Annotated in this window: 54 protein-coding genes, 1 other RNA gene and 1 other annotated feature (2 of these 56 cut by a window edge); of the genes, 48 read left to right on the top strand and 7 right to left on the bottom strand. The window is 40.7% G+C overall.

Annotation, left to right across the window (positions count from 1 at the left end):
* Positions 1-443, top strand: the 3' portion of a protein-coding gene (gene pheA / locus G8761_RS07515; RefSeq protein WP_166025203.1) for a prephenate dehydratase. Its footprint begins 406 nt before the window's first position; the window shows 443 of its 849 coding nt (coding positions 407-849); its start codon lies off the left edge, out of view; its stop codon occupies positions 441-443.
* A gap of 41 nt (positions 444-484) precedes the next feature.
* Here the strand turns inward: pheA and G8761_RS07510 are convergent, their stop codons facing one another.
* The gene (locus G8761_RS07510; RefSeq protein ID WP_166025201.1) at positions 485-1,027 is read right to left on the bottom strand and encodes a transcription repressor NadR; all 543 of its coding nucleotides are present in this window, start codon (positions 1,025-1,027) and stop codon (positions 485-487) included.
* Between the two features lie 194 nt (positions 1,028-1,221).
* On the opposite strand from G8761_RS07510, the gene safA reads away from it, so the two are divergent.
* The 4 genes from safA to G8761_RS07490 all read left to right on the top strand — a co-directional run bounded on the left by safA (position 1,222) and on the right by G8761_RS07490 (position 5,563).
* Positions 1,222-2,937, top strand: coding sequence for a SafA/ExsA family spore coat assembly protein (gene safA / locus G8761_RS26815; RefSeq protein WP_338000921.1), 1,716 nt, complete (start codon positions 1,222-1,224; stop codon positions 2,935-2,937).
* Positions 2,927-3,907, top strand: a complete 981-nt coding sequence (locus G8761_RS07500) for an aminoglycoside phosphotransferase family protein (protein ID WP_166025527.1) — start codon at positions 2,927-2,929, stop codon at positions 3,905-3,907. Before safA ends, G8761_RS07500 begins: the two co-directional genes overlap by 11 nt.
* A gap of 186 nt (positions 3,908-4,093) precedes the next feature.
* On the top strand, positions 4,094-4,753 hold the full coding sequence (locus G8761_RS07495) for a YhcN/YlaJ family sporulation lipoprotein (RefSeq protein ID WP_243449933.1): 660 nt from the start codon (positions 4,094-4,096) through the stop codon (positions 4,751-4,753).
* A gap of 249 nt (positions 4,754-5,002) precedes the next feature.
* A complete protein-coding gene (locus G8761_RS07490) occupies positions 5,003-5,563 on the top strand; it encodes an intercompartmental signaling factor BofC (RefSeq protein WP_166025199.1) in 561 nt (186 codons plus the stop codon).
* 76 nt (positions 5,564-5,639) lie between these two features.
* On the opposite strand, the gene G8761_RS07485 is transcribed toward G8761_RS07490, so the two are convergent.
* Positions 5,640-6,173 (bottom strand): endonuclease, encoded by a 534-nt coding sequence (locus G8761_RS07485; RefSeq protein WP_166025197.1) that lies wholly within the window; start codon positions 6,171-6,173, stop codon positions 5,640-5,642.
* Between the two features lie 135 nt (positions 6,174-6,308).
* On the opposite strand from G8761_RS07485, the gene ruvA reads away from it, so the two are divergent.
* From ruvA to yajC, 5 genes are read left to right on the top strand one after another with little or no spacing between them, the layout of a single operon-like run.
* On the top strand, positions 6,309-6,920 hold the full coding sequence (ruvA, locus tag G8761_RS07480; protein WP_166025196.1) for a Holliday junction branch migration protein RuvA: 612 nt from the start codon (positions 6,309-6,311) through the stop codon (positions 6,918-6,920).
* Between the two features lie 10 nt (positions 6,921-6,930).
* Positions 6,931-7,932 carry a Holliday junction branch migration DNA helicase RuvB gene (ruvB, locus tag G8761_RS07475; protein WP_166025194.1) on the top strand — a complete coding sequence of 334 codons (1,002 nt, stop codon included), beginning with the start codon at positions 6,931-6,933 and terminating at the stop codon, positions 7,930-7,932.
* A gap of 41 nt (positions 7,933-7,973) precedes the next feature.
* A complete protein-coding gene (gene queA, locus G8761_RS07470) occupies positions 7,974-9,002 on the top strand; it encodes a tRNA preQ1(34) S-adenosylmethionine ribosyltransferase-isomerase QueA (protein ID WP_166025193.1) in 1,029 nt (342 codons plus the stop codon).
* A gap of 39 nt (positions 9,003-9,041) precedes the next feature.
* Complete coding sequence (tgt, locus tag G8761_RS07465; RefSeq protein WP_166025191.1) at positions 9,042-10,181, top strand: tRNA guanosine(34) transglycosylase Tgt; 1,140 nt, start codon at positions 9,042-9,044, stop codon at positions 10,179-10,181.
* A gap of 37 nt (positions 10,182-10,218) precedes the next feature.
* A complete protein-coding gene (gene yajC / locus G8761_RS07460; protein ID WP_420800233.1) occupies positions 10,219-10,494 on the top strand; it encodes a preprotein translocase subunit YajC in 276 nt (91 codons plus the stop codon).
* A 64-nt stretch (positions 10,495-10,558) separates the two neighbouring features.
* On the opposite strand, the gene G8761_RS07455 is transcribed toward yajC, so the two are convergent.
* Positions 10,559-10,969 carry a TIGR04086 family membrane protein gene (locus G8761_RS07455; RefSeq protein WP_166025525.1) on the bottom strand — a complete coding sequence of 137 codons (411 nt, stop codon included), beginning with the start codon at positions 10,967-10,969 and terminating at the stop codon, positions 10,559-10,561.
* Positions 10,970-11,168: 199 nt separating this feature from the next.
* Here G8761_RS07455 and G8761_RS07450 point away from each other — a divergent pair, with 199 nt between their 5' ends.
* Positions 11,169-11,816 (top strand): DUF421 domain-containing protein, encoded by a 648-nt coding sequence (locus G8761_RS07450; RefSeq protein WP_166025187.1) that lies wholly within the window; start codon positions 11,169-11,171, stop codon positions 11,814-11,816.
* A gap of 48 nt (positions 11,817-11,864) precedes the next feature.
* Here the strand turns inward: G8761_RS07450 and spoVB are convergent, their stop codons facing one another.
* Positions 11,865-13,427, bottom strand: a complete 1,563-nt coding sequence (gene spoVB, locus G8761_RS07445; RefSeq protein ID WP_166025185.1) for a stage V sporulation protein B — start codon at positions 13,425-13,427, stop codon at positions 11,865-11,867.
* Between the two features lie 225 nt (positions 13,428-13,652).
* Between spoVB and G8761_RS07440 the strand changes: the two genes are divergently transcribed.
* The 6 genes from G8761_RS07440 to dtd all read left to right on the top strand — a co-directional run bounded on the left by G8761_RS07440 (position 13,653) and on the right by dtd (position 22,534).
* The gene (locus G8761_RS07440; RefSeq protein ID WP_166025183.1) at positions 13,653-13,949 is read left to right on the top strand and encodes a post-transcriptional regulator; all 297 of its coding nucleotides are present in this window, start codon (positions 13,653-13,655) and stop codon (positions 13,947-13,949) included.
* Between the two features lie 131 nt (positions 13,950-14,080).
* On the top strand, positions 14,081-16,342 hold the full coding sequence (gene secDF, locus G8761_RS07435) for a protein translocase subunit SecDF (RefSeq protein WP_166025180.1): 2,262 nt from the start codon (positions 14,081-14,083) through the stop codon (positions 16,340-16,342).
* Positions 16,343-16,635: 293 nt separating this feature from the next.
* A complete protein-coding gene (gene recJ / locus G8761_RS07430) occupies positions 16,636-18,999 on the top strand; it encodes a single-stranded-DNA-specific exonuclease RecJ (protein ID WP_166025179.1) in 2,364 nt (787 codons plus the stop codon).
* Positions 18,990-19,502: an adenine phosphoribosyltransferase gene (locus G8761_RS07425; RefSeq protein ID WP_166025177.1), complete on the top strand. Its 513-nt coding sequence runs from the start codon at positions 18,990-18,992 to the stop codon at positions 19,500-19,502. The genes recJ and G8761_RS07425 overlap by 10 nt, the downstream gene beginning before the upstream one ends.
* Before the next feature lie 377 nt (positions 19,503-19,879).
* Positions 19,880-22,078 carry a RelA/SpoT family protein gene (locus G8761_RS07420; RefSeq protein ID WP_166025175.1) on the top strand — a complete coding sequence of 733 codons (2,199 nt, stop codon included), beginning with the start codon at positions 19,880-19,882 and terminating at the stop codon, positions 22,076-22,078.
* 12 nt (positions 22,079-22,090) lie between these two features.
* Positions 22,091-22,534: a D-aminoacyl-tRNA deacylase gene (gene dtd, locus G8761_RS07415; protein WP_166025173.1), complete on the top strand. Its 444-nt coding sequence runs from the start codon at positions 22,091-22,093 to the stop codon at positions 22,532-22,534.
* Between the two features lie 67 nt (positions 22,535-22,601).
* Here dtd and G8761_RS07410 read toward each other — a convergent pair whose 3' ends face one another.
* A complete protein-coding gene (locus G8761_RS07410) occupies positions 22,602-24,356 on the bottom strand; it encodes an N-acetylmuramoyl-L-alanine amidase family protein (protein ID WP_166025171.1) in 1,755 nt (584 codons plus the stop codon).
* Positions 24,357-24,781: 425 nt separating this feature from the next.
* On the opposite strand from G8761_RS07410, the gene G8761_RS07405 reads away from it, so the two are divergent.
* The 7 genes from G8761_RS07405 to G8761_RS07375 all read left to right on the top strand — a co-directional run bounded on the left by G8761_RS07405 (position 24,782) and on the right by G8761_RS07375 (position 31,916).
* On the top strand, positions 24,782-24,958 hold the full coding sequence (locus G8761_RS07405) for a hypothetical protein (protein ID WP_166025169.1): 177 nt from the start codon (positions 24,782-24,784) through the stop codon (positions 24,956-24,958).
* A 65-nt stretch (positions 24,959-25,023) separates the two neighbouring features.
* Positions 25,024-25,257 (top strand) — a binding site (T-box leader).
* Between the two features lie 102 nt (positions 25,258-25,359).
* The gene (hisS, locus tag G8761_RS07400) at positions 25,360-26,643 is read left to right on the top strand and encodes a histidine--tRNA ligase (RefSeq protein ID WP_166025167.1); all 1,284 of its coding nucleotides are present in this window, start codon (positions 25,360-25,362) and stop codon (positions 26,641-26,643) included.
* Positions 26,643-28,418 (top strand): aspartate--tRNA ligase, encoded by a 1,776-nt coding sequence (gene aspS, locus G8761_RS07395; protein WP_166025165.1) that lies wholly within the window; start codon positions 26,643-26,645, stop codon positions 28,416-28,418. Before hisS ends, aspS begins: the two co-directional genes overlap by 1 nt.
* 61 nt (positions 28,419-28,479) lie before the next feature.
* Positions 28,480-28,666: non-coding RNA, 6S RNA (gene ssrS / locus G8761_RS07390), on the top strand.
* Between the two features lie 295 nt (positions 28,667-28,961).
* The gene (locus G8761_RS07385; protein ID WP_166025163.1) at positions 28,962-29,726 is read left to right on the top strand and encodes a tRNA threonylcarbamoyladenosine dehydratase; all 765 of its coding nucleotides are present in this window, start codon (positions 28,962-28,964) and stop codon (positions 29,724-29,726) included.
* A 323-nt stretch (positions 29,727-30,049) separates the two neighbouring features.
* Positions 30,050-30,976: an ABC transporter ATP-binding protein gene (locus G8761_RS07380; protein ID WP_166025161.1), complete on the top strand. Its 927-nt coding sequence runs from the start codon at positions 30,050-30,052 to the stop codon at positions 30,974-30,976.
* On the top strand, positions 30,969-31,916 hold the full coding sequence (locus G8761_RS07375; RefSeq protein ID WP_166025159.1) for an ABC transporter permease: 948 nt from the start codon (positions 30,969-30,971) through the stop codon (positions 31,914-31,916). Before G8761_RS07380 ends, G8761_RS07375 begins: the two co-directional genes overlap by 8 nt.
* Before the next feature lie 28 nt (positions 31,917-31,944).
* Here G8761_RS07375 and G8761_RS07370 read toward each other — a convergent pair whose 3' ends face one another.
* Positions 31,945-33,216: a replication-associated recombination protein A gene (locus tag G8761_RS07370; RefSeq protein ID WP_166025524.1), complete on the bottom strand. Its 1,272-nt coding sequence runs from the start codon at positions 33,214-33,216 to the stop codon at positions 31,945-31,947.
* 229 nt (positions 33,217-33,445) lie between these two features.
* On the opposite strand from G8761_RS07370, the gene G8761_RS07365 reads away from it, so the two are divergent.
* From G8761_RS07365 to G8761_RS07255, 23 genes are all read left to right on the top strand, one after another.
* Positions 33,446-34,129 (top strand): YczE/YyaS/YitT family protein, encoded by a 684-nt coding sequence (locus tag G8761_RS07365; protein WP_275940687.1) that lies wholly within the window; start codon positions 33,446-33,448, stop codon positions 34,127-34,129.
* Positions 34,126-34,545: a cysteine metabolism transcriptional regulator CymR gene (gene cymR / locus G8761_RS07360; protein WP_166025157.1), complete on the top strand. Its 420-nt coding sequence runs from the start codon at positions 34,126-34,128 to the stop codon at positions 34,543-34,545. Before G8761_RS07365 ends, cymR begins: the two co-directional genes overlap by 4 nt.
* 99 nt (positions 34,546-34,644) lie before the next feature.
* Positions 34,645-35,787 carry a cysteine desulfurase family protein gene (locus tag G8761_RS07355; RefSeq protein ID WP_166025155.1) on the top strand — a complete coding sequence of 381 codons (1,143 nt, stop codon included), beginning with the start codon at positions 34,645-34,647 and terminating at the stop codon, positions 35,785-35,787.
* 36 nt (positions 35,788-35,823) lie between these two features.
* A complete protein-coding gene (mnmA, locus tag G8761_RS07350; protein ID WP_166025154.1) occupies positions 35,824-36,942 on the top strand; it encodes a tRNA 2-thiouridine(34) synthase MnmA in 1,119 nt (372 codons plus the stop codon).
* Positions 36,943-37,785: 843 nt separating this feature from the next.
* Positions 37,786-38,442, top strand: coding sequence for a tetratricopeptide repeat protein (locus G8761_RS07345; RefSeq protein WP_166025151.1), 657 nt, complete (start codon positions 37,786-37,788; stop codon positions 38,440-38,442).
* Positions 38,443-38,475: 33 nt separating this feature from the next.
* On the top strand, positions 38,476-40,887 hold the full coding sequence (recD2, locus tag G8761_RS07340; protein ID WP_166025149.1) for an SF1B family DNA helicase RecD2: 2,412 nt from the start codon (positions 38,476-38,478) through the stop codon (positions 40,885-40,887).
* A 93-nt stretch (positions 40,888-40,980) separates the two neighbouring features.
* The gene (locus G8761_RS07335) at positions 40,981-41,460 is read left to right on the top strand and encodes an HIT family protein (protein WP_166025147.1); all 480 of its coding nucleotides are present in this window, start codon (positions 40,981-40,983) and stop codon (positions 41,458-41,460) included.
* A gap of 78 nt (positions 41,461-41,538) precedes the next feature.
* A complete protein-coding gene (locus G8761_RS07330) occupies positions 41,539-42,012 on the top strand; it encodes a PRC-barrel domain-containing protein (RefSeq protein WP_166025145.1) in 474 nt (157 codons plus the stop codon).
* Positions 42,013-42,023: 11 nt separating this feature from the next.
* Positions 42,024-42,215: a hypothetical protein gene (locus tag G8761_RS07325; RefSeq protein WP_027319948.1), complete on the top strand. Its 192-nt coding sequence runs from the start codon at positions 42,024-42,026 to the stop codon at positions 42,213-42,215.
* A 47-nt stretch (positions 42,216-42,262) separates the two neighbouring features.
* The gene (locus tag G8761_RS07320) at positions 42,263-42,397 is read left to right on the top strand and encodes a YrzQ family protein (RefSeq protein WP_166025143.1); all 135 of its coding nucleotides are present in this window, start codon (positions 42,263-42,265) and stop codon (positions 42,395-42,397) included.
* Between the two features lie 105 nt (positions 42,398-42,502).
* Positions 42,503-43,582: an AI-2E family transporter gene (locus tag G8761_RS07315; RefSeq protein ID WP_166025141.1), complete on the top strand. Its 1,080-nt coding sequence runs from the start codon at positions 42,503-42,505 to the stop codon at positions 43,580-43,582.
* A 589-nt stretch (positions 43,583-44,171) separates the two neighbouring features.
* Positions 44,172-46,805, top strand: coding sequence for an alanine--tRNA ligase (gene alaS, locus G8761_RS07310; RefSeq protein WP_166025139.1), 2,634 nt, complete (start codon positions 44,172-44,174; stop codon positions 46,803-46,805).
* 67 nt (positions 46,806-46,872) lie between these two features.
* Entirely contained in the window at positions 46,873-47,139 is a 267-nt protein-coding gene (locus G8761_RS07305; RefSeq protein ID WP_027319951.1) for an IreB family regulatory phosphoprotein, read from the top strand.
* Between the two features lies 1 nt (position 47,140).
* Complete coding sequence (ruvX, locus tag G8761_RS07300) at positions 47,141-47,557, top strand: Holliday junction resolvase RuvX (RefSeq protein ID WP_166025137.1); 417 nt, start codon at positions 47,141-47,143, stop codon at positions 47,555-47,557.
* A 12-nt stretch (positions 47,558-47,569) separates the two neighbouring features.
* Complete coding sequence (locus G8761_RS07295; RefSeq protein ID WP_027319953.1) at positions 47,570-47,860, top strand: DUF1292 domain-containing protein; 291 nt, start codon at positions 47,570-47,572, stop codon at positions 47,858-47,860.
* Between the two features lie 261 nt (positions 47,861-48,121).
* Entirely contained in the window at positions 48,122-49,243 is a 1,122-nt protein-coding gene (gene mltG, locus G8761_RS07290; protein ID WP_166025135.1) for an endolytic transglycosylase MltG, read from the top strand.
* A 284-nt stretch (positions 49,244-49,527) separates the two neighbouring features.
* Positions 49,528-50,172, top strand: a complete 645-nt coding sequence (locus G8761_RS07285) for an O-methyltransferase (protein ID WP_166025133.1) — start codon at positions 49,528-49,530, stop codon at positions 50,170-50,172.
* A complete protein-coding gene (locus tag G8761_RS07280; protein ID WP_166025131.1) occupies positions 50,172-51,101 on the top strand; it encodes a peptidase U32 family protein in 930 nt (309 codons plus the stop codon). The genes G8761_RS07285 and G8761_RS07280 overlap by 1 nt, the downstream gene beginning before the upstream one ends.
* A gap of 36 nt (positions 51,102-51,137) precedes the next feature.
* Positions 51,138-52,406 (top strand): U32 family peptidase C-terminal domain-containing protein, encoded by a 1,269-nt coding sequence (locus G8761_RS07275; RefSeq protein WP_166025129.1) that lies wholly within the window; start codon positions 51,138-51,140, stop codon positions 52,404-52,406.
* Between the two features lie 3 nt (positions 52,407-52,409).
* Positions 52,410-53,045: a uridine kinase gene (gene udk, locus G8761_RS07270; protein WP_166025127.1), complete on the top strand. Its 636-nt coding sequence runs from the start codon at positions 52,410-52,412 to the stop codon at positions 53,043-53,045.
* A 163-nt stretch (positions 53,046-53,208) separates the two neighbouring features.
* Positions 53,209-53,685: a transcription elongation factor GreA gene (greA, locus tag G8761_RS07265; RefSeq protein WP_166025125.1), complete on the top strand. Its 477-nt coding sequence runs from the start codon at positions 53,209-53,211 to the stop codon at positions 53,683-53,685.
* 95 nt (positions 53,686-53,780) lie between these two features.
* On the top strand, positions 53,781-55,538 hold the full coding sequence (locus tag G8761_RS07260; RefSeq protein WP_166025123.1) for a peptidoglycan D,D-transpeptidase FtsI family protein: 1,758 nt from the start codon (positions 53,781-53,783) through the stop codon (positions 55,536-55,538).
* Positions 55,539-55,626: 88 nt separating this feature from the next.
* Positions 55,627-56,322, top strand: a complete 696-nt coding sequence (locus G8761_RS07255; RefSeq protein WP_243449932.1) for a YrrS family protein — start codon at positions 55,627-55,629, stop codon at positions 56,320-56,322.
* A 55-nt stretch (positions 56,323-56,377) separates the two neighbouring features.
* On the opposite strand, the gene G8761_RS07250 is transcribed toward G8761_RS07255, so the two are convergent.
* Positions 56,378-56,584, bottom strand: a complete 207-nt coding sequence (locus G8761_RS07250) for a YrzA family protein (RefSeq protein WP_166025121.1) — start codon at positions 56,582-56,584, stop codon at positions 56,378-56,380.
* 737 nt (positions 56,585-57,321) lie between these two features.
* Here G8761_RS07250 and mtnN point away from each other — a divergent pair.
* Positions 57,322-57,671, top strand: partial view of a 5'-methylthioadenosine/S-adenosylhomocysteine nucleosidase gene (gene mtnN / locus G8761_RS07245; RefSeq protein WP_166025119.1) — the 5' portion only. The gene runs 346 nt beyond the window's last position; only the first 350 of its 696 coding nucleotides appear in the window; it begins with the start codon at positions 57,322-57,324; its stop codon lies beyond the right edge, outside the window.

The raw sequence follows: 57,671 nt of genomic DNA, 5'->3' as shown, positions 1-57,671 counted from the left end.
AAAAGGTAAAGGAAAATCCAGACCTGGTTATTGCTGCTATAGCAAATGAATTGGCTGCGGAGGAATATGGACTTGATATTGTCGCTGAAAATATACATGATTATGAATTTAATCATACGAGATTTGTAGTACTCACAAGACATGGCGAGGCAAAGCTGAAGGTCAATAGGGGATTCGAAGGATTTAAAACCAAAATAATGGTGACTTTGCCATCTGACCAGGCCGGAGCTCTTCACCAGGTTCTAGCAGCCTTCGCCTGGAGGAAGCTTAATCTTTCCAAAATAGAATCCAGACCAATGAAGACCGGGATCGGCAATTATTTTTTTATAATTGATATTGAGATGAAAATAGACGAGGTTTTAATACCAGGAGCCATTGCCGAACTAGAAGCACTTGGCTGTTTGATAAAGGTTCTTGGAAGTTATCCCTCCTATAGAAATTAGTAAAAAAAGGATGCCCGCAAGCTGCGCAGCATCCTTTTTTCTTACCTTAAAACATCAATTAAAAATCCTGCCTTCAATAGGACCTGTTCAGCACGAACCAGATTAGCTTCTGAAGAAGCAGTTAATGTATGTAGGTGATATCCTCCAGTTAATTCAGATAGGAATGCTGCCTTGGTAGATTTTATTTTTTCCATAAATTCGTGAACCTCAAAACGGTTAGAAACCATTATAGATGCTGTTAAATCTCCGTAAACAGGGTGTTCTATTTTTACATCTTTTACTGTCACTCCATTTTCAACTAATAGAGTAAGTTCTACCTCTGTTTTGTCTGGCGGATGGAAACAGGCTATAATTTTTTCAAAAGAAGGGATTGCGTTATTAGGTTTAAAATACATGTACCCCTGACTTGTGGCAATGATAGGTTCATTTTTAGCCTTTAAAAGGGTTATATCCCCGACAATGACCTGTCTGCTGACGTTTGTTCTTGCAGCGAGATCGCTGCCCTTAATGGGCACCGTGCTGTCTTTAAGGAGCTGCAAAATAAGTGACCGTCTTTCATCGCCCAGTATTTTTTTATCATCCATTTATCTTTACTCCCCTTAAAAACCAGTATTCAACCAATTTTATCATACAAGCATCAAGAGAAAAAAGGACTTACCCTCCGAAAGAGGGTAAACATATTCTTTCGGATGAAAGCATAAGTTTTTGTGTAGATTATTAGCACTTTGCCCATTTTGACATACAATGTATGGACTTATGCCATAGGAGGGAAATCAGAGTGAAAATCCATATCGTACAGAAAGGGGATACTCTTTGGAAAATCGCCAAGAAGTACGGCGTGAACTTTGAAGAGCTGAAAAAAATGAATGCCCAGCTCAGCAACCCTGATATGATTATGCCCGGTATGAAAGTGAAAGTTCCTACTTCAGGGGGGATGGTAAAGAAAGCAAACCCTAAGGTGGAATCAAATCCAGGTACATTCAATGCGGGCACAAAGAAAGAAATGCCCATTGCTGAGCAACACCCAATAAAAGAGCAGCCTGTACCGTCTCCAATTGCAGTAACACCTGTAAAGGAAGCGCCAATGCCGCCAATCGTAAAAGAAGCTCCAATTGCGCCCGTTCCGCCAATGCCACAGCCAGTGGTCCCTGAAATTGATATTAACAACTACTACATGCTGAACATGGCCAATATGTCTGTACAGCAGCCGCAGCCACCGCTCCAGCCAGCTCCAGCACCTATTCTTCCAGCAAAAGAAATGCCAAAAGAGGTATACCCAGAGTCACCTGTTCAAATGCCAATTCAAGCACCAATTCAAGCACCTATTCAAATGCCTTGTGAAGGAGGAGTCGAACAGCCAATGTGTCCAGAATATTGCGTACCCGTTACACCTGTTATGCCAGGGCCTGGCTTTAATTATCCATGGGGGTATCCTCAACAGCCAATGCCATATGCACCAGTCCAGGGGGCAATGATGCCGCCGGTCGGTCAAGGAATGTATCCTGGTAATCCTGGAGTAATGGGAGCTGTACCAATGCCTGCACAAGTTAGTCAGGGTACGGTTCAGGGTGGAGCACCTTATATGCCATATTATCAAAGTGAAGAATCTTCATCTTTTATGCCGCAAATGCCGATGGGCCAGATGCCAATGGGGCAAATGGGTCAAATGCCGATGGGTCAGATGCCAATGGGACAAATGGGTCAAATGCCGATGGGTCAGATGCCGATGGGACAAATGGGTCAAATGCCGATGGGTCAGATGCCAATGGGACAAATGGGTCAAATGCCGATGGGCCAGATGCCAATGGGGCAAATGGGTCAAATGCCGATGGGCCAGATGCCAATGGGACAAATGGGTCAAATGCCGATGGGCCAGATGCCAATGGGACAAATGGGTCAAATGCCGATGTACCAAAGACTTGAAAAGGAAGCACCGATTGTTCAGCAGCAGCCAATCTTGCAGCCAGCACCCGCGCCGGTAATGCAGGCACCGGCACCTCCGCCAGTAATGCCGGAGCAGCCAGTTGCTCAAATGCCGGTATATCCTGAAGCCCCTATGGCCCCAGTAGCACCCGTTGGAGAGGAGTGTTATCCTGTTTCTCCAGTTATGCCAGGTCCAGGTTTCACAGGACCAGCGATGGGATATCCATACGCACCAATGAGCTATGGTTATCCTCAAATGGGTCAGGTACCTCATGTTCAGGGAATGATGATGAACCCAGGAGAATCGTCAGATATGATGGGAATGAATCCAGGTATGCAAATGCCAATGGCTGGATATCCTGCAGGAATGCAATCAGGGATGATGGCAAATCCACAGGCCGGAGGAATGCAGTCACCAATGGTGATGCAAGGTACTCCGCCAGTCTATTCAGCCCCATACGGAGGACAAATGTACCAGGCTCCCTATATGAGCCCATATGGAATGGGACCAATGGGAACTACTCCTTACGCAATGCCACGTCTGGAGGAAGGCAGTGAATATGACGATTAACAAGAGAGGAGACGATGATTATTTTAATCGTCTCTTCTCCTATTTCCAAGAACAATTCAAAGGCCAAATAAAACATATCACCCCAATCCGAAAAAAAGTCTATTTAGTTGAAACATCAAAGAAAAAGTATATTTTAAAGGGATATTCAAGCTATAAAAAACTAAAGCTTCAGGAAACGTTTACTTCAACTCTCCGAAAGGAAGGCTTTCTGGACACCTATGTTTTTGATTATCCAGCGGGTACAAAACCCTTAGTTCATGAAGGATTGTATTTTGGATGCATAGAATATCTTGAGCCACATCCTGTTTCTTTTTCCTATAAAACAAAAGGTGAACGTAAGGAAGGACTCCAGCTTTTGCGGGAGTTCCATCAGGTTACTTCTGGTTTTGAACAAAGGTACAGGACACTCATCCCGAATGCGGACCTTCTTGGAAAGTGGAAGGACCGGGCTCAATACTTTTCCAGCCAGCGTCCTTTATTGGAGTCATTTTTAAAAAGAGACGTAATTGACGAATTAATGGAATGGGCGTATTGGAGTATGGAAGGCATGGAGAAAAATAAAGATTACTTCACAAAAAAGCCATATGTTATCTTGCATGGGGACGTAGCACATCACAACTTTTTGCGCAGTGCTTCTGGTAAATTAATGCTCATTGACTTTGATTTAATTGGAATAGGGCCGGATTCGGTGGATTTTTTACAATATGCAAATAGAATACTTCCCTTTATGCAATGGTCTTATGGGGATTTAAAAAGGTATCCGTTCTTTAAAAATAAAATGGAAGATCTTGCTTTTCTTTATTCACTGGCTTACCCTGCGGATATTTTTAGGGAATGGAATAGGATTATAAAGGACAAATCCTATATTCATTCCAGACAATCAAGACAGGTGTACGACCTTACAGTTGGACAATGGAGCCTAAGAAGGCAATTTTTTAAAATCTTAAAAAAGCGGATAAAAGTCGAATAAAATGGAAACTTTGGTTATTCGCTTTAATCAATAATTTACTGCGACTACTAAAGGCGATGCGGTGAAAGAGGTATAGCTTTATTTCATCAGGCTGGCAGCAACTTCCGGTATGAAAAGTCCCCCATGATACACGCTAAGAAATAGGCACATACTTGCCTATTCTTTATAAAGCGAGGGGGTGTTCGCTTGAAAAAATTAGTAACAATGTCAGCCGTTATTGCACTGTCAGCTGCTTTGGGTGGCTGTACGGGCAATGACAGACAGGGTGCTCAAAGTACAAATAGAAATAATGCAAGCCCAATGGGATATTATTCAAATGAAAACGATCAGAGCGGAAATGCAAGACTCCTGGACGAAAATGATGGGCCAATAACAGAAATGATGGACCACACGCTTGGAGGAGAAGGAAAACGGGCTCAGGAACAACAGCGAAGAATGCTGCAGGTAAGGGATGAGAATGGCAACCCGCCAAATCCTACTGTCCCTTTGGCTAAAAGCGACAAAAACTTTTATGAAAAAGATAATCAATTCAGCACAGGTGATACTAATTACCACGGACATCTGAACAACCATTTGCGAAAAGGCGGTTCGAATGCAGCGAATATTGAACGCGCGGCTGCCTCCGTTAGAAATGTAAGAGATGTCCATTCTGTTGCCTATGGAACTTCGGTTGTTATAACAGTTGACCTGAAGGATGAAAGTAAGGCTAAAGATACCAAGAAGAGAATACAAAAAGCAGTAAGGCCGTATATTGGCAAAAAGTCATGTACAATTATAACAGATGAAGGAACTTTTACACGAAACCGAAACAGGCATAATGATATACGTGAAGGCGGAGCCAGATAGTGCAGCATCATCAGACAAGGGCAAAGCGGGCTGCTTTGTCCTTTTGTCGTGTTTTTATGGTGCGTTCACTTCTTTGTGTTATTTCGCATTTTCATATAAGGATAAATCTAGTTAAAAAGGACAGAATAAAATTAAGGACAAATAAAAAGTCTTGCTCACCTTAACAGGTTTGGAGCCAGCCTATTTTACAATTTTTAAATATATATTAAACATTAAAACATGATTTTAGAACAAAAGAGGTGGCCATGGATGAGTGACAATTGGAGAGCAGCGATTAAGTCAGGTATTGGAGCAGCCGTAGTATTTTTTATCATACAATCGGGTTATGCCGGCACCGTTCATGGGCAAGTTGAAAAGGGACATCCATTAACTCAGGAAGTAGGCAAAAACCCTGGAAGGCTGACTGTCATCCTCGAAAGAGTCTATCTTGATGGAGAAATTAGTGAAGAAGTAGTGAAGGAAAAGGTATGGTCAATGGCGGACTTTTGGGCAAAATATGACCAATGGCAGCTTACAGACAGGGATGGCACCAAATTTGTTTTTACAAAGCAAGTTGATGATATTTCCCCATTGTTAAAGGTAAACGGATACTTTGGGATTAATAGAAAAGGGGTATTGACCATTTATTTCGGTAAACCCGATGAGTCAAAAATCATACAATCTTTTTTTCAAATTGATATGAAAAAGCTAGAGAGTACGAAGCAGGCGGAATTGCGGAAAGGGATACCGATAAAAACAAAAGACCGGTATGTTGAAGTGCTTGAAACCTTTAAAGCTTATTCTGTGAATGAAGGTAAGGAAGATAAGTAAGCAGTATAGGCTGCTAGTTGATAATACATTAAAAAAGGCAAAGCTGAAGATTCAGCCTTGCCTTTTTTTGCTTATTTTATTTTTCGTAACTAGTCACAACATAATTACCGTCTTTTTGTTCAACAGTATATGTACCATGATCAGTTGTTTTTAGAGTGCCTTTATTTGCATCTCCTTCAAATGTTACATCAGCCTGTTTAGTTTCAAGGAATGATGGATTAAAGAAAGGATCAGCCTTTACAATAATTTGGCCCTCTTTAGTTTTTTGTCCAGTTGTATAAGAAGCAACAATTTTCTTTGCAAGATCTTCGGAGTAATACTTGGATAAGAAAGATTGAGCAGCTGCTTCATCAGCAAAGCTTGCATTTAATACTGGAGTGGTACCATCTGCACCTACATCATGAGCATATACCTGGGCAACCTTCAATTCACCCATGCGGACTGCATTGTACATCTTCGCTTTTACTTCATCCGTTAAAGCATTTTTATCTTCTTTTTTCTCTGTTTTTTCTGCTGTTCCCTTGTCTGCTTTATCTTGTTTTGCAGAAGAGCAGCCTGCTACTGAAAAAATCAGTGTCAAAACAGCAAGAAGTGCTAATAATTTTTTCATTTTAAAACCCCCTTGGTCAGAATATTTGAACCTTTCCCATTATAAGGAATTAGTCATATGTTGGCAACTATTTTCTTAAACATAACAAAAAATGTATGATAAAATGAGGTACACAAAGAAGAGGAGAGAAATACGTTGTTTGAATTTATTAAAGGTACGGTTGACTATATCAGCCCGGAATACATAGTAGTTGAAAATAATGGGGTAGGTTTTCAAATCTCCACCCCGAATCCTTTCGTATACTCTGGCAAAGTTGGCAGCCAAATTACAATATATACGTTCCATTATGTCCGTGAAGATGCAATGGCATTGTTCGGATTTAACAGCAGAGAAGAAAAAACCTTGTTTACGAAACTTTTAAATGTGACAGGAATTGGTCCAAAGGGTGCTTTAGCTATTCTTGCTTCAGGCGAGCCGGAGCAGGTTGTACAGGCAATTGAAAATGAAGATGAGGCTTTTTTGGTGAAATTCCCGGGAGTGGGAAAAAAGACAGCAAGGCAAATGATTCTTGATTTGAAAGGCAAACTGCAAAATATTGTTCCTGACTTTTTCCCTAATTTATTTAATACTGAGGATAATAAATTTCAAAAGGCTGGTCAGCCTTCAGCCTTTGATGAAGCTGTTTTGGCTCTTCAGGCACTTGGCTATTCCGAGAAAGAAATCAAGAAAATATCGCCGGAATTGAGGAAGGAACAGCTGACAACGGACCAATATATTAAGAAAGCCTTACAGAGGCTTTTAAAATAAGGTGGTAAAAATGGAAGAACGTATAATTTCAAATGAAGCAGACGTTCAGGATATGTCATTTGAACAAAGCCTGCGGCCTCAAACTCTCAGACAATATATTGGGCAGGATAAGGTAAAGGAAAACCTAGGGATTTTCATTGAAGCAGCGAAACAGCGGCAGGAAACTCTCGACCATGTTCTTCTTTATGGGCCGCCGGGGCTTGGAAAAACAACGCTCGCTACTATTATTGCAAATGAGATGGGAGTCAATATCCGTACTACGTCTGGCCCGGCGATTGAACGGCCTGGGGACCTTGCAGCTATTCTTACAGCGCTTGAGCCGGGCGATATATTGTTTATCGATGAGATTCATAGGCTCCCAAGGTCAATTGAAGAAGTACTTTATCCTGCCATGGAGGACTTTTGTATTGATATTGTAATTGGAAAAGGTCCAGGGGCAAGATCAGTCCGCCTTGATTTGCCTCCATTCACGCTTGTTGGAGCAACCACACGGGCCGGGGCACTTTCGGCGCCATTACGGGACAGATTTGGAGTTTTAAGCAGGCTCGAGTATTATAAGGAAGAACAGTTACAAAGCATTGTTTCAAGAACCGCAGATCTGCTTGATACAACTATAGATCATGCAGCGGCAGGAGAAATTGCACGAAGATCAAGGGGGACCCCCAGGATTGCTAACCGGCTTCTTCGAAGGGTAAGAGATTATGCCCAGGTACGCGGGGATGGTACGGTGGATCTTTATTTTGCAAACGAGGCTCTCAAGCTTTTACAGGTTGACAGACGCGGCCTTGATCATATTGACCATAAATTGCTCCTAGGAATCATTGAAAAATTCAGGGGCGGGCCAGTAGGGCTAGAAACTATTGCTGCCACTATTGGAGAAGAAGCAGATACAATTGAGGATGTTTATGAGCCTTATTTGCTTCAGATTGGCTTTTTACAAAGAACTCCAAGAGGAAGAATTGTTACGGAGCAGGTATACCGCCATTTTCAAATTGAAATGCCTGCAGAATAACTCCCAGAGCAACAAAACTTAAAAATAGAAGGTGTCTTTTTATGAAAGTAGATTTATTTGATTTTTATTTGCCGGAAGAATTAATTGCACAGGTACCATTGGTTAATCGTACAGACAGCAGGCTAATGGTGCTTAATAAGCAGACAGGTGAAATAAAAAATGAAACTTTTCCAAATATCAAAACGTATTTAAATCCTGGGGACTGTCTTGTGTTAAATGATACAAGGGTTCTTCCTGCACGTTTATTTGGTGTAAAGGAAGATACAGGTGCAAATATTGAAGTTCTTCTTTTAAAGCAGCTCGAGGATGATTCCTGGGAAACACTAATCAAACCAGCCAAAAGAGTTAAAGAAGGCACCCGTATTAATTTTGGGGACGGAATTTTAACTGCTGTGTGTACGGGAACCTCTGAGCACGGAGGGAGAACATTAAAGTTCAGTTATGAAGGGATTTTCTATGAAATTCTAGAGCAGCTTGGTGAAATGCCGCTGCCTCCTTATATAAAAGAACAGCTTGATGACCGTGAACGATACCAGACTGTATACGCCAAGGAGCCGGGATCTGCGGCTGCGCCGACTGCAGGCCTTCATTTTACAGAGGAATTATTGGAAGAAATAAGGGAAATGGGGGTGCATGTAACCTTTATTACCCTTCATGTTGGGTTGGGAACGTTCAGGCCAGTGAACGTGGAGGATGTTCTCGAGCATGAAATGCACTCCGAATTTTATATGATGTCTGAAGGAACTGCCCGCCTCCTAAATGAGGTTAAAAGCCAGGGCGGTAAGATTGTTTCTGTGGGGACAACCTCAACAAGAACACTTGAAACCATTGCAACTCAGCATAATGGTGAGTTTAAAGAGGGCAGTGGCTGGACAGATATTTTTATTTATCCGGGCTATCAATTCAAAGCTATAGACGGAATGATAACGAATTTCCACCTGCCAAAATCAACATTAATCATGCTTGTCAGCGCATTGGCAGGCAGAGAGAATATACTGAATGCCTACAACACAGCTGTTAAGGAAAGATACCGCTTTTTTAGCTTTGGTGACGCAATGCTCATCATCTAACAGGCGAAGTCACCTGATACAATGGAAGGAGAAAGAGTTTTGACAGCCATTCGCTATGAATTAATTAAAACATGTAAACAGACAGGTGCCCGGCTGGGACGGGTTCATACTCCACATGGATCTTTTGAAACTCCTGTTTTTATGCCGGTGGGAACCCTGGCAACAGTTAAGACCATGTCACCCGAGGAGCTAAAACAGTTAGGTGCAAATATTATTTTGAGCAATACCTATCATCTATGGCTTCGCCCCGGGCACGAAATTGTAAAGGAAGCCGGCGGGCTCCATAAATTTATGAATTGGGATCGGGCCATTCTTACTGATTCAGGCGGTTTCCAGGTTTTTAGTTTGAGTGAATTCCGTAAAATTGAAGAGGAAGGCGTACATTTCCGCAATCATCTTAATGGCGATAAGTTATTCTTGTCTCCTGAAAAAGCAATGGAAATACAAAATGCTCTCGGATCAGATATAATGATGGCTTTTGATGAGTGTCCGCCATTTCCAGCTACATATGAATATATGCAGAAATCGGTTGAACGGACTTCACGTTGGGCAGAACGCTGCCTAAATGCCCATCAGCGTCCGAATGATCAGGGGCTATTTGGAATTGTTCAAGGTGGGGAGTTTGAGGAGCTGCGAAAGCAAAGCGCCAAGGATCTTGTTTCTCTTGATTTTCCAGGATACGCAGTTGGAGGTTTGTCAGTTGGCGAGCCCAAGGATGTTATGAACCGCGTTCTTGAATTTACAACGCCATTGCTTCCGAATAATAAGCCTAGATACCTTATGGGAGTTGGTTCACCAGACTCTCTAATTGACGGTGCCATTAGAGGAATTGATATGTTCGATTGCGTGCTGCCTACTAGGATTGCCCGGAATGGAACATTGATGACCAGTGAAGGAAGGCTTGTTGTAAAAAACGCCAAATTCGCGCGTGACTTCGGGCCACTGGATCCGAACTGTGACTGCTATACATGCCGAAATTACAGCAGGGCTTATATTCGTCACCTTATTCGCTGTGAAGAAACGTTTGGCATTCGCTTAACAACTTACCATAATCTTTATTTTCTGGTAAACTTAATGGAGCAGGTCAGACAGGCAATTAGGGAAGACCGGCTTGGTGATTTTAGAGAAGAATTTTTTGAACGTTACGGTTTCAATAAGCCTGACGCGAAAAACTTCTAATAGATATGATTTGATAGGAAGGAGGGACATGCAAGTTATGTTAACTACAGTAGGACCATTAATTTTAATGTTTGTTCTGTTTTATTTTCTGTTAATCCGTCCGCAGCAAAAGCGTCAAAAATCGGTTCAGAACATGCAGAGCGAGCTCAAAAAAGGTGACCGGATCGTTACGATTGGGGGCCTTCACGGTTTCGTAGATGCTATTGATGAAAGTACAGTTGTCATTAAATGTGGTGACGGCAGCCGTCTTACATATGACCGCTCTGCTATTCGTGAAGTAACAGCGCAAGCAGAAGACAAACTGGCAAAATAAGATAATGAAAAAGGAAGCCGACAAAGGCTTCCTTTTTCATTTTTTTTACTTCAGCAAATGTCGGCTATATTGCCTTTCTTGAATTAGAAGACATATTCACCCCAAGAATACCGCCCATCATGGCTATAAGGATATAGCAAACATGGTATACTACCTGTTCACCGGAAAATAAGCGGTCAAAGCCCAGCCATTGAAATAAAAAGACTAGTAAGGAATACACAAAGCCTGTAAGCCCCCCGAGAAGCCATCCTTTATGCTTTCCTTTCCCGCCAGATAAAAAGCCTCCTCCAAAAAGACCAATGAAAGACGCTGCAGTTATATAATACTGCAATGAAATTTCCCTTACAGAAGTAAATCTAAGAATCAATGAAAAAATAAGACTGCTTGCAACTGCAAAAACCAAGATAAAAATTAAGCCATACAAAAGAGAAGTCCCAATACTTTTTGATTCGATTTTCTTCCCCTCCCTACACATGCCAATAGGCTGACTTTCTGCCTGCCGGAGCTGACTAAAGAGTCGTCTGCAGCAAGATATCCCTAGTACAAGCATATTCCTGACTGTTAAAAATAGAATTAAAAAATGCATAGACAGCTTTTTTTGGAAGATAGTTCCGTACATAAAGTCCTGGCAAAGAGTTAATACTACACGTTGACTTAGTTAGGGGGAAATATAATTGGAAGAATACTTGGTAATTATTTCTCGTACAATTCTTTTTTATATTCTTATTTTAGTTATCTTCAGGTTTATGGGTAAAAGAGAAATCGGTGAGCTAAGCATTCTCGATCTTGTTGTATTTATCATGATTGCCGAAATGGCTGTAGTAGCAATCGAGGATTTAAAACTTCCCGTCATGCACACAGTCCTTCCTATGGTAACTTTAATGATAGTTCAGCTCACTCTTGCAATCATTTCCCTTAAAAGCAAAAGATTCAGGGATTTGATCGATGGAAGGCCTGCCATTATCATTAAAAATGGAAAGATTGACGAAGGCGAAATGAGAAAGCAGCGGTATAATTTCGATGACCTTCTTCTGCAACTAAGAGAAAAAAATATAAGAAGTATAGCAGACGTGGAGTTTGCCATTTTAGAGCCTTCTGGGAAGTTATCTGTTTTGGAAAAGGATGCGACTAAAAATGGTGATATGACCATTCCCCTAATTATAGATGGTGCTGTTCAGGAGGAAAACCTTAAAAGGATAGACAAGACCTATCTTTGGCTGCGACAGGAACTCAAGAAAAAAGGCTTTCCAGATGTAAAAAAAATATCGTTTTGCAGTTTCGAAAGCGGCCAGTTTTTTATAGACAAAATAGATGAAGATTAAAACGGCGCAGTTTGAGCTACTGCGCCATTTTTACATACTTTAAAAATTTCACCTATATATCCATCTGGAAAGGGGCTTGCCTACCCATGGAATGTAGCGGAGTTCCTCTTTGCTAATTAATCCAAAAAGCAATGTAAGGACTAAATAAATGGCGGACATGATAGCGGTGGAGGTTAAAACTCTTATGGCAAGCTTTTCTTCCAGCATGATCCCCCCAAAAATCAAATAGCCTGCCCAACCGGAGACCAACATTATTAGAAAGCATTTTAAATACTCCCAAACATAGAAGGAAAAGCTAATCTTTTTTAAGACAGTAGCAAAATGAAGTAGTGTTACAAGTACAAAACCAGTTATGATGCCTAATGCTGCCCCGTTGATTCCAAACGAGGGCTGGGAGGCAAGCAGAAAAATGACTGCTGTTTTTACAACCGCCCCAATGAGGCTGTTTATCATTGCTGCCCTTGCTAAGTTAAGTGCCTGGAGAACAGCCTGCAGCGGTCCCTGGTAATAATAAAGCAAAAAGAATGGTGCCATAAGCCGGATAAAATGGGCACCGCTTGTGGAGCCGTACATGAGTTTCATTAAAGGGTCTGCTAAAACATAAAGTACGATGACTGCAAGTCCTCCGGTTAAAAAAGAAAATTTGAGTGCCTGCTGGAGTCTGTATTCTATCAGCTTACTATTATTCTGTGTATTGGCTTCACTGATGGCAGGAACAAGTGATGTTGATAATGAATTTGTGACGAATGATGGCAAAAATAGAAGGGGCAGTGCAAATCCCGTTAGCGCACCATATTGCCTCGTTGCAGCAGCTGCTGCAATACCTGCCAGACCAAGGCTGTGTGAGACTACAATTGGCTCAAAAAACCAGGCAATTGAACCAATCATTCTGCTTCCGGTAGTTGGAAGAGCAATATTCATTAAATCCCCAAAGGTGGTTCTGCCAGTTTTTACAAAATTGAAGAAGTCCTTCCTGAGTTTGAAGCGTTTTTTTAATTTGAAAGTAGTCATTAAATAGATAAGGGAAACTATTTCGCCAATAACAGATGAAAACATGGCCGCAGCGGCAGCATATTCTACTCCATAAGGAAGGAAAGTCTTTGTAAGCAAGGCTATAAGTGCTATACGAACAACTTGTTCCAGTATTTGCGAGTTCGCAGCTGGCCTCATATTCTGCCTTCCCTGGAAATAGCCCCTTAAGACAGACGAAACGGCTATGACCGGGACGACCGGTGCTATAGCCATTAAAGGATAATAAGTCCTCGGGTCTGTAAAAAGAGTTTTGGAAAGAATTGGCGCAAGAAGAAGAAGTGCCGGAGTAAAAATAAGTGATAAACCGATTGTAGTAGCAAGGGATACAACCAAAATACGTTTTATCTCCGCATAATCTCCTCTTGACTCCGCCTCAGCAACATTTTTTGATATGGCAACAGGCAGGCCCAACTGAGTAATTGTAATAACAAGTATAAAAGTAGGAAAGGCCATCATATATAAACCTACACCTTCTTCGCCAATAAACCTGGCGATAACGATGCGGTTAATGAATCCCAGCACCCTTGTAATCAAACCTGCGATAAGCAGGATGATTGTCCCCTTTAAAAATTTTGACATTCCTTTTCCCACCTTCTCAAAATAGTGGATTTCATATACAATTAACTATATGCACAGAGGTGGACAAAGCATGACAAGGAGGATTATTTTTTAAACGATCATTAGAAAAACTTGGCATCCGCCAAGTCCTTTTAGCGGATGCCCTAGTTTTTCTTATGCGTTCAGGATTTATGGATATAAATTCTGATTAGCTAAAAAAGGGAACAATGGCGGGAGGCTGTTAATATGGGAATTGGCCATATGTATGATTATTATCGAAATCAGATCAAACCTGCTTTAGAAAGCAAGCTGGAGGAATTTCGTCTGCTTGGATATGAAACCGTTACCGAGGACGAGCTATGGAATTTTCTAATCAGGAAAAGATGGAAGAAACCAGAAGAGGACAAAAAATTGTACGAAATTGTTCAAGATATCCTTGCTGTTAAAGTCAGTGATTATATGGGCTTTGCTGCCATTGAGGCTTATAAAAATCCTGAGTTTTCCCTCAAAGATGAACGGGACTGGAAAGAACTCCTTAAATAAACTCTCCAAATTTCTATTTTTTGGGAAATTGACAGCTTTACCATCTTATTTCATAATAAAAACAATGACTTTTTTAGCATCTTCAGAAAAGTGACCGTGCTTTGCTCAAGCTTAAGGAGGAACTACATATAATGGTAAAACGCAGTAGAATTATCGCTTTCCTGCTGGTCGTCCTGTTAATTGGAAGTACCATGGGAGCAACTACCAAGAACATTCTAAACAATATTAAGCTCGGATTGGATCTTCAGGGTGGATTTGAAGTCCTGTATCAGGTTAAGCCAGCCAAAAAGGGACAAGTTATTGATACCGAAGCATTAAAAAGTACTGCTGAAGCGCTTGACCGAAGGATTAACGTCCTCGGTGTCAGTGAGCCGAGTATCCAAATTGAAGGCAAGGATCGTATTCGAGTCCAGCTTGCAGGAGTAGAGGATCAAAACGAAGCCCGCAAAATATTATCTACACAGGCCAATTTGACTTTCCGTGATGCCAATGACCGCCCGATGATGGACGGAACAGACCTGGCCCAAAACGGTGCAAAACAGACCTTTGATGAAAACGGAAAACCAAGCGTTTCCTTAAAATTGAAAAGTGCTGATAAGTTCCGAAAAGTAACCCAGGAAATCGTGAATATGACTCCAAATAACTTTCTTGTTATTTGGCTCGACTATAAAAAAGGTCAATCCTTTAAAAATGAAGTAGGCAAGGAAAAACCAAAATACCTGTCTGCTCCAACTGTTAAACAAGTATTCAACCAGGATACCGTTTCAATTGTCGGCAGCTTTACAGCTAAAGAAGCCCAGACACTTGCAAACCTTTTAAATGCAGGTGCTCTTCCTGTTCAGCTCAAGGAAATTTACTCAACGTCTGTTGGTGCTAAATTTGGTACACAGGCAATGCATGATACCGTTATTGCAGGTATTATCGGTGTTATCCTGATTTATGCTTTTATGATTTTCTATTACCGCTTCCCAGGATTAATTGCAACTATTTCTCTAAGTATTTATATCTTCTTGGTACTTTTAATCTTTGACTGGATGAACGGTGTACTGACCCTGCCGGGTATAGCTGCGATTATACTGGGGATTGGTATGGCGGTAGACGCTAACATTATAACGTATGAACGAATTAAAGAAGAAATTAAAGTTGGTAAGAGCATTAAGTCTGCCTTCATTGCCGGGGAAAAAAATGCTTTTACATCCATACTCGATTCCAATTTGACAACTATTTTAACTGCAAGTGTATTATTCTTTTATGGGACAAGTTCTGTAAAAGGTTTTGCAACTATGCTTATTTTGAGTGTTGCCATGAGTTTCCTTACAGCTGTTTACGGCTCTCGGTTCTTACTGGGTTTATGGGTAAACAGCCGTCTATTTGATAAAAGACCAGGCTGGTTTGGTGTTAAAGAATCGGAAGTTCACACACTTTCGGAACATTTTGATACTCTTGATCTGCCAACAAGATTTGACCATGTGGATTTTGTTAAAAAGAGAAAACTCTTTTTCGGTATTTCGGGAACTTTGATCGTACTTGGCTTGATTATGTTGCTCATTTTCCGTTTAAATCTTGCTATTGACTTTACGAGTGGTACACGAGTTGAAGTTCAGTCAAAAACGCCTCTTACTACAGAAAACTTAAAAAGTGCTTTTGAAAGGCATCATATGAAGACGGATGATATTGTTATTTCAGGTAAAAATAATAATATTGGTGCAGCACGCTTTATCGGTGTCTTGAAGAAAAATGAGATTGCACAATTGAAATCCGACTTTACAAAAAAATTCGGAGTGGAACCAAGTGTAAGTACAGTTTCACCAACAGTAGGTAAAGAACTGGCAAAGAATGCAGTTATGTCACTCTTGATTGCATCTATTGGAATCATCATTTTCGTTTCCTTTAGATTTGAAATGTATATGGCCCTTGCTGCAATTGCAGCCATGCTCCATGATGCATTCTTTATGGTCGCTTTTTTCAGTGTTACCAGATTAGAAGTAGATTTGAATTTTATTGCAGCCGTGTTGACCATTGTTGGTTACTCAATTCATGATACGATTGTTACATTTGACCGTATACGTGAAAATATGCATAAGAAAAAGCGTCTAAAAACATTCCAGGATATCGTAGATATAGTAAATACAAGTATCCGTCAAACGATGACGCGGTCCCTAAACACTGTTTTAACAGTATTGGTTACCGTCGTGGCTCTCATGATATTCGGCAGCCATGCTATCAATAACTTTTCGATTGCTTTGCTTGTCGGTCTTTTAGTTGGAGTATATTCCTCGGTATTTATCGCTTCTTCTTTATGGGTTGTTCTAAAAGCAAGAGAGCTAAAAAAGAAAGGCGTTATCAAAACTGAAAAAAGAAAGAAAGTATATTCCGATCAGCCACAAGTATAATTTTTAAAGAGGTTGTCCTAATGGGCAGCCTCTTTTTATAGGAGTTTTAAACATCCGAAGAGGTAATTCCGGGAAAACCAAACCATTTTGATTTTTTTTGTAAAAATTTTACCAAACAAGGTTTTTAAAATATGAAGAGCTTTTAAAACAAACAAAATGGGTGTCACCTAAAATGAGCTTTTTACAATGTGGAATACCTTCCTCCAAAAAGAAATAGCATGGAATAACCATTTTTCTTTCATTGAAAGCAGAATCTGCCTCCTGTATAATAAGAAAGGCTGAGGGGTGAACGTATGTTAAAGTCGAAGACAAGATGGATTGTTCGCCAATCCGATCGACAGAAGATTAAAGAGCTGGAAAATGAATTAAAAATTACGCCGATTGTGGCATCTATGCTTGTAAATCGTGGATTAGATACCGTCGATGCGGCACGGTATTTTTTATTTGCCCAGAACGATTTTCATGATCCATTTTTATTGAAGGATATGGACATCGCCGTCTCCAGAATTAAGGCAGCCATTGAAAAGCGGGAACAGATTCTTGTTTATGGGGACTATGATGCAGACGGTGTAAGCAGCACTTCAGTTTTAATGCTCACACTTCGTGACTTGGGTGCGGATGTGCAATATTACATACCCAACCGTTTTACTGAAGGTTACGGTCCGAATGAAGCGGCATTCCGCCATGCTGCTGAAATGGGAATTAATTTAATTATTACTGTTGATACTGGGATAGCAGCCCTTCATGAAGCTGCTGTTGCAAAAGACCTTGGAATAGATTTAATCATAACAGACCACCATGAACCAGGACCGGAATTGCCTGAAGCGCTTGCCATTATTCATCCTAAATTGGAGGACAGTCCTTATCCATTTAGGGAACTCGCTGGCGTAGGTGTAGCTTTTAAGCTGGCCCATGCTTTATATGGCATTGTACCAGAACATTTACTGGAAATTGCTGTTATCGGTACCATTGCTGATCTTGTTTCACTAACAGGAGAAAATCGACTAATTGCAAAAAAAGGCCTTGATAAGCTGAAATTCACACAGAATATTGGATTAAAGGCTATTTTTAAGCTTGCGGGAGTTGAACCTGTTTCTATAAACGAAGAAACCATTGGGTTTACACTCGCCCCAAGGATCAATGCAGTGGGCAGGCTTGGAACGGCGGACTTAGCGGTGGATTTATTGCTTACAGATGACCCTGATGAGGCTGAATCCCTAGCTGAGGAAATGGATGCCTTAAACAAGGAAAGACAGAGAATTGTAAATAAAATTACTGAGGAAGCAATCGAGGAAGTAGAAAAGCGTTTTCCGCCGGAATCCAACAAAGTACTTGTAATCGGAAGGGAAGGCTGGAATGCTGGTGTGATCGGTATTGTAGCTTCCAGGCTTGTTGAAAAGTTTTACCGGCCGACAATAGTCCTTAGTTTTGATTCTGAAAAAGGGCTGGCAAAAGGATCGGCGAGAAGTATTAAAGGCTTTGATTTGTTTAAAAATCTATCAACCTGCCGGGACATATTGCCGCACTTTGGAGGACATCCGATGGCTGCTGGTATGACTCTGAAGCTTGAGGATGTTGCTGATCTTAGGTCTCGATTGAATGCACTTGCCGAGAGTGAGTTGACTGAGGACGACTTTATCCCTGTTACAATGCTTGACAGAGAAGTCGATTTGCAGGAAATCAACATGCATGCACTGGAGGAAATGAATCTTCTTTCACCATTTGGGGTCGATAATCCAAAGCCCAAAATTCTCCTGGATAAGGTTGGGATTGGGTCTCTTAAAAAAATTGGAAGCGAACAGAACCATTTGAAAATCCTCCTTGCAAGAGAGGGAGCTTCACTGGATGGAATTGGTTTTGGTCTTGGTCCTCTTGCTGACCATATCTCTCCCGCATCCCATGTTTCCATTATCGGTGAGTTATCCATTAATGAGTGGAATAATATCCGAAAGCCTCAAATTTTTGTACAGGATATTGCTGTTAATGACTGGCAGCTTTTTGATTTTCGTGGGATGAAGAGGCTAAATAAACTGGAAGAAGTCCTTCCTTTGGAAGACCGCAAATCTGTGATTTTTGATTCTTCTCTATATAAGAAGTTGTCAGGTGCACTTAATGGCGATGTTATTTACATTGAAAATGCCGATAAAGCAGAAGCTGAAGATATAACAAACTCTTATCTTGCGCTGGTGGACATGCCTCCTTCTAAAGATATTTTAGAAAAACTGTTAAAGGGCAAAAAGCCTTCAAGAATATATGCCATGTTTTATAAAGAAACTAGTGATTTTTTTAGTACTTTGCCTACCCGGGAGCATTTCAAGTGGTTTTATGGTTTCTTATTGAAGAATGGCTCTTTTGATTTAAAACACAAGGGAGACGACCTGGCAAAATTCCGGGGATGGTCCCGTGAGACAATTGATTTTATGTCACAGGTGTTTTTTGAACTTGATTTTGTTACAATAAACAATGGATTTATTACATTAAAACAGCAAACGCAGAAGCGTGACTTAACCGACTCCATTACATTCCAATCTAAACAGGCACAATTTAAACTGGAAAATGAATTGCTTTATTCTTCTTTCCAGCAATTAAAGGGCTGGTTTGACCAAGTAATTCAAGAGTCGGCTGAAGTTGAGGAGGTAGTAAAAGAATGGATTTAAAACAATTCGTTACAATCGTACCCGACTGGCCAAAACCAGGCATCAAATTTAAAGATATTACCACTTTAATGGATAATGGCGAAGCATATAGATATGCAACTGACCAGATTGTTGAGTATGCAAAAGAAAAGGAAATTGACCTTGTTGTTGGACCAGAAGCACGCGGATTTATTATTGGCTGTCCAGTAGCATACTCTATGGGAGTTGGCTTTGCACCTGTACGTAAGGAAGGAAAGCTCCCGCGCGAGACTGTGAAAGTTTCTTATGGACTTGAATATGGCAAAGATGTTTTAACTATTCATCGAGATGCTATTAGACCTGGCCAGCGAGTTTTGATTACAGATGACCTGCTTGCAACGGGCGGAACAATAGAGGCAACCATTAAGCTTGTTGAAGAGCTTGGCGGTGTAGTTGCCGGTATTGCATTCTTAATCGAGCTTTCTTACTTAAACGGAAGAGACAAGCTTAAGGATTATGATATCATGACATTAATGGAATTTTAATAAGTAAAGCGAAACACCCCTATTAAAAAGGGGCTCGTTTCTAAGTTTCATTTATTATTCCATCGCATGAAAAAAGGAGCACTTTCAGACAGGTGCTCCTTTCGTTTATATCATTTTAGGCGAATTTCGACATTTTTTTCGTTAATCCTGGAAAAAACATTGGCAATCCCTTTACATCTTGACTGTTTTTTTCGATAATAGTAACAATCATTGTATTTTTAAATGTACCCGACCGGGTAACAAGTTAATAGGGAATGACATTTAATAGATAACAAATTCGGAATTATTTATTTTTGGGACGTAAACCTGACGCTTTGGGCCTTTCCTTTGGCGGACAGTAATGATTGGGAAAATGATATGAAGCAAAGGTGATTTTAATGGCGAATGATCAGGTGTTGACCGCCGAGCAAGTCATCGACAAAACCAAGGCCTATCTCAATGACGAAAATGTGGCCATGGTGAAAAAAGCATACGAGTTTGCCAGCCACGCCCATCGTGAGCAATATAGAAAATCGGGTGAACCTTATATCATCCATCTAATTCAGGTTGCCGGAATTCTGGCTGACCTTGAAATGGACCCAGCTACAGTAGCTGCCGGTTTTCTGCATGATGTGGTCGAGGATACACAAATTTCATTAAAGGATATTGAGGTAGCCTTTAACGAAGAAGTGGCCATGCTTGTCGACGGAGTAACCAAATTAGGAAAAATTAAATATAAATCTCATGAAGAGCAGCAAGCCGAGAATCACAGAAAAATGTTTGTTGCAATGGCACAGGATATCCGTGTCATTTTGATCAAGCTGGCAGACCGCCTTCATAATATGAGGACTCTTAAGCATCTTCCTCTTGAGAAACAACGCAGAATTTCCAATGAAACTTTAGAAATTTTTGCACCACTTGCCCACAGGCTGGGTATTTCTAAAATTAAGTGGGAATTGGAAGACACAGCGCTAAGGTATCTAAATCCACAGCAGTACTACCGGATTGTGAACCTGATGAAAAAGAAACGTGCAGAACGTGAGCAATATCTCGATGATGTTATTGATGAAGTAAAGGGCAGGCTTCAGGAAGTATCAATTAAAGCAGATCTTTCTGGAAGACCTAAGCATATCTACAGTATTTACCGTAAAATGGTCCTTCAAAATAAGCAATTTAGTGAAATCTATGATTTGCTTGCAGTAAGGATTGTAGTAAACAGCATTAAGGATTGCTATGCGGTACTCGGTATTATTCATACCTGCTGGAAGCCGATGCCTGGCCGGTTTAAGGATTATATTGCCATGCCTAAGCCCAATATGTATCAATCGCTTCATACTACGGTCATTGGCCCCAAAGGAGATCCTCTGGAGGTACAAATTCGTACAATAGAAATGCACAGAATCGCTGAATTCGGGGTTGCTGCCCACTGGGCATATAAAGAGGGCAAAGAAATTAGTGACAGTTCTACATTTGAGCAGAAATTAACCTGGTTCAGGGAAATTCTTGATTTCCAAAACGATACAGCAAATGCTGAAGAGTTTATGGAATCACTAAAAATAGACCTATTCTCTGATATGGTTTTCGTATTTACTCCAAAGGGTGATGTCATTGAACTGCCGTCCGGTTCTGTACCTATTGATTTTGCTTATCGTATCCATTCAGAAATTGGCAATAAAACAATAGGCGCAAAAGTGAACGGGAAAATGGTAACTCTTGATTACAAGCTGAAGACAGGGGATATAGTAGAGATTTTAACCTCCAAGCATTCATATGGACCAAGCCAGGACTGGTTGAAGCTTGCCCAAACGTCTCAGGCCAAAAATAAAATCCGCCAATTTTTCAAGAAGCAAAGACGTGATGAAAACCTCGAAAAGGGTAAAGAGCTTGTTGAAAAGGAAATCCGCGCAATGGAATTTGAGTTAAAAGAAATCATAACTCCTGAGAATCTTAAGCGTGTAGCGGAAAAATTTAATTTTACTAACGAAGAAGATATGTATGCGGCTGTCGGCTACAACGGAATAACGGCTCTGCAGGTAGCAAATAGGCTTACAGAGAAGTGGCGCAAAAAACGTGACCAGGAACAGGAAGCTAATATTTCAAAGGCTGTAACGGATCTTAAGCCATCATTTACAGTTGTTAAAAAGCGGGAATCGGGAGTTCGCGTTGCGGGTATTGATAATCTACTTATCCGTCTTTCAAAATGCTGCAACCCGGTTCCGGGTGACGAAATTGTTGGGTTTATCACAAAAGGAAGAGGCGTCTCCGTCCACCGCGCTGATTGCCCGAATATTGATTCGAATGATGTGCAGTCCAGGCTGATTCCTGTTGAATGGGAAACATCACTTAACGACCGTAAGGAGTATAACGTTGATATTGAAATCAGCGGATATGACCGTCGCGGGCTGCTGAATGAAGTCCTTCAGGCAGTAAATGAAACAAAAACGAATATTACTGCTGTTACAGGAAAATCTGACAGAAATAAAATGGCCACGATTATTATGTCAATCGCCATTCAAAATGTAAATCATCTGCAGCGAGTGGTAGACCGTATTAAACAAATTCCAGATATTTATTCAGTCCGCAGGATTATGAACTAAGGGGTTAAAAAAATGAAAGTTGTTGTACAGCGGAGCAAGAAGGCCAGTGTTACTGTAGAAGGGGAAATAACCGGCCAAATTGAAAAAGGACTGGTTTTATTAGTAGGAGTAACACATGCTGACGGAGAAGAAGATGCTTCATTTCTTGCCGATAAAATCGCTAATCTGCGTATCTTCGAAGATGAATCTGGAAAAATGAATTACTCACTGCTTGAAGCTGGAGGGGACATTCTTTCCATTTCCCAGTTCACATTGTATGGTGACTGCCGCAAGGGAAGGCGTCCCAATTTCATGAATGCTGCACGGCCTGAAGTGGCGGAAGGATTATATGAGTCCTTTAATGAACGTCTTCGTGAAAAAGGTCTGAACGTACAGACTGGGCGTTTTGGAGCTATGATGGATGTTTCCCTGATTAATGACGGGCCTGTGACGCTCATAGTTGATAGTAAAGCCTAATTCGCTATATAGTTAAGATCAAAAAATCCATGCATGAAAATGCATGGATTTTTTCTGCTTTCACATTTTAGTTTTCCTTAAAGTATCTTGCCAAGCCATTATAAATTCCGGAAGAAGCGGATTCCTGGAACTGTACCGAGTTGGCGAGCATCTCATCTTCCGGGTTACTCAGATATCCCAGTTCAAGAAGAGTCGATACGCGCTTATTTTCACGCAAAACATGATAATCCCCGAACCTTACTCCCCGTTCTTTTAATCCGGTCTTCTCTTCAACCCCTGAATAAAGATAGGAAGCCAGCGGTTTTTGATAGTCATGATAATAGTAACCTGTCATGCCACGTGCATTTCTGCTCATATTGCTGTCAAAATGAATACTGACGAAAGCATCTGCACCCTGGTAATGAGAAACGCTAACCCTGGAACGAAGAGATATATATGTATCATTTCTGCGTGTCATAATGACATTGGCTCCTGCGGCTTTTAACTTATCATATAAAAGGCTGGCTGTTCTTAATGTTACGTTTTTTTCGAGTGTTCCATTTGCCCCAATTGTTCCGCCATCCTCACCGCCATGGCCTGGATCAAGAACAATAATTTTATTTTTTAAATGTACCTCTGCACCAGCTTTTTCAATCCTCGGTGCAGAACCGCTTACTGAGACCATCCATCCGGCAATATAAGCGCTTGTCCCATTTTTAAGGGAAATTCCATACCAGCTTCCTTTAATGCTTTTAACAGGGAAAACATTCCCCGCATTTGCTCTCACTATTACATCAGATTGCAAGTCAGGGGCTTTACGAATATTGGTTCCATTTTGCAGGACAGTAATAGTGCTTTCCTTGACAGTTTGTCCTGTCTGGGTGCCATCACCAGCGGAAGACTTATCCAAATACCAGCCTGCAATCCACCCAAAATTCCCTTTTTTATATTCGATTTTTGCCCAGTTATTTAACTCTTCAAGGATTGAAAATTTCTCCCCTTTAGTTACTGTACCTACTATTCCTGCATTAACGGCTGAACTCTGTCTCACATATAAGCTCGTGGCTGTTACAGTTCCTATAATCCCGCCTGCAGGCTGATTGTTGGTGGAATTCCCTGAATCGGAATTTGATGTTTTGATGAACTCAGAAGTTACCCAGCCCCTTTTTCCTGAAAAATTGATCTCCAGCCAGCTTTTTTGACTTGATAAGATCTTTACCTCTGTTCCATTCAAAAGCTTTCCAATAATCTCCCCGTCTAACGAAGGAGTATTTCTGATATTTAGGGAATCAGCAATAACTTTGCCGGTCTCGCTTGTACTGTTGCCAGGTTTAGTTGCCTCTTTCGATAAAGGACTTAGAAATTCCCTGGATACCCATCCTGAGCCAAAGGAACCAGAGATTTTGTTCCAGCTTGCATTGGTTTCAAGTATGGTTACCTTTTCGCCCTTGTCCAAGTAGTCAGTAATTTGAAAGCTTGTACCAGGACCTTTTCTTACCCTAAGCCCATTTGTATTTACCTCTGCATAAGAACCCGAAGAAGAGTTCGAGAAAGAAGGTTGAGGCTGCTGGCTTTTTGATGCAAACCAGTTGGCAACCCAGCCTTTTCTTCCGTAACCAAGATCAATTTTATACCATTGGCCTTCTTCTTTAATGAGAGTAAACTGGTCACCAATCTTAACCTGTTTAACAACAGGATAGCTAAGGCCGGGGCCTCCCCGAACGTTTAAATTGTCGGCAGTAATCCTAATTGAACTTTTTGCTGCGATTATCTTCTGCTCAGGAAAAATAATGGCTGAGAACAAAGCAGCCGAAATAAGTACTATTGCAAGTTTCTTAAGCATGTGCCCCTCCTTATTGTGCCTGTTTTTTTATTTTAACGAAAAACAGCACGGAATTCATTCCTTTTTTGTTAATTTCGGCCATTCCTTTTTTAAAAATAAGCTGGTTAAAGTATATTGTTGATTTTCCACTATGTTGATTGGAGCGGAATCCGCGAGACTCCTCGAAAATGCATTCGCATTTCCTTCGTGCGTGGGCGGATTCCATGATGCAAATTCAATGTCCAGCGGGAAAAGCGGATCAGGGGCCCCGGAGGCGCAGAGCGCCGAGGAGGCTCCCGGATCGCCCGCGGAAAGCAAGCGCTGTGAGTGAAAATCAACAATCAATTTTAACGGAGCCTAAAAATAAAATCTTTCTTGTTTTGATATTTTTTTCAAAGTGCTGGTAACACTAAGAAAGAAACTAAGATGGACGGCAGGTGATGGAAATGAGGGCAAGTGAAAAAGGATTTCATGCACAAACAGGGGAAGGCCGGCTTTTTGGGGTCGATTTCCACGATTTTATCCAAAGGGAACAGTCATCTGGCACAATTGAACTTGCGTCGGAATTCGGCCTTACCATCCGCGATGTTCGGAGGCTTAAAAAACAATTAGAAAGATCGTAAAGAATTGCTCTTGACAATTGAATTGCCGCTACGTATGATTATATAAATAAAATGAACTGAAATAAAAACAACCATTGATGGAGCACAGTAGTTAAGAATCACATGACCAGAGAGGAAATGCCAAGGCTGAAAGCATTTCTGCATGCTGACTTAATGAACGAACACTCCGTAGGCTTCTATCTGAAACGGATTCCGGATTAGGATAGAACGTGAACAGGCGTTAACTGTATTCGAGCGGGAGGCATTATATGTCTTCAACTAGGGTGGCACCACGGGAACTTCAAACTCTCGTCCCTTGTATTACACAAGGGATGGGAGTTTTTTTATTTGTCCCGAAAGTTTGCCAGCCCTTTTTTTTATATGTACATAATAAAAAAACGTTTTTAGAGGAGGAATTCGCTTTGTCAATTAATATTCCTAGAGGGACCCAGGATATCCTGCCTGGAGAAGTGGAAAAGTGGCAATTAATTGAGCGGAAAGCTCGTGAGTTATGTGAACGATATCAGTATCATGAAATCCGCACACCTATATTCGAACATACAGAACTATTCCACCGGGGGGTTGGAGATACAACTGACATCGTCCAGAAAGAAATGTATACCTTTAAGGACAGAGGAGGGCGTGATCTTACTCTAAGGCCTGAGGGAACAGCATCCGCTGTACGTGCTTATGTAGAAAAAAAGATGTTTGGTTTGGCAAACCAGCCTGTAAAGCTTTATTATATGGGGCCAATGTTCCGATATGAACGGCCGCAGGCAGGAAGATTCCGCCAGTTCGTACAGTTCGGAATTGAAGCACTCGGAAGCAGTGACCCTGCAATTGATGCGGAAGTCATTTCTCTGGCTATGAATCTTTATAAAGAGCTTGGTCTTAAAAAGCTTCGGCTGGTGATTAACAGTCTTGGAGATAAGGAAAGCCGGAATGCCCACCGGGAAGCATTGATTGAACACTTTAAGCCAAGAATCGGGGAGTTTTGTTCAGACTGTCAGACAAGACTAGAAAAAAATCCTTTAAGAATTCTTGATTGTAAACAGGATCGTGAACATCCTTTAATGAAAACAACACCAGCAATCACTGATTTCTTAAATAATAATTCCAGAGAATACTTTGAAAAACTTCAAAAATATTTAAATCTGCTTGATATTCCATTTGTCGTCGATCCTAATCTTGTAAGAGGGCTGGATTACTACAACCATACGGCTTTTGAGATTATGAGTGAAGCAGAGGGCTTTGGTGCCATTACCACTCTTTGTGGCGGCGGAAGATATAATGGTCTGGCTGAGGATATAGGTGGACCGGAAACACCGGGAATCGGTTTTGCCCTAAGTATTGAACGCTTTATCGCGGCTCTTGATGCAGAGGGAATTGAGTTGAATCTTAATGAGGGAATAGATTGTTATCTAGTTTCCCTTGGTGAAGAGGCAAAAGAATATACTGTCGGTTTACTCCAGCAATTACGGCAGGCTGGATTTTCAGCTGAACGTGATTATCTGGACAGAAAAATTAAAGGACAATTCAAAGCTGCTGACCGGATTAAAGCAAAGTTTGTGGCTGTTCTAGGTGATGACGAACTGAAAAATGAAGTCATTAATTTAAAGGACATGACATCTGGTGAACAAAAAGAAATCAAGCTTGATTCATTTATTAAAGTATTTCAGGAATTGCAAGATAGAGGGGGATTATGATGTTTGGGAGAACTTATTTTTGCGGAGAAGTAACGGAAAAAGCAATTGGTGAAAAGGTTACCTTAAAGGGATGGGTACAAAAACGCCGTGACCTTGGCGGGTTGATTTTTATTGATCTCCGCGACAGGACTGGTATTGTTCAAGTAGTATTTAATCCCGATACATCAAAAGAAGCGCTTGCGGCTGCTGAAAAAATCAGAAATGAATATGTACTTGATATAGAAGGTACTGTTATAGAAAGAGCAGAAGGAACAATCAATAATAATCTAAAAACAGGCAGAATTGAAGTGCAGGCTGAAAAGGTCTCCATTATAAATGAAGCTAAAACTCCTCCTTTTGTTATTTCTGACAAAACAGAGGCCTCAGAAGACGTTAGATTGAAATATCGTTATCTGGATTTCCGACGCCCTGTTATTTTTGAAACCCTAAAGATGCGTCACAAAACAACAAAATCTATCAGAGACTTTTTGGACAGCGAAGGATTTCTTGATATTGAAACACCTATTTTAACGAAGAGTACCCCAGAGGGGGCAAGGGATTATCTTGTACCTAGCCGTGTACATCCCGGTGAATTTTATGCCCTTCCGCAATCTCCACAGCTGTTTAAGCAGCTTCTGATGGTTGGAGGAGTAGAGCGTTACTATCAGATAGCCCGCTGTTTCAGAGATGAGGACCTTCGTGCCGACAGGCAGCCGGAATTTACTCAGATTGATATCGAAACCAGCTTTTTGAGCCAGGAAGACATCATTACCATGATGGAGAGAATGATGGGCAAAGTCATGAAAGAGGTTAAGGGAATTGAATTGGATGCCGCATTCCCTCGAATGACATATGATGAAGCAATGTCCCGTTACGGATCCGATAAGCCGGATACACGTTTTGGCTTGGAACTAGTAGATTTATCTGAGTCAGTTAAATCTTCTGGCTTTAAGGTTTTTGCTGATACTGTTTCCAATGGAGGACAGGTAAAAGCTATTAATGTTAGCGGAGCAGCTGAAAAGTACTCCCGTAAAGATATTGACGCTTTAACAGAGTTTGTTAAAGTTTATGGAGCAAAAGGTCTTGCCTGGCTTAAGGTTGAAGAAGATGTACTTAAAGGGCCGATTGCAAAGTTCTTTTCAGAGGAAGAAGGACAATCTCTTCAAGCAGTATTGGAGGCAGAAGCTGGTGACTTGCTGCTGTTTGTAGCAGATAAGAAAAGCGTCGTTGCTGACTCCCTTGGCGCATTAAGGGTTAAGCTCGGCAAGGAGCTTGGATTAATCGACCAGAGCTTGTTTAACTTCTTGTGGGTTACGGATTGGCCACTATTGGAGTATTCCGAGGAAGACGGTCGATACTATGCCGCCCACCATCCTTTTACAATGCCGTTTAGAGAAGACTTAGAACTGCTGGACAGTGACCCAGGTAACGTAAGAGCTCAGGCATATGACCTTGTGCTGAACGGCTACGAGCTTGGCGGCGGATCTTTGCGGATATTTGAAAGGCATATACAGGAAAAAATGTTTAGTGTACTAGGCTTTTCTCCTGAGGAAGCTAAGGAACAGTTTGGTTTCCTTCTTGAAGCTTTTGAATACGGAACACCTCCGCATGGCGGGATTGCACTAGGTCTTGACCGTCTGGTAATGCTTCTTGCAGGGAGCTCAAATCTCAGAGATACTATTGCATTCCCTAAAACTGCAAGTGCAAGCGACCTATTAACAAGTGCTCCAAGTCCGGTAAGTGAATTACAGTTAAAAGATCTAAATTTGTCGCTAAATGTTAGAAAAAGTAAATAATTTCCTATAGGCTCTTCCTTGAAAGGGCACCCAAATCTGTGGTAAGATTAAATCAATTAAAAGAGTCCTGAAGTGTTCGTTGATTTACCTAAAGTTTTGACCAACAGTATTTATCCGGGAGTCCGGAGTTCTCCATCTGCGCACATGCCTCCTTCACGAGGACTTGCAAGGAATGGAGACAGGAAACCCACCTGCTGAGTGCGGGATCAAAACTAGGGCAGTCTCGCAACGGCACAATCGGGGCTCTTTCCATTTGTTAACTAAAACCTCTGAGAATCAGAGGTTTTTTTTAAAAAATATTTAGCTCATTACATAAACCCCCGATAAATGAAAAACAAAACTCGATAGTCCTCCCGTACAAAAGTCTTTCATCGAGGCTGTGAAGGACGAAAATTGGTTGGACTATCATAAAAGGGTCTTTTCATCTTTTTAATATAATTAATCCCATAGATTTGCTTGTTTTTATTTAGAGGTATGATATATTCTTTTACGGGTAAAAGATAATAAAATATGATAATGGAATTTTAAAATGGAGTGAACAATATGCTGCATCAATTTTCCCGTAATGAATTAGCAATTGGTAAGGAAGGCCTTGAAATATTAAAAAACAGCACTGTTGCTGTACTTGGAATAGGGGGAGTTGGCTCATTTGCTGCTGAGGCTCTGGCCAGGTCCGGTGTAGGCCGTTTGATTCTGATTGATAAGGACGTCGTTGATATTACAAATGTAAACCGCCAAGTTATTGCGCTTTTATCGACGGTTGGAAAGCCAAAGGCTGATCTGATGAAGGAGCGCATAGCTGATATTAATCCAGAATGTGATGTTATAGCTCTTAAGATGTTTTATACAGAAGAAACGTATGAGCAGGTATTTAGCTACAATCTGGACTTTGTGATTGATGCTTCAGATACGATTGTTTACAAAATTCACCTTATGAAAGAATGTTTAAAAAGAAATATCCCGATTATCTCCAGCATGGGAGCTGCCAATAAAATGGATCCGACAAGATTTCAAATTGCCGATATTTCCAAAACACATACGGATCCCATTGCAAAAGTAATCAGAACAAAGCTTCGTAAGGAAGGAATTAGAAAAGGAATTCCAGTAGTTTTTTCAGATGAAAGCCCAATTGTCATTCGTGAAGATATCCGCAAAGTAGTGGGGAATGATGAGGCTGAAATCCGTAAGGCTCAAATGCCGCCATCATCTAACGCTTTTGTACCTTCAGTTGCGGGTTTAATCATGGCGAGTTATACAGTACAAGAATTGCTTGGGTCCATTGATATTAAACGTGTTTCAGATAAATAGGGTAAACTGCACTCTCTTTTAAAAAGGGAGTGTTTTTTCTTCTTTTGGCCCTGTTACACAATGCTTGATCGCAATCATCTGTGGCACCCCTTGAAAATGCATTCGTATTTCCTTCGTACGGTCCTTCATCAAGGATACAAGGTAAATATCCAGCGAAATTATCGGCACACTACAGCAAGGCACGACGTGAAGGCTCCCGAACCGCCCGGGGAAAGGGAGCGCCTAAACGGGAAAAAATAAAAAAGGAGAAGATTTTATATATAATATAAGGTAAACTGTTTATGGTATGAATTGGAAATAACTGTTTTGAGAGGAGAAATAGATTGGAAGCGATTGTAGAGCTAAAAAATGTTACAAAAGTAATTAAAAACAGAAAAATTATTGATGATATTAGTTTTCGTGTAAATAGAGGAGAGGTTTTTGGATTTCTTGGACCCAATGGAGCAGGCAAAACAACCACAATCCGCATGATTGTTGGATTGATGAGGATCACATCAGGAGATATTCTAATTGGCGGGACAAGCATAAAAACCGATTTTGAAAAGGCAGTCAGTCATATTGGAGCAATTGTTGAAAATCCTGAAATGTACAAGTTTATGAGTGGATACGATAATTTGGTCCATTATGCAAGGATGTCTAAAGGAATCACAATAGAAAAAATTAATGAAACTGTGGAACTGGTAGGATTAACTGATCGAATTCATGACAAGGTTAAAACTTATTCACTTGGAATGCGTCAAAGACTTGGTCTGGCACAATGTCTTTTGCATGATCCCAAGGTGCTGATTCTTGATGAGCCAACAAATGGATTAGACCCTGCAGGTATTAGGGAGATTCGGGATTATTTGAGGCAGCTGGCAAGAGAAAAAAATATGGCCGTGATAGTTTCTAGTCACTTACTTTCTGAGATGGAAATGATGTGCGATAGAATTGGGATTATCCAAAATGGGAAATTGATCGACGTCCAGTCTGTTCATGATTTTGTACAAGGAACAGAAACTGTGTTTGAGTTTGAGGTTCAGCCTGCTGATGAGGCTATATTACTCATTAATACCAGCTATCCGGAAGCCGCTTCAAAACGGTCGCGTAATGGAATTTCAGCCAGCCTTGAAAAGGAAGATATTCCAACTGTTGTTCAAATGATGGTTGAGGCAGGAATCCAGGTATATGGAATAAAAGAAGTTCCTAAAACTCTGGAAGATCGATTCCTTGAAGTTACCTCGGAGAAGGGAGAAACTGCACATGTTTAATTTAATAAGAAATGAGCTTATGAAAATATTTAAGCGCCCTGGTACCTATGTAATGATTGGGATTTTAGTTCTCATTACTTCCATTGCTGCGGGTTTTATTAAGTATCAGCAGCTTGATAATATTAGTGGCAACGCAAAATGGGAACAGAGATTAAAGGAAGAAACAGCTTCAGCTAAACAGCAAATGGCGATGAGCAAATCGAAGCCAGAGAAAGACTATTTGAAGAGGCAAATAGCAATAAACGAATATCGCTTAGAGCATCGTATTGCACCTGAGGAAAAATACTCCACTTGGGAGTTTGTTTCCGATGCATCTCAAATAATCTCCCTTGCAGGTTTATTTGTCATTATTATTTCAGCAGGTATTGTTGCAAGTGAATTTAATTGGGGAACTATTAAACTATTACTAATTCGGCCAATCAAAAGGAGCAAAATCCTTCTGGCCAAATATTCATCCATATTGCTTTTTGGACTTTTTTTACTTTCTATTCTGTTTATTTATTCTACTGCACTGGGCGCAGTCCTGTTTGGTGTTCCGGATAAAACGGCTCCATACCTAAATTACTACGATGGAAAAGTAACGGAACAAAACATGGTAATCCACCTAATCAAATACTACGGAATGAATTCCATTGGCATGCTAATGCTCTCTACAATGGCATTTATGATTTCGTCTGTTTTCCGAAATAGTTCTCTGGCTATTGGTTTATCTGTATTCTTAATGTTTACAGGAGGTCAGATTACCAATCTTATTGCAATGAAATTTTCATGGGCAAAATACATCCTGTTTGCTAATACAGATCTAATGCAATACTTTGAAGGATCTCCTCTTATTAATGGAATGAGCCTTTCCTTCTCTGTTATTGTACTTACAATTTATTTTCTTGTATTCCAATTCCTTGCTTTTTATATTTTTAACAAAAGAGATGTTGCCGCATAAAAGAAAACCCTCGGAAAAATTCCGGGGGTTATTTGCTTCGCTTTAACTTTTCATAAACAGAGGCGAGAGCCTGCTCAAATTTTCCGGTCTTTTTTGGAGCATAATACAGTTTATGCTTTAATTTGTCCGGAAGGTACTGCTGCTTTACCCAGCCTGATTCGTAGTTATGAGGATAGAGATAATCAATTCCTCTTCCGAGTTCCTTTGCCCCTTTGTAGTGGGCATCCTTCAAATGATCAGGAACTTCACCTATATTACCATTACGAATATCCGATAGGGCAGCATCTATTGCGGAAATGGCTGAATTGGACTTAGGGGATAAACAAAGCTCAATTACGGCATTTGCAAGGGGAATACGAGCTTCCGGAAAACCTACTCTTTCTGCCGTTTCGATTGCCGCCAATGTTCTTGCACCTGCATGTGGATTGGCAAGGCCAATGTCTTCATAGGCAATTACCAAGAGCCTGCGGCTTATGCTCGGTAGGTCACCTGCTTCAATCAGTCTCCCCATATAGTGCAGGGCAGCATCTACATCACTTCCGCGGATTGATTTCTGAAATCCTGATAGAACATCATAGTGGGCATCTCCATCTTTGTCATGCGAAAAGCTTTTCTTTTGAAGGCATTCTTCGGCTGTGCTTAAATCAATATGGATAATTCCGCTTTCATCCTCATCAGTCGAGAGAACGGCAAGTTCAAGGGCATTTAAAGAACTTCGGACATCCCCGTTTCCTGCCGCAGCAAAATGGCTCAATGCATCTTCGGCGATTTGGATCCTCTTTTTTCCAAAACCATTTTCTTCATCTGCAATTGCTCTTAAAAGAGCAATTTTAACTTCTTCAGGTGTTGGGGGCTTTAACTCGAATATCTGGCATCTGCTCCGTATAGCTGGATTAATGGCGTGGTATGGGTTGCTTGTCGTAGCGCCTATCAAAACAATCATTCCATTTTCCAAAAAAGGCAGCAAAAAATCCTGTTTTCCTTTATCCAAACGGTGTACCTCATCAAGAAGTAAAACAACTTTACCTGACATTTTAGCTTCAGCAGCAACGACTTCCATATCTTTTTTATTACTAGTAACAGCATTTAGGGTACGGAAAGCATATTTTGTACTGCCTGCAATCGCACTGGCAATTGAGGTTTTTCCAATTCCGGGAGGACCGTATAATATCATCGACGTAAGCTGCTTGGCTTTTACCATTCTGGCTATAATTTTATCGCTGCCTACCAGGTGCTGCTGTCCAACAATCTCTTCAATTGTCCTGGGACGCATGCGAAAAGCAAGTGGTTTTTGCTGCATCATTTATCTCTCCATTTGGTCAGTAATTACTTTTAACCATACCATTTTTTAAAAAAAAATCCTATGAAATAAGCCCTGAACCTACTTTCCCCCGGTGCAGAAATTTACCTGTCCATGTATTTCCCGGGGGTAATTGTGCTATAATTTCTAAAGCCTATAAAAATACTATGTGTTTTTGGTAAGATTGAAATGGTTTATTCTATCTTAGATCAGAGAGCTGGTTGAAAAATTGGAAAAAAGAAGAGGGCAGGTTGGATACAGATTTTTGGTGTTTTTCATTGGATTGCTGATTATGTCTCTGGGGATTGTATTTTTTATTAAAAGCAATCTAGGAGCTACTCCTTGGGATGTCCTGCATGTAGGGCTTTTTTATCGTCTCGGACTGACTATTGGCACCTGGTCCATAATTATGGGAATCCTAGTTCTGACGGCTGCTGCTCTGATAACCAGAGAAATTCCACATATTGGTGCTTTTTTGAATATGATTCTAATCGGTGTATTTATTGACTTTTATATGGCTCTTCCATTTATGGAAACGCCTGACTCTTTTTATGGTCAGCTGGTGATGTTTGCTGCTGGGATGCTCCTCACTGCTTACGGAATGGGAATTTACATTTCAGCAAGTCTGGGCACTGGTCCACGGGACAGTTTAATGATGGCTCTCAATGCTAAAACAGGCTGGAAAATAAAGAATGTTAAGGCTGGAATTGAAATAATGGTTTTTATTATTGGCTGGAGACTTGGTGGTCCTGTTAACTGGGGTACCATTTTATACTGTCTGGTAATTGGACCTCTGACAGGACTTGCCCTGCCGCAATGTTACAGCTTAATTAGTTTTGTTTTGGCAAAACTGCCTAATAAGAAAAATCTTTTAGTAACAGATGAAAATTCAAAAGGGGATGTGAGTATATGAAAATCTCAACTAAGGGACGGTACGGTTTAACCATCATGATTGAACTTGCGAAAAAGTATGGAGAAGGCCCTATTTCTCTAAAGGCCATTGCCCAGTCCAATGACTTGTCAGAGCATTATTTGGAGCAGCTGATTGCTCCGCTTCGTAATGCAGGGCTCGTAAAAAGCATAAGGGGAGCATATGGAGGATATATCCTCGCTGATCTTCCTTCAAAAATTACATCCGGTGACGTAATCAGGGTTCTTGAAGGCCCAATTACTCCTGTCGAGGGAATAGAAAATGAAGAGCCTGCTAAAAGGGAACTATGGATACGCATTCGCGATGCAATTAAGGATGTCCTTGATAATACAACTCTTGAAGATTTGGCAAACCATAGCAATGATAATGAATCCGATGCTTATATGTTTTATATTTAAGCGGTCTAGGCAGAAAATTATATTCTAATTGAAAGCTATTGAAGTTAATAGGGAAAAATAATTGAAGTACTGAAATGAAATGAAATGAAGGTGAATTACTTGGAACGCATTTATATGGACCATGCCGCAACATCGCCAATGCATCCAAAAGTAATAGAAAAAATGGTTGAGGTAATGAACGCTCAGTTCGGTAATCCCTCAAGCATACACTCCTTTGGGCGGGAAGCCCGCAATATTCTGGATACATCAAGGTTTACTATGGCTAAAAGTATCGGGGCCAAGGAGAACGAGATTATTTTTACAAGCGGTGGTACAGAAGCGGACAATCTCGCTCTTTTTGGAGTTGCAGAAGCTTATCAGGGACAGGGCAAACATATTATTACTACTCAAATTGAGCATCATGCTGTACTGCACGCCTGCCAAAAGCTTGAAAAAGTGGGATATGAGGTAACGTACCTCCCAGTGGACGATACAGGAAGGATTTCGATCGAGGCTTTAAAAGAGGCCCTAAGGGATGATACCATTCTTGTTTCCATTATGTATGGAAACAATGAAGTTGGAACCCTCCAGCCAATAAAGAAAGCAGGGGAGCTTTTAAAAGATCATCAGGCTAAATTCCATACGGATGCAGTGCAAGCATACGGGTTGGAAAAAATAGATGTAAATGAAATCCATATTGACCTTTTATCTGTATCAGCTCATAAAATAAATGGCCCAAAAGGGATAGGGTTTTTATATGCAAGAGAAAATGTGAAATTATCACAGAGATCCTTTGGCGGTGAACAGGAAAGAAAAAGAAGGGCTGGTACTGAAAATACTGCTTCTATTGCGGGATTCAGGGAAGCTGTTTTAATTGTTCAGCAAGAGCAAAATGCTAAAAGGGAATTATATCAGAATTTCAAAAGCATTTTTATGAAGACACTTGAGGACCAGCAGGTTGATTTTGAGATAAACGGAATACTTGAATATTCCCTGCCCCATGTATTAAACTTAAGCTTTCCCGGAACAAATGTTGAAGCCATGCTTGTCAATCTTGATTTGGCAGGAGTGGCGGTTTCAAGCGGATCTGCATGTACTGCAGGATCCATTGAACCTTCACATGTCCTTGTAGCAATGTTTGGCAAAGGCTCGGAACGGCTTGTGAATTCAATCCGATTTAGCTTTGGACTCGGGAATACAAAGGAACAGATACTTAAAGCGGCTGAGGAAACAGCAAGAGCTGTTCAGCGCTTAAGAAAATAAATAGATTCGGACTTTACCGAAAAGCGGGGTGAAAAAATGGAAAAGAAAGAACCTAAAGATACAAGGGTAGTCATCGGAATGTCAGGAGGTGTTGATTCTTCAGTGGCAGCGCTGCTTCTAAAGGAACAGGGCTATGATGTTATCGGCATTTTTATGAAAAACTGGGATGACACCGATGAAAACGGAGTATGTACAGCTACCGAGGATTACAATGATGTCATTCGTGTTTGTAACCAAATAGGAATCCCATACTATGCGGTGAATTTTGAAAAACAATATTGGGACAAGGTATTCACCTATTTTCTTGAAGAATATAAAGCAGGGAGAACACCAAATCCTGACGTAATGTGCAATAAAGAAATTAAGTTCAAAGCTTTCCTTGAGCATGCAATGAATCTGGGAGCAGATTATCTTGCGACAGGCCATTATGCTCAGGTGGAATTCCGGGATGGAGAATATAAAATGCTTCGTGCCCTTGATGAAAATAAGGATCAAACCTATTTTCTCAATCAGCTTTCCCAGGATCAGATTAGCAAGGTGATGTTTCCGATAGGGAACCTCGAAAAGCCACGAGTAAGGGAACTTGCAAAGGAAGCAGGACTTGCAACTGCAACGAAGAAGGACAGCACAGGAATTTGTTTTATCGGCGAAAGGAATTTTAAAGAGTTTCTTGGCCAATACCTTCCGGCCCAGCCAGGTAATATGGAAACACTGGATGGGAAGGTAATGGGAAGGCATGACGGCCTGATGTACTATACTATCGGACAGCGGCACGGATTGGGTATCGGCGGTTCCGGAGATCCCTGGTTTGCCATTGGCAAGGATCTTGAACGGAATGTTCTTTATGTCGGCCAAGGCTTCCATAATGAAAACCTTTATTCAGACTCTATCAATGCAGTAAAATTAAGCTGGGTATCAGACCGTGACAAGCCAGAAACATTTGACTGCACAGCAAAATTCCGTTACCGTCAGGAAGACCATAAGGTAACAGTTAAAATCCTTGATGGCGATAGAGCGGAGGTTATTTTTGCTGAGCCAATTAGGGCTGTTACTCCGGGACAAGCAGTCGTTTTTTATAACGGCGACGAATGCCTGGGTGGCGGCACCATTGATGAGGTATTCAAAAATAGCGAACGCCTGACTTATGTCGGCTAAATAGTTTTAACCCCGGCTTCCAGAAAAAGCCGGGGTTTTTTTGTTTAGGAAATTATATATTTTTACCTTGTGGATAACGCCGAACTAGGTTATCGTAATCTAGCTCCACAAGGAAAGCTTCGTCAGCTACACCTCGCACGAAGATAAAGTTTTAGCTTTTTCGAGGAGCGCCCAGCCAGTTTTCCGCGAGAATATGCTTCTTTGAATATCTTGTGAGGAGCATGACCGATAGGTGATGATTCGAACAGCTCGGGGTCATAAGCCAAATCACTTCAGAAATCAGGATAAGAAACGCTTCGGAAGCAACCGCATCGCACGAAGGAAAAGCTTTAAGCTTTTCCGAGGATGACTACGTGATTCGTCTTATGCCTGTTGGAGGCCCACAGGACAAGGAAAACTTCGGAAGCATCCGCATCGCACGAAGGAAAAGCTTTAGCTTTTCCGAGGATGTGGGTCAGGAAGGCGTTGCCACAGGATGTGGCGAATTTAGCCTTTCATCATCTGAACAGGGCGCTTGCGCCTTTTGTTCGGCGACCTGGCAGAGCTTGTTTTTTATCAAATTTGGAGGTAAAAGGAGTCCAGCCCTCTTTATATACCCAAATTCACCTTCGGCAGTAAAGGGGGCACACCCCAAATATCTCTGGAGGCAAAAGTGGCCAAAAAAACCCATATTAACTCATCCCAATGAATCTTAGGCTCCCACAAGGGTATCTAATAAGTGTAAAGTTTACTAGTTGCAAAACTTTATCATCCCGCCTATACAGGAGGTTTCTTTGCCATACGGTCGCTAACGCATTTCAGCAAGAATATGCTATACTTTCTTCTAGAAAAGGAAGTGTTACTGTGGATAAAAACCAATTAGGTATTCAATATATGCAAGATGGAAAATGGGAAGAAGCAGCGAAGGCCTTCAATGAAGCTATTGAAGAAGATCCAATTAATCCAGTGGGATATATTAATTTTGGTAATGTCCTGACTGCGGTTGGTGAAGAAGATAAAGCTTTAAAATTTTATCAAAAAGCAATTGAGCTTGACGAAAATGCAGCAGCAGCCTATTATAGCACCGGAAATCTATATTTTAACCAGGAACGTTACCAGGAAGCTTCGAAGATGTTTCAAACAGCCATGGAAAAAGGGCTTCAGACGGCAGATAACTTTTTTATGCTCGGATTGTCGCTGATTCAGCTTGACCAGTATCGGCTGGCTCTTCCGTTTATACAGAGAAGTGTCGAATTGGAACCGTCTGATGCTGAGGCTCATTTTCAATATGGAATGTGTCTTGCCCGGCTTGAGCTTCTTGATGACGCTAAAGAACAATTTGAGGAATGCATAATACTAGATCCAGATCACTCGGATGCCTTTTATAATTTAGGTGTTGCTTTTGGACTTAAGGATGAAACAGAAAAGGCAATGGAAATGTTTAATAAAGCACTGGAAATTCAGCCAGACCACGTACTTGCAGCTTATGCAAAAAAAGTATTTGAGCAAGGCGCGGAATAATATCGATTATACATAAAGAAGGGAGGGGAGCAGATGGACAAGCAGGATTCCCTGGACTTGTTTGGCGAGCAGAGATGTTATGTGAAAGGCAGGCACTTGGTTACCATTTTTCATAATGAACAAAACCTCTATACTGTTATGAGAATTCGCGTAGATGAAACAAATCAAAACTATGAGGATAAAGAGGCAGTTATTACAGGCTATTTTCCAAAGATACATGAGCAGGAAACCTACGTTTTCTACGGTGAATTTAAAGAGCATCCACGATTTGGCCTCCAGTTTCACGCCAGTCACTACCAGAAAGAAATGCCGCAGACAAAGCAAGGAGTTATCGCTTATTTATCAGGCGAGCTGTTTAAAGGCATAGGAAAAAAAACAGCCGAAAACATTGTTGAGGCACTTGGAGAGGGAGCTATCTCAAAGATATTAAACCAGCCGTCCCTGCTTGATTCGGTACCTAAGCTGCCCCCTGACAAAGCAAAATTATTATACGATACTCTAATGGAGCATCAAGGCCTGGAACAGGTAATGGTAGCCTTAAATTCTTTTGGATTTGGCCCGCAGCTTGCCATGAGGATTTATCAGGTTTATAAAGAGGAAACGATTGACGTTATCCGAAAAAACCCATACCAGCTTGTTGAAACGATTGAAGGCATAGGATTTGGAAGGGCCGATGAGCTCGGGTATCAGCTTGGCATAACTGGCAGCCATCCGGACCGCATTAAGGCCGCCTGTTTATATACACTTGAGGCTGAAAGTCTGCAGTCCGGCCATGTTTACGTTCATGCAAAAGATATCCTGGAGAAAGTAAAATCTCTCCTAGAGGAAAATAAACGTGATGAAATTGATTTCATTGAGATTTCAAATCAAATTATTAGCCTCGAAGAAGAAGGAAAAATAATAGTGGAGGATAAACGAATTTATCTTCCTTCTCTTTATTTTTCGGAAAAAGGGCTGGTAACGAACATAAAGAGAATTCTCCAGCAAACAGAATATGCTGAGCAATTCCCGGAATCTGAGTTTCTTCTTGCCCTGGGCGAGCTGGAGGACAGGCTTGGAGTTCAATATGCACAAAGCCAAAGAGAAGCGATTCAGAAGGCCCTTATGTCACCTATGCTCATTTTGACTGGTGGACCTGGAACAGGAAAAACAACAGTTATTAAGGGAATAGTTGAGTTATATGGTGAGCTTCATGGCTGTTCGCTTGATCCAAAGGATTATCAGAAAAAAGATGAATTCTTCCCTTTCCTTCTTGCTGCCCCAACCGGAAGAGCTGCTAAAAGGATGAGTGAATCAACAGGTCTTCCAGCGGTAACCATTCACAGACTGCTTGGGTTTAATGGGACAGAAGGATTTGACCATGGCGAGGCAAGCCCTCTTGATGGGAAAATACTTATTGTTGATGAAACATCCATGGTGGATATATGGCTGGCCAATCAGCTTTTTAAAGCCCTTCCGGAGCATATTCAGGTTATCATGGTTGGGGATGAAGACCAGTTGCCATCGGTTGGTCCTGGCCAGGTTTTGAAGGACCTTTTGCAGTCGGAACGGGTGCCCACAGTGCGTCTGACTGATATTTACCGGCAAGCGGAAGGTTCTTCTATTATTCAAATGGCCCATGCTATAAAAAAAGGTCAGCTGCCAGATGACTTTTCTAAACAAAGCAAGGATAGATCATTCATTAAATGCTCAGCTGGACAAATTGCACAGGTGGTCGAAAAGGTTGCCCTTAATGCAAAAAATAAGGGGTATACCGCTAAGGATATCCAGGTGCTTGCACCAATGTATAAAGGGCCAGCAGGAATTGATCGGCTTAATCTTCTCCTGCAGGAAATTTTTAATCCGAACCCCGAGGGAACACGTAAGGAATTAGCCTTCGGAGATGTAAAATATAGGATAGGAGACAAGGTTCTTCAGCTTGTAAACCAGCCGGATAGTAATGTTTTCAACGGAGACATTGGGGAAATCGTATCCATATTCTACGCAAAAGAAAATACGGAAAAACAGGATATGGTCATCATTTCTTTTGAGGGAATTGAGGTAACATATACCCGTACTGATTTAAACCAGATTACTCACGCTTATTGCTGTTCCGTCCATAAATCACAGGGAAGTGAATTCCCTATTGTCATTTTACCTGTAACCAGAAGTTATTACCGAATGTTAAGACGGAATTTAATTTATACAGCTATTACAAGAAGCAAGCAATTTCTCATACTGTGCGGAGAAGAAGAAGCACTTAAGATGGGTGTAGAACGGGCAGATGAACAAAACAGACAAACAACCCTGTGTGCCAAGCTTCAGGACTCCATAGAGAATGCGGGAGTCTCTCTTCAAAAGATGGAAGAAGAAGAGACTGATTCAGACATTCCATACGCAGAAATGCTAATGAATGCTGATCCAATGATTGGGATGGAAAACGTCACACCATATGATTTTATGTAATCAATTAAGCCGTCAACTGACGGCTTTTTCTTTATTAAAAGGGTTTTTAAGGAGTTTATAGAAATAATCATTAATACACCCAGGGAGGTACTTATGAATAATCAATTAAATGGGGAATGGAAACAAGATAGGATTGGTGCAGCCCACCGTGATGAAAATCCAATGGTTTTAGCAAAAACAAGAAGTGGCTTTGCCGTTTTAGGCGATACTCAATTTATGCCTGGTTATTGTGTCCTGCTGCCATATAAGAATGTAAATGCCTTGAATGAGCTGGATTTTAAAGAAAGAAGTGAATACCTGCTTGATATGAGCCTTATTGGAGATGCCATTCAGGAGGTATGTAGCCCAAGAAGGATCAATTATTCCATTTATGGGAATTCAGATGCATTTTTGCACGCCCACATATTCCCGCGTTATGAATGGGAACCGGAGGAGAGAAGAAATCTGCCGGTATGGCAGTATCCGAAAGAAATGTGGTCCGAAGAGAAATATCAATATGTTTTTGAAAAACACGGAGAAATGAAGGCTAAAATAGCTAAAAAGCTACATGAATACATAAACAAAGCTTATTAGCAGGATGGAAAACGTTTCACATTATGTTTCGGGCAAAAATAGCGGAAACTATGAGTGTTCGGAAAGGCGGGGAATTCTTTGCGGACATTCACATTCATAAAGGATATGCCTGTTTTTGAAAAAGCAAGCGGGACAATCGTTGGGAATGTTTGTGATATTAGCATTTCTGCTAGTGGTATAGTAACTGGGCTTTTAGTCAAGAAAAACAAACTGTTTCATCCTCTTTTCTTTCTTGATATAACTGATTCACATTGTTCAGAGGATGGAATTTTGATTGAAAATATAAACAGTCTGAAGAAACCCTTAGAACCGTCGGCAAATACTTTTTTGCACCAAAATTCACTAACAGGAAAATGGATTAAGAACCAAAAAGGTGAGACGGTAGGATTATTAAAGGACGTATACTTTTTGGAAGAAATGGGCACAATCGTAGGGTATGAATATACGGATGGATTCTTTTCCGAACTGTCGGAAGGAACCCGAATACTGCAATCCGTTATCCCGCCGGCGATTGGAAAGGACGCCATTATCGTCGACGCAAATCCGATGTGAGGTGTCTTTTCATGTTAAAGTGTCCCAACTGCCAGAGTAAGGATATAGGAAAAATTGGCATTAACCAGTATTATTGCTGGAACTGTTTTATTGAGCTGTCTTTATCTAAAGGGGTAATAAATACCCATCAGGTTGAGGAAGACGGAACTTTGAGCTCCCTTGATGATTTGTTTGAAGAAGATGAACGCCGTTACACAATGTAAGGTTTAGTTCTTTTATAAGAGGACAATTCATGAAGAGGTGAAACAGAATGAATAAAGTAATAACCACAGTTATTGCATTTGGAGCAGGCATGGCCGCTTATAACTATGCTCAAAAAAACGACATGATGTCTGGTCGTAAAGTGAAAAAAATGCAAAGAAAAATAAGCCGAGCTCTATTTTAAATCTAAATGCTGCCTCTAAATTGGGGCAGCTTATTTATTGGTGTTTGGGCTTTGAATAATTCAGCCAGTTAACTCCAAAAATAAAGCTAAAGGGGGCATTTACTTTTGGATATTCGAATGAAGTGGTATTACCGAATAGGTTTTTTGCTATTGCTGCTGGCAGCAGTATATCTTATTTTAAAAATCCGTTTTGTTTGGATGCCAGTCCTAAAAATTGTATTGCTTGTCCTTTTGCCCTTTATTATCTCAGCTTTTATAACCTATTTACTGCATCCTGTAGTGGAGAAGCTTCATAAAAAAGGACTTCACAGGGGGATGGCCATTTTTTTAATTTATTTCGCTTTTTTTGGAAGTGCCGGTTTTATTTTATATAAAGGAATCCCAGTCTTTATTAATCAATTGAGAGAGCTATCTGAAAGTGCACCAGTACTTGCAGGGCAATACCGGGAATGGATCCATTCCATCCAATCCCACACTGCTGCATGGCCGGATGGACTACAGGGGAAAATGAATGATGGTATTGATGCTTTCGAAAAAAAACTTGATAGTTTATTGGCTATTGCTATCAGCATTTTAGTCAGTTTCTTTAACTCGGTTTTAGTATTTGCTCTTATACCTTTCATAGCTTTTTATATGCTGAAGGATTTTGATGTGATAAAAAAAGCAATTTGGTACCTCACACCTAAAAAATGGAGGGAGCAAGGTAACCTTTTTTTAAAGGATGTCGATGAATCACTTGGTAATTATATAAGAGGCCAATTCCTCGTTTGCACTATAATAGGAGGGATATCGGCTTTTCTTTTTTGGATTTTTCATTTGAAGTATCCTCTTTTGCTGGGTTCAATTATAGGAGTGACAAATGTAATTCCATACTTTGGCCCAATTATTGGTGCAGTTCCGGCTGTTATTATTGCCGCAACGATTTCAACCAAACTTGTGATTACTACGCTGGTGATTGTTTTCGGGCTTCAATTTCTTGAAGGTAATGTGCTATCACCATTTATTGTAGGGAGAAGCCTGCATATGCATCCCCTTTTAATAATGTTTGCCCTTACCGCAGGCGGAGAAATCGGCGGTATTTTGGGACTCCTCTTAGCTGTTCCTGCACTTGTAGTTCTCAAGGTTGGAATTATTCATGCAAAAAATCATTTTATGCACAGGAAAAACAAACAGCCAACAACTTAATGAAGCAGTCTTTAAGATTTTAAAAAAGAGGGTCGGTTATTGGTTTTGATTTTCTTGGCGCCCTGCTCTGTCTGAATAAGCCAGGATTTCCTATCAAGCTTAAGCTTTTTACTGTATTTTGTCATGATCATTCCAGCGATATTGACAAATGGAGAGGGTCTGGCTAAAATCTCTATATAAGATAAATCTGAAAATGTAGATGGATCGAGTATGTTATAGTCCGCCTGAACGTATATTTCGTGAAAGAGAGGAGTTTCCTAGGCTGAAAGAGACTCCAGGCGAAGGATGACAGAAAGCTAATCCGGAGTGCAGCTAATCACTGCCGTTCGGCCGCGTTAAGGCTTAGTTGAGAGGTGGATGTATTTTTATTGCATCCATAATCAGGGTGGTACCGCGAGCATGCTCTCGTCCCTGTCTGGGATGAGGGCTTTTTTGTGTTTATTTTAAGAAAAGCGAAGGCTCCCCCTTCAAAGGCTAATCTAATTTTTAAAAAATAAGGCTGTATTAAACTGTCCCGCGGAAGAAAACGCCGAGAGCGGTAACTTACAGGTAAGTTTTACAGCGACAAAAATAAAAGGAGGAACAAACAATGAAAGAATTAACTGGTTCACAAATACGCAGGATGTTTTTGGACTTTTTTCAAGAAAAAGGGCATGCTGTTGAGCCAAGTGCATCTCTAGTTCCACATGATGATCCAACTTTATTGTGGATTAACAGTGGTGTTGCAACTTTAAAGAAATATTTTGACGGCCGGGTAATCCCTGAAAACCCTCGGATTACTAATGCTCAAAAATCAATCCGTACAAATGATATCGAAAACGTAGGAAAAACAGCACGCCATCATACATTTTTTGAAATGCTTGGGAACTTCTCAATCGGTGATTATTTCAAGGATGAGGCGATCATTTGGGCGTGGGAGTTTTTAACTGACCCTAAATGGATTGGTTTTGAAAAGGAACGATTATCAGTTACCATTCACCCGGAGGATCAGGAAGCTTTTGATATTTGGAGTAAAAAAATTGGCATACCGGAAGAAAGAATTATTCGTCTTGAAGGGAATTTTTGGGATATTGGAGAAGGCCCAAGCGGTCCAAATTCAGAGATATTCTATGACCGGGGATCAGAATATGGGAATGATGAAAACGATCCAGAATTATATCCAGGCGGGGAAAATGATCGGTATCTAGAGGTTTGGAATCTTGTATTTTCTCAATTCAACCATAATCCTGATGGTACTTACACATTACTTCCAAAAAGAAATATAGATACAGGAATGGGTCTCGAAAGAATGGCTTCTGTTGTTCAAAACGTTCCCACAAACTTTGAAACTGACCTGTTTATGCCGATTATCCGGGCTACTGAAGAAATTTCAGGTGTTAAGTATGGGGAAAGTAAAGAATCGGATGAGGCTTTTAAAGTTATTGCAGACCATATCAGAACAGTGGCTTTTGCTGTGGGAGATGGGGCACTTCCTTCAAATGAGGGCCGCGGCTATGTCCTTCGCCGATTACTCCGCCGTGCTGTAAGATATGCAAAAAAAATCAATATTAACCGACCATTTATGTTCGAACTTGTTCCTGTTGTTGGGGAAATCATGCACGATTTCTATTCGGAGGTTAAGGATAAAACTGAATTTATCCAGAAGGTAATAAAAAACGAGGAAGAGCGATTCCATGAAACTCTTCATGAAGGGCTTGCTATTTTAGAAACTGTTATCAAAAAGGAAAAAGACAAAGGGTCAGAAACAATCGCTGGGGAAGATGTATTCCGTTTATATGATACTTATGGCTTCCCGGTTGAACTTACGGAGGAATATGCTGAAGAAGAAGGTATGAAGGTAGACCACAAAGGATTTGAAGCAGAGATGGAGCTTCAGCGGGAGCGTGCTCGTGCAGCCCGTCAGGATGTAGATTCCATGCAGGTTCAGGGCGGTGTACTTGGCGAGTTGAAAATAGAAAGCAAATTTGTAGGCTACGGACAGCTTCAAACTGATTCTGTTATTGCTGCCCTTGTGATGGATGGCCAGTTAGTTGAGGAAGCCGGAACAGGCGAAGAGATTCAGTTTATTTTGGACGAGACTCCTTTCTATGCAGAAAGTGGAGGCCAGATTGCAGACCGTGGAACACTCGTGGGTAATGGAATAAAGGTTTTTGTTAAGGATGTTCAAAAAGCACCAAACGGACAAAACCTTCATCGTGCAATCGTCGAGGAAGGAACTTTAAAAACCGGACAACGTGTAACAGCAACTGTTGATCAGGAAAACCGTAACAAAATTATTAAAAACCACACTGCCACACACTTGCTTCACCAGGCCTTAAAGGACGTTTTAGGAACACATGTTAATCAGGCAGGTTCTCTTGTAGAACCAGACAGATTGCGTTTTGACTTTTCTCATTTCGGCCAGGTAAAACCGGAAGAGCTTGAAATAGTGGAGAAGATTGTAAATGAGAAAATCTGGAGAAATATAGAGGTAAACATTAACTTAATGCCGATTGCTGAAGCCAAGCAAATGGGTGCCATGGCTCTGTTTGGAGAAAAATATGGTGACATTGTCCGTGTTGTTAAAGTTGGCGATTACAGCCTTGAACTGTGTGGTGGCTGCCATGTTCCAAATACATCAGTGATCGGGCTGTTTAAAATTGTTTCTGAAGCTGGTATCGGTGCTGGAACACGCCGAATTGAAGCCGTTACTGGTGAGGGTGCATATACTCTGTTAAATGATCAAGTAGGTTTGCTGAAAGAAGCAGCTGAAAAAATGAAAACCAATATTAAAGAGGTTCCAAACCGTCTTGACAGCTTATTAGCTGAAATGAAACAACTGCAGAGGGAAAATGAATCTTTATCCTCAAAACTAGGTAATATTGAAGCAAGAAGCCTTGTATCCAATGCACAGGAGATAAACGGAGTAACCGTTCTTTCTGCAAAAGTAAATGCAGGAGATATGAACAATCTGCGTAATATGGCAGATGATATAAAGCAAAAATTAGGCTCAGCTGTTATTGTTTTAGGAAGTGTAGATGATGGGAAAGTTAATATTATTGCAGGTGTAACAAAGGACCTAATCGAAAAGGGGTTCCACGCAGGAAAGCTTGTTAAAGAGGTTGCTTCCAGATGCGGCGGCGGCGGCGGCGGCCGTCCTGATATGGCCCAGGCTGGCGGAAAAGATCCTGAAAAACTTGAGGGTGCTCTCCAATTTGTCTATGAGTGGGTAAAATCGGTTTGATATTAAAATAAAGTAGTGTAGAATAAGAGTAATTGAAACGGTTTCAAAAGATTGCGAGGTGCATGCAATGAGCTCATTTGACAAGACGATGAGATTTAATTTTCCGGAAGAGCCTTTTGAACATGATATAAACGAAGTATTATTTCAGGTGTATGAGGCCCTCCAGGAGAAGGGATATAATCCCATCAATCAAATTGTGGGTTATCTTTTATCCGGAGACCCTGCATACATCCCGCGCCACCGGGATGCCAGAAATATCATCCGCAAGCTGGAACGTGATGAGATTATTGAGGAACTGGTAAAATCATATCTAAAACAGCGGCGAGAGGGATAGAATGCGGATTATAGGTTTGGATGTTGGCTCCAAAACAGTTGGAGTTGCCTTGAGCGATGAGCTTGGATGGACGGCCCAAGGCCTTAAAACTCTTAAAATTGATGAAGAAAAAAATGAGTTTGGTTTTGATGAATTAGGTAAAATAATAAAAGAGTATCAGGTTAGCAAAGCTGTGATCGGTTTGCCTAAAAATATGAATGGTACAATCGGGCCGCGCGGAGAAGCAAGTCAAAGGTTTGCTGCTGAAATGGAAGAACGTTTTTCTATTCCTGCCGTGCTTTGGGACGAGCGCCTCACAACTATGCAGGCTGAAAGGGTTCTTCTTGAAGCGGATGTAAGCAGAAAGAAAAGAAAAAAGGTCATTGATAAAATGGCAGCTATGATGATTTTACAAAACTATCTGGATAGCAAAAATTAATGAGGTGACAGTATGAATCACGGAGAAAACAATATTACTGTAGTAGATGAAAACGGTAATGAACAATTATGCGAGGTACTTTTTACATTTGATTCAGAAGAATTTGGCAAGTCATATGTTCTCTATTATCCACTTGGTGCTGATGAGGATGACGACGAAGAAATTGAAATCCATGCTTCTGCTTTCACTCCAACTGAAGATGGACAAGACGGCGAGTTAATGCCGATTGAAACGGATGAAGAGTGGGACATGATCGAAGAAATGCTGAACACCTTCCTTGAAGAACAGGAAGACGGAGAATAATATATTTACCTGCCCGGCCTTACACAGGCTGGGCTTTTTAATGTTTAGGAAGGTCCTTAGCTGCTTAGGCTGAGTAAGCGGCAAAACAGCAAAATAATGTTTTGTCTGTTAATATGTTGATATCCCATTGCATAAATTGACATTTTTCGCGGTGTATGCTCAAATAAGAGCGTATAAACTAATTAGTAAGTAATTTATTTAGGGGAAAGTTGCTGCTGTAAGACATGGTTGTCTCAGCTCTGCCTATCAGGGAGGTTTCAAATGGCATCTGGTTACAAAAATCATATTAGAAAAGATAGCTTCAAGAATTTAAGCGAAGCTGGAAAAGTGAAACGGCCAGTTCTTTACATAGGGTCCGCTGTCATTCTCTTATTGTTGATATTTGGGGGTGCACTTCTCTATGTTAATTCCGCACTTCACCCTCTCGATCCGGGAAGCAAGGTTAAAAAGAAAGTGGAAATCCCAATGGGTTCGTCTGCTGCAGTAATAGGACACTCATTGGAGAAGGAAGGAATAATAAAGGATGCAAATGTTTTTAGGTATTATGTAAGATTTAAACATGAATCAGGATTTATGGCAGGAAATTATGAATTCAGTCCTTCCATGGGGGTTCCTGAAATTGTGAATCGTTTAAAAAACGGAAAAATTTATCAGGCTGAAGCTTTTAGAATTACAATTCCCGAAGGAAAACAGCTTAAGGAAATTGCCTTAATCATAGCCAAAGCCTCTAAAATTCCTGAAAAGGACGTTTTTAATAAACTTAATGACCGGACTTTCATTACAGGGTTAATGAAAAAGTATCCTGATGTACTTACTCAGGATATATTAAATAAAAATGTACTCTACCCGCTGGAAGGATATCTTTACCCGGCCACTTATCCTTTCTATAAGGATAAGCCTACAATTGATGAATTGGTTGAGGCGATGCTCGGAAAAACAAAGAAGGAATTAGATATTTATAGAAACGAAATGAAGACAAAAAGCATCAGACCTCATCAGCTGCTTACAATGGCCTCACTGATTGAAGAAGAAGCAACTCAGAAGGCGGACAGGCACAAAATATCAAGTGTATTTTATAACCGGATCCAAAAAGGGATGCCTCTGCAAACAGACCCTACAGTTCTTTACGCTCAGGGCAAACATAAGGATAGGGTATATTATAAGGATTTGGAAGTAAATTCGCCATATAATACATACAAGAATGCTGGATTGCCCCCAGGCCCCATTGCCAACGCAGGTAAAATGTCAATTGAGGCTGCCTTACACCCAGATAAAACCGGTTTTTATTACTTTTTAGCTGCATCTGATGGGACTGTTATTTTTACAAAAACCCTTGAAGAGCATAACAGGGAAAAAGCTAAACATATTTCCAGTAAAAAATAATGTCGTATCCTGTGGGAATAAATAGCTTTCCCCCGGTTTTTATGTTAAAATAGTTCAAGTGTTTTAGTGATGTCTAGTTACAGCGCCGGGAAACGGGCGCTTGTACTTTTCGTATAAGCATTCAATAGCGTAACTCACAGGCAGGTAAGGAATGCAGGTTGCTGCTCCGCTCGTGCATAAATTGTAAAAATTTATGCTGATTCTTTCTGTGAACGCTATTTTTTCATGTTTAAAAAACACATTAAAAGCCGATTGCTTTTATAAAAGAATAGAGGTGAAGCAGCTTGAACGATAAGCTGCATTCTTATATAGAAACTCTCATTCCAGCAAGGAATGATTTGCTTGAGGAAATGGAGAAATTTGCGGGTGATCATAGTGTTCCGATTATGGAATTAACCGGTATGGAATCATTGCTTCAAATTCTTCGCATTCAAAATCCTTCCGCTATCCTTGAAATTGGGACAGCCATTGGCTATTCTGCCTTGAGAATGGCCTTTGCTCTGCCAGAGGCTAAAATTGTAACGATTGAGCGGGATGAGGAAAGGCTCCTTCTTGCAGAACAATATATTGACCGCTCCGGAAAAGAAACAAACATTGTCCTTATCAAAGGAGATGCGCTTGAATCAGAGAGCGAAATCAGAACATATGGCCCATTTAACGCTATTTTTATTGATGCAGCAAAAGGCCAGTACCAGAAATTCTTTGAGATTTATTCGCGTTTTCTTGCCGATGATGGCATTATCATAACAGATAATGTTTTATTTAAAGGCCTTGTCTGTGAGGATGAGATAGAAAATAAACGAATTCGTAATCTCGTTAAAAAAATAGATCATTTCAACAAATGGCTTATGGCCCATCCTGATTATCACACGGTAATTTTGCCTGTTGGGGATGGAGTTGCGATTAGTAAAAAAAGAGGTGAAAGTTAATGAAAAAACCAGAATTATTGGTTACTCCCATTACATCCGAAGATATTCTTCCTCTTGCAGAAGCAGGGGCAGATGCTTTTATTATTGGAGAACAGCGATATGGATTACGTCTCGCAGGAGAATTTAACCGTGATGAGGTAAAAAAGTCTATTGAATTGGCTCATTCAAAAGGCAAAAAGGTCTATGTTGCTATGAATGCCATTTTCCATAATGAAAAATTAGAAGAGCTTAAAGATTACTTAAAGTTTGCTTCTGATGCAGGAGCAGATGCAATTGTGTTTGGAGATCCCGCTGTGCTTATGACAGCTAAGGAAACAGTACCTGAAATGAAGCTTCACTGGAATACAGAGACTACAGCCACTAACTGGTATACATGTAATTACTGGGGACGCAAGGGTGCTAAAAGGTCAGTTCTTGCGCGCGAAATCAGCATGGAAGCTGTTGTAGAAATAAAAGAGAAGGCTGAAGTCGAAATTGAGGTCCAGGTTCATGGCATGACTTGCATGTTTCAATCAAAACGCTCACTGCTTGGCAATTACTTTTTATATCAGGACAAAGTAATGGAAATTGAAAACCGCAAACAGCAAAAGGATATGTTCCTTCATGATAATGAAAGAGGTAATAAATATCCTATTTTTGAAGATCAAAATGGAACACATATTATGAGTCCAAATGATATCTGCATTATTGACGAGCTTCAGGATATGATGGAGGCTGGAGTCGATTCTTTTAAAATCGATGGGATTTTAAAAAAACCTGAGTATATTCTTGCTGTGACAAAAGCTTATCGAAAAGCAATTGATTTATACTTTGAAGACCCTGAAAACTATGAAGACCAAAAGGATTCATTACTTGAAGAACTAGAGGCGATTCAGCCAGATAACAGACCGTTTGATACAGGCTTCTATTTCAAAGAGACAGTTTACTAAACACACTATTGTATAAAATATAGGAGGTATTTGACCGTGAACGCACTTCAGGATAAGATTTCACAAATTGTTGACGGCAAGCGTGTTATTGTGAAAAAGCCAGAACTTCTTGCGCCTGCCGGAAATCTTGAAAAACTAAAAATTGCTGTGCAATATGGTGCAGATGCCGTATTTATTGGTGGCCAGGAGTATGGCCTGCGTTCCAATGCAGATAACTTTACGTTCGAAGAAATGAAAGAGGGCGTAGAGTTTGCCAAAAAATTCGGTGCGAAAATTTATGTAACAACCAATATATATGCCCATAACGAAAATATTGACGGACTCGAAGAATATTTACTTGGTTTAAAGGATGCAGGAGTTGCGGGAATTATCGTTGCTGATCCACTGATAATAGAAACATGCCGCCGTTTAGCACCAGAAATTGAAGTACATTTAAGTACTCAACAGTCCCTTACCAACTGGAAGGCAATCCAATTTTGGCAAGAGGAAGGACTTGAGCGTGTTGTTTTGGCACGTGAGACAAGTGAAGAGGAAATTCGTGAAATGAAGGAAAAGGTTGATATTGAAATTGAAACCTTTATCCATGGTGCAATGTGTATTGCCTACTCAGGCCGCTGCACACTAAGCAACCATATGACAGCCCGTGATTCAAACCGTGGCGGCTGCTGTCAATCCTGCCGCTGGGATTATGATCTTTACCAGCAGGAGGGAAGCTCCGAGACACCATTATTTGCTGAAAATGATTCACCTTTTGCCATGAGCCCTAAGGATTTAAATCTTATTGAATCTATTCCAAAAATGATTGAACTGGGTATTGACAGTCTTAAAATAGAAGGACGAATGAAATCAATTCACTATATTGCTACAGTTGTAAGTGTCTATAGAAAAGTCATTGATGCTTATTGTGCAGATCCTGAAAACTTTGTTATTCAGCAGGAATGGCTGGATGAACTTGATAAATGTGCCAATCGGGAAACAGCAACAGCCTTTTTTGAAGGTGTACCAGGGTATAAAGAGCAAATGTTTGGCAATCATAGCAAAAAGACAACCTTTGATTTTGCTGGATTGGTTCTTGATTATGATGAAGAAACCCAAATGGTTACACTTCAGCAGAGAAATAATTTTAAGCCAGGCCAGGAAGTAGAGTTTTTTGGTCCGGAAATTGAGAACTTTACCCATGTCATTGATAAAATTTGGGACGAGAAAGGCAACGAGCTGGATGCAGCACGCCATCCTCTGCAAATTGTTCGCTTTAAACTGGATAAACCGGTATACCCTAACAACATGATGCGAAAGGAGAACTAAAACATGTCGCGTAAACCCGTTGTAATTGGTGTAGCTGGTGGTTCTGGATCGGGGAAGACAAGTGTCACTAAAGCAATTTATGAAAGCTTTAAGGGACATTCGATTTTAATTTTGGAACAGGATTACTACTATAAGGACCAAAGCACTCTCCCTTTTGAGCAACGTCTTAAAACAAATTATGACCATCCGCTTGCATTTGATAATGACCTGCTGATTGATCATATTAAGCAGCTTCTGCGTTACGAGTCGATTGAAAAACCAGTATATGATTACTCGATCCATACTCGTTCTGATGATGTTATCCCTGTGGAACCAAAGGATGTTATAATTCTTGAAGGAATTTTAATTTTGGAAGACGAACGTCTTCGTGACCTGATGGATATAAAACTTTTTGTGGATACAGATGCAGACTTAAGAATTGTTCGGCGTTTAATTAGGGATATAAAAGAACGCGGCAGATCAATGGACTCAGTAATTGAACAATATGTGAACGTGGTTCGCCCAATGCACAATCAATTCATTGAACCTACTAAGCGCTACGCGGACATAATTATTCCCGAAGGCGGGCATAATTATGTTGCTATTGATATAATGGTCACAAAAATTCAAACAATTCTTGAACAAAAGTCAATTTTATGAAACAATAGCAGATGAAAAGAACTATATTTTAGTTCAAATGAATAAGAATTAGTATGCGCGCCCTTTTAATAGGACGCGCTCCTATGTATTTATGCCAATGATAGGGCTACATAATTAAACACAGTCTGCTGGGAGATTGTGAAGACTAGAAGGAGTGAATAGTTTGGCTGCAGAGAAAGTATTTCCAATGACACAGGCAGGAAAAGAAAAGCTTGAACAGGAGCTTGAACATTTAAAATCTGTAAAACGTAAAGAGGTTGTAGAAAGGATTAAAATCGCCCGAAGCTTTGGCGATTTATCCGAAAACTCGGAATATGATTCTGCAAAAGAAGAGCAGGCATTCGTTGAGGGACGTATTACAACTCTTGAAAATATGATTAGAAATGCCAAGATTATCGAAGAAGGCGAAATGAGCAGTGATACTGTTACACTTGGCCGTTCCGTTACTTTTGTCGAATTGCCTAATGGTGACGAAGAAACCTATACTATCGTGGGCAGCGCTGAAGCTGATCCATTTGAAGGCAAAATTTCAAATGATTCTCCGATTGCAAAAAGCCTGATTGGCAAAAGAGTAGGGGAAGAGGTTTCCGTTCAGACTCCAGGCGGCGAAATGAGCGTCCGTATCATTTCAATTAAATAATAATGAATTAAAGGCACTCAATAAATCCTGGGTGCCTTTATCCTCCTATGTTTGAAAACACCCATCCTCGTCAACACTTTTGACGAGGTGTTTTTATGTGGCAAAAAAGGGCAAATGGATTCCTAATCTTCTATTTGATTATTTTCTCACTTTTATTGATAAGGCTGATGCAGGTTCAATTATTTGAAACGGAAACCTTTACATCAAGAAATATTAACCTTCTTGAGGAAAGTGTAAAGCAACGGGCACAGGAACTTGTCATTGACAATGGCAGAGGTGAATTCCTCGACCGTAATGGAAGATTAATGACAGAAAAAAAGACGAATGTACTGGTTCTGTTTCCGTTTTTAAAAAAGATAGCCTGGGATGTTAAATCGGTCTCCTCTATAACTGGAATCTCAAAGAATAATTTGATGTATGCCATTAATAAAGCCAAAAAGCCTTTTTCTTACGGAGACCCCCTGCCAATCTCTTTGAGTTCAACACAAATGAAGAAAATAAATGAACTTAAAATACCAGGAGTTTTTGCCGTTGAAAGGAAATTTCCGATTAAAAACATACCCGCCGAGCAATTGATTGGGCTAGCGGCAGAAAATCCCTCAGAGATAAAAAAACGCTATCCTAATAAAAGTCTTTCAAGCCAAACACCTATTGGAATATCAGGACTGGAAGAAAGCTTTGATGAATTCCTTCTACCGGAGGGAAAATCGAGTCTTATTTATCACGTAGATGGGGACGGCGCCCCTCTCTTTGGGCTAAATGTCCGCTATACAGATCCGGCCAACCCCTTTTACCCGGTTAATATTAAAACCACTGTAGACAAGGATATTCAAGAAAAGGCTGAAGAATTAGCTAGTGTCTATGGTATTAAAAAGGGAGGGCTGGTGCTCCTAGATATACAGGACAACAGTGTCCTTGCGATGGTATCAAGACCATCCATAAATAAAAAAAATCCGTACAGCGGCGGTGGTATGTCCAATATGATGCTAAAACAGCAGATAATGGGATCTGTTTTTAAAACAGTAGTCGCCGCGGCTGCTATTGATTACAATCTGGACAGCCCAGCAAGATCATTTGATTGCAGCAAAAAAATTAATGGCAAGCAAGATGAACAGCATCAATATGGAAACTTGGATTTTTCAACTAGCTTTGCCGTTAGCTGCAACAGAGCTTTTGGACAGCTGGCAGTAGAATTGAAAAATATAAATCCTAAAATATTAGATGATTATGCTGAAAGACTGTCCCTCACAGGTCCTGTAGGCTGGGAAGGAGATGTTTATCACACAAGCCATTTCAGGCAGATGAAGGAAGAGGAAAAGGGGAGGGTCTTCCGCTCCGATCAGGACCGTTTAGACGCAAACTTTGTGGCCATGTCTGGTATCGGGCAGCATGAGGTAAGGGCAACCCCTTTGGGAGTAGCCAGCATGATGGCTACAATAGCTAGGGGCGGAGATAAAAAAATGATTAAAGCTGTTTCAGCAATAGAATATAAAAATCACTCCCAGTTGATTCAGTTTCCTGATAAGGCTATTGCAGGAGATACTATTGCTCCTTATACTGCCATGGAGCTTCAGAAACTTCTTAGAAGAGTAATTACAGATGAGCGTGGGACTGGACGATGGTTTCAAAATCTTCCTTATGAAGTTGCCGGAAAATCAGGAACAGCTGAAACAGGAAGGTTTGTTGATGGAAATCAGCTGCATAATAAATGGTTTGCGGGATATTTTCCTTATCAAAATCCAAGATATGCTTTAGTGGTTGTTAATCTGGATGTTTATGAGAATGAGGGCGGAATTAATCCTTTATTTGCAGATATGGTAAAATGGTTGTATGAAAATAAGAGCAGCCAATAGGACGTCTTGAGGAAAATCAAGATATTCCTTCATGTTTTCATTAACTCATGTTAGAATGTTGACATCCTTATTTTTTGGAGGGATAGAATTGGATAACGATTTTCAAACAGGTTCCCGATCCGGTAATCGGGCAAAAAGAAAGAAAACTAACTTGGTATTAAACAGCTTGATTGCCATTGTCCTGCTTTTAATCATAATTGTTGCGTATGCAATTTTTTCAGGCGGCAATGATAAAGCGGCAACCAAGAATGCTGATAAAGCCGCAAAACCAAAGCAAACTCTTCAGCATAAAAAAGGCAACGAAAAAAAAGCAAGTAAAAGTGAAAAGGCTAAAACTGGCCAAAATCAAGGGACAAACGAAGACACTTCGTCCGATAAGCCGGATGGCAATGCTGATGGCCAATCAGAGGGGTCAGACGCTCAGGCGGTGGTCACTGAGGGCGGCAGCACCTCCAATGTGAAAGAGACTATTGAGAATCCTGAGTGGAAACCAGTAGGCACTACACAGTCCGGAGAACATGCTGCAGTATACGATCAAAGCTCTGCTGACTGGCAGGAAATGCTTAACGCAGTTTCATATGCTACAGGTATTGACCAAAGCAATATGACGGTATGGCGTCTAGGAAGCAATAATCATGACCCAAATCGATCTATAGCCACCATTTCATCCAAGGACACTAAAGAGGCCTACAGGGTTTATATTGATTGGGTGGATGGAGAAGGATGGAAGCCTTCAAAGGTAGAAAAGTTAACGGAAAACGATAGAGGGAATATTGGCCAGTAAAAGTGGCTGATTATATCCCAAAAAGTAAGGATGGTCCCTCTGAGAGGTTCCATCCTTACTTTTTTGCTTTAAAATGTACTACAGCTGAGTAAAAAGTCTGGCCATTTTCGTTAACATGCATTTGATGTGAAACAGAATGGACAGAAAGCATGATTGCTCTGTTAATCTCTATTTGTCCTTCAATCTTCTTTTGCAGGGTCTTTAAATCTCCTGCCTCAAAGAATTCAACTTTATCTTCGATTAAATCTAGTTGGAAATTCATACTCTACACTCCCTCTTATTTCTATTTATTATTGTAATGGGACAGAACCTCGCAGGCAAACAATTGTGAAAATCTTTTATCTTTTATGCTCTTTTCTAAGAGATTGTTGAAATTTGAAGAAACTCTGAGCAAAAATAGGTGAGACTCCTCGAAAATGCATACGCATTTTCTTGGTGCGGTGACGATTCACCGATGCAATCTCAACGTCCTGCGGGAAAAGGAAGCCAGGCGAGACCGGTCGGTAGCGACCGAGGAGAAAGAAGAACGGAAGCGCCTTGTTCAGCCCCGACAAGCACTTGATGGCCTGACGATGAAGTCGTTCTTTACTTCAAAGTCAGGACTGAAGCGACCTCGAGGGGCTAGGTGCTGAAGTTTGACAGGCTCGCGGATTGGCCGCGGAAAGCGAGTCTATTTTTTGCTTCTATAAACAACAAAGTTTACGAAAAGAGCTATCTTTTAAAAGAAGGCAATGTTAAACTCTTAGCGGTTTTTTGGAATATCAACAATATAGATTAAAGGAACTAAAATACGGTACTCATAATGAATGGATTGTACCTTTATAGCAAAATCATCGCGAAAGATGGTAAAATAGTGTTCGCGGATACAAACAGCGAATCCGAAGAAGAGTATATATAAAAAACGCCAAGAAAAGCTTTCTCAAGCTTACAAAGGGTAAATCGGTATAAAATTTACTCTGATGACAGAGGGAGCAAAATTACAAAGAAAGAGGTCTGAAAATGAAAATCGCCATCATTGGAGCAATGGAAGAAGAGGTTACACTGTTAAGAGAAAATATTGAAGGAAAGACACAGGAAACAGTTGCTGGATGTGAGTTTACCTTTGGGAACATGCATGGTGCAGAAGTTATCCTCCTTCGCTCTGGGATAGGCAAAGTTAATGCGGCTATGTCTACAACAATCCTTCTGGAAAAGTATAAACCTGACTATATTATTAATACCGGTTCAGCAGGTGGTTTTCATTCTGAACTGAACGTAGGGGATGCTGTAATTTCCTCCGAGGTTCGCCATCATGATGTGGATGTAACTGCTTTTGGATATGAATATGGACAAGTTCCTCAGCTTCCAGC

It is taken from the genome of Neobacillus terrae, from assembly GCF_011393025.1.
GTDB classification, from domain to species: domain Bacteria; phylum Bacillota; class Bacilli; order Bacillales; family Cytobacillaceae; genus Neobacillus_A; species Neobacillus_A terrae.
Note: the sequence above shows the minus strand (reverse complement) of the source record. Positions and strands in the feature narration are given on the sequence as shown.

Coding starts and splice junctions, on each gene's coding strand:
- secDF (WP_166025180.1), top strand. CDS start 14,081: ATGGTAAAACGCAGTAGAATTATCGCTTTCCTGCTGGTCGTCCTGTTA.
- G8761_RS07320 (WP_166025143.1), top strand. CDS start 42,263: ATGAATAAAGTAATAACCACAGTTATTGCATTTGGAGCAGGCATGGCC.
- G8761_RS07500 (WP_166025527.1), top strand. CDS start 2,927: ATGACGATTAACAAGAGAGGAGACGATGATTATTTTAATCGTCTCTTC.
- G8761_RS07325 (WP_027319948.1), top strand. CDS start 42,024: ATGTTAAAGTGTCCCAACTGCCAGAGTAAGGATATAGGAAAAATTGGC.
- G8761_RS07305 (WP_027319951.1), top strand. CDS start 46,873: ATGAGCTCATTTGACAAGACGATGAGATTTAATTTTCCGGAAGAGCCT.
- aspS (WP_166025165.1), top strand. CDS start 26,643: ATGTTTGGGAGAACTTATTTTTGCGGAGAAGTAACGGAAAAAGCAATT.
- recD2 (WP_166025149.1), top strand. CDS start 38,476: ATGGACAAGCAGGATTCCCTGGACTTGTTTGGCGAGCAGAGATGTTAT.
- ruvX (WP_166025137.1), top strand. CDS start 47,141: ATGCGGATTATAGGTTTGGATGTTGGCTCCAAAACAGTTGGAGTTGCC.
- G8761_RS07490 (WP_166025199.1), top strand. CDS start 5,003: ATGAGTGACAATTGGAGAGCAGCGATTAAGTCAGGTATTGGAGCAGCC.
- G8761_RS07385 (WP_166025163.1), top strand. CDS start 28,962: ATGCTGCATCAATTTTCCCGTAATGAATTAGCAATTGGTAAGGAAGGC.
- recJ (WP_166025179.1), top strand. CDS start 16,636: ATGTTAAAGTCGAAGACAAGATGGATTGTTCGCCAATCCGATCGACAG.
- alaS (WP_166025139.1), top strand. CDS start 44,172: ATGAAAGAATTAACTGGTTCACAAATACGCAGGATGTTTTTGGACTTT.
- G8761_RS07410 (WP_166025171.1), bottom strand. CDS start 24,356: ATGCTTAAGAAACTTGCAATAGTACTTATTTCGGCTGCTTTGTTCTCA.
- yajC (WP_420800233.1), top strand. CDS start 10,219: ATGTTAACTACAGTAGGACCATTAATTTTAATGTTTGTTCTGTTTTAT.
- G8761_RS07260 (WP_166025123.1), top strand. CDS start 53,781: ATGTGGCAAAAAAGGGCAAATGGATTCCTAATCTTCTATTTGATTATT.
- queA (WP_166025193.1), top strand. CDS start 7,974: ATGAAAGTAGATTTATTTGATTTTTATTTGCCGGAAGAATTAATTGCA.
- G8761_RS07405 (WP_166025169.1), top strand. CDS start 24,782: ATGAGGGCAAGTGAAAAAGGATTTCATGCACAAACAGGGGAAGGCCGG.
- mltG (WP_166025135.1), top strand. CDS start 48,122: ATGGCATCTGGTTACAAAAATCATATTAGAAAAGATAGCTTCAAGAAT.
- G8761_RS07425 (WP_166025177.1), top strand. CDS start 18,990: ATGGATTTAAAACAATTCGTTACAATCGTACCCGACTGGCCAAAACCA.
- G8761_RS07375 (WP_166025159.1), top strand. CDS start 30,969: ATGTTTAATTTAATAAGAAATGAGCTTATGAAAATATTTAAGCGCCCT.
- G8761_RS07295 (WP_027319953.1), top strand. CDS start 47,570: ATGAATCACGGAGAAAACAATATTACTGTAGTAGATGAAAACGGTAAT.
- G8761_RS07510 (WP_166025201.1), bottom strand. CDS start 1,027: ATGGATGATAAAAAAATACTGGGCGATGAAAGACGGTCACTTATTTTG.
- dtd (WP_166025173.1), top strand. CDS start 22,091: ATGAAAGTTGTTGTACAGCGGAGCAAGAAGGCCAGTGTTACTGTAGAA.
- udk (WP_166025127.1), top strand. CDS start 52,410: ATGTCGCGTAAACCCGTTGTAATTGGTGTAGCTGGTGGTTCTGGATCG.
- G8761_RS07420 (WP_166025175.1), top strand. CDS start 19,880: ATGGCGAATGATCAGGTGTTGACCGCCGAGCAAGTCATCGACAAAACC.
- G8761_RS07250 (WP_166025121.1), bottom strand. CDS start 56,584: ATGAATTTCCAACTAGATTTAATCGAAGATAAAGTTGAATTCTTTGAG.
- G8761_RS07280 (WP_166025131.1), top strand. CDS start 50,172: ATGAAAAAACCAGAATTATTGGTTACTCCCATTACATCCGAAGATATT.
- cymR (WP_166025157.1), top strand. CDS start 34,126: ATGAAAATCTCAACTAAGGGACGGTACGGTTTAACCATCATGATTGAA.
- G8761_RS07485 (WP_166025197.1), bottom strand. CDS start 6,173: ATGAAAAAATTATTAGCACTTCTTGCTGTTTTGACACTGATTTTTTCA.
- G8761_RS07440 (WP_166025183.1), top strand. CDS start 13,653: ATGGGAATTGGCCATATGTATGATTATTATCGAAATCAGATCAAACCT.
- spoVB (WP_166025185.1), bottom strand. CDS start 13,427: ATGTCAAAATTTTTAAAGGGGACAATCATCCTGCTTATCGCAGGTTTG.
- G8761_RS07455 (WP_166025525.1), bottom strand. CDS start 10,969: ATGTGTAGGGAGGGGAAGAAAATCGAATCAAAAAGTATTGGGACTTCT.
- ruvB (WP_166025194.1), top strand. CDS start 6,931: ATGGAAGAACGTATAATTTCAAATGAAGCAGACGTTCAGGATATGTCA.
- G8761_RS07370 (WP_166025524.1), bottom strand. CDS start 33,216: ATGCAGCAAAAACCACTTGCTTTTCGCATGCGTCCCAGGACAATTGAA.
- G8761_RS07335 (WP_166025147.1), top strand. CDS start 40,981: ATGAATAATCAATTAAATGGGGAATGGAAACAAGATAGGATTGGTGCA.
- mnmA (WP_166025154.1), top strand. CDS start 35,824: ATGGAAAAGAAAGAACCTAAAGATACAAGGGTAGTCATCGGAATGTCA.